47 protein-coding genes (2 of these 47 cut by a window edge) are annotated in these 57,671 nt (G+C 63.6%); 22 read left to right on the top strand and 25 right to left on the bottom strand.

The window, feature by feature from the left end:
* The 3 genes from ACVOK8_RS01970 to glmS all read right to left on the bottom strand — a co-directional run.
* A protein-coding gene (locus tag ACVOK8_RS01970) for a fibronectin type III domain-containing protein (protein WP_481565330.1) crosses the window boundary here: on the bottom strand, positions 1–7,207 show its 5' portion. The gene continues 2,564 nt to the left of window position 1, outside the view; only the first 7,207 of its 9,771 coding nucleotides appear in the window; the start codon lies at positions 7,205–7,207; its stop codon lies off the left edge, out of view.
* Complete coding sequence (locus ACVOK8_RS01965) at positions 7,204–8,061, bottom strand: sulfotransferase family protein (RefSeq protein ID WP_481565329.1); 858 nt, start codon at positions 8,059–8,061, stop codon at positions 7,204–7,206. Before ACVOK8_RS01965 ends, ACVOK8_RS01970 begins: the two co-directional genes overlap by 4 nt.
* Positions 8,062–8,469: 408 nt before the next feature.
* Positions 8,470–10,302 (bottom strand): glutamine--fructose-6-phosphate transaminase (isomerizing), encoded by a 1,833-nt coding sequence (gene glmS / locus ACVOK8_RS01960; protein ID WP_481565328.1) that lies wholly within the window; start codon positions 10,300–10,302, stop codon positions 8,470–8,472.
* Positions 10,303–10,517: 215 nt separating this feature from the next.
* On the opposite strand from glmS, the gene ACVOK8_RS01955 reads away from it, so the two are divergent.
* The 13 genes from ACVOK8_RS01955 (at position 10,518) to ACVOK8_RS01895 (ending at position 26,406) form a co-directional block, all read left to right on the top strand.
* Complete coding sequence (locus ACVOK8_RS01955) at positions 10,518–11,786, top strand: efflux RND transporter periplasmic adaptor subunit (RefSeq protein ID WP_481565327.1); 1,269 nt, start codon at positions 10,518–10,520, stop codon at positions 11,784–11,786.
* Between the two features lie 199 nt (positions 11,787–11,985).
* Positions 11,986–12,711, top strand: a complete 726-nt coding sequence (locus tag ACVOK8_RS01950) for an ABC transporter ATP-binding protein (RefSeq protein ID WP_296247631.1) — start codon at positions 11,986–11,988, stop codon at positions 12,709–12,711.
* Between the two features lie 10 nt (positions 12,712–12,721).
* On the top strand, positions 12,722–14,053 hold the full coding sequence (locus ACVOK8_RS01945; RefSeq protein WP_481565326.1) for an ABC transporter permease: 1,332 nt from the start codon (positions 12,722–12,724) through the stop codon (positions 14,051–14,053).
* A 3-nt stretch (positions 14,054–14,056) separates the two neighbouring features.
* A complete protein-coding gene (locus ACVOK8_RS01940) occupies positions 14,057–15,280 on the top strand; it encodes an ABC transporter permease (RefSeq protein ID WP_481565324.1) in 1,224 nt (407 codons plus the stop codon).
* Positions 15,281–15,297: 17 nt separating this feature from the next.
* Positions 15,298–16,602 (top strand): ABC transporter permease, encoded by a 1,305-nt coding sequence (locus tag ACVOK8_RS01935; RefSeq protein WP_481565323.1) that lies wholly within the window; start codon positions 15,298–15,300, stop codon positions 16,600–16,602.
* Between the two features lie 128 nt (positions 16,603–16,730).
* The gene (locus ACVOK8_RS01930; RefSeq protein WP_296247626.1) at positions 16,731–17,954 is read left to right on the top strand and encodes an ABC transporter permease; all 1,224 of its coding nucleotides are present in this window, start codon (positions 16,731–16,733) and stop codon (positions 17,952–17,954) included.
* Between the two features lie 22 nt (positions 17,955–17,976).
* The gene (locus ACVOK8_RS01925; protein WP_481565322.1) at positions 17,977–19,287 is read left to right on the top strand and encodes an ABC transporter permease; all 1,311 of its coding nucleotides are present in this window, start codon (positions 17,977–17,979) and stop codon (positions 19,285–19,287) included.
* Between the two features lie 61 nt (positions 19,288–19,348).
* Positions 19,349–20,566 (top strand): ABC transporter permease, encoded by a 1,218-nt coding sequence (locus ACVOK8_RS01920; RefSeq protein WP_481565321.1) that lies wholly within the window; start codon positions 19,349–19,351, stop codon positions 20,564–20,566.
* A 31-nt stretch (positions 20,567–20,597) separates the two neighbouring features.
* Positions 20,598–21,089 carry a nuclear transport factor 2 family protein gene (locus tag ACVOK8_RS01915; protein ID WP_481565320.1) on the top strand — a complete coding sequence of 164 codons (492 nt, stop codon included), beginning with the start codon at positions 20,598–20,600 and terminating at the stop codon, positions 21,087–21,089.
* Positions 21,086–22,417 carry an ABC transporter permease gene (locus ACVOK8_RS01910; protein ID WP_481565319.1) on the top strand — a complete coding sequence of 444 codons (1,332 nt, stop codon included), beginning with the start codon at positions 21,086–21,088 and terminating at the stop codon, positions 22,415–22,417. The genes ACVOK8_RS01915 and ACVOK8_RS01910 overlap by 4 nt, the downstream gene beginning before the upstream one ends.
* A 13-nt stretch (positions 22,418–22,430) precedes the next feature.
* Positions 22,431–23,651 carry an ABC transporter permease gene (locus ACVOK8_RS01905; protein ID WP_481565318.1) on the top strand — a complete coding sequence of 407 codons (1,221 nt, stop codon included), beginning with the start codon at positions 22,431–22,433 and terminating at the stop codon, positions 23,649–23,651.
* 54 nt (positions 23,652–23,705) lie between these two features.
* Positions 23,706–25,043, top strand: coding sequence for a sigma-54-dependent transcriptional regulator (locus ACVOK8_RS01900; RefSeq protein ID WP_481565317.1), 1,338 nt, complete (start codon positions 23,706–23,708; stop codon positions 25,041–25,043).
* A gap of 10 nt (positions 25,044–25,053) precedes the next feature.
* A complete protein-coding gene (locus tag ACVOK8_RS01895; protein ID WP_481565316.1) occupies positions 25,054–26,406 on the top strand; it encodes a sensor histidine kinase in 1,353 nt (450 codons plus the stop codon).
* A gap of 27 nt (positions 26,407–26,433) precedes the next feature.
* Here ACVOK8_RS01895 and ACVOK8_RS01890 read toward each other — a convergent pair whose 3' ends face one another.
* The gene (locus ACVOK8_RS01890; RefSeq protein WP_481565315.1) at positions 26,434–26,934 is read right to left on the bottom strand and encodes a GNAT family N-acetyltransferase; all 501 of its coding nucleotides are present in this window, start codon (positions 26,932–26,934) and stop codon (positions 26,434–26,436) included.
* A gap of 7 nt (positions 26,935–26,941) precedes the next feature.
* On the bottom strand, positions 26,942–28,309 hold the full coding sequence (glmU, locus tag ACVOK8_RS01885) for a bifunctional UDP-N-acetylglucosamine diphosphorylase/glucosamine-1-phosphate N-acetyltransferase GlmU (protein ID WP_481565314.1): 1,368 nt from the start codon (positions 28,307–28,309) through the stop codon (positions 26,942–26,944).
* A gap of 83 nt (positions 28,310–28,392) precedes the next feature.
* On the opposite strand from glmU, the gene ACVOK8_RS01880 reads away from it, so the two are divergent.
* Entirely contained in the window at positions 28,393–28,776 is a 384-nt protein-coding gene (locus tag ACVOK8_RS01880; protein ID WP_481565313.1) for a GtrA family protein, read from the top strand.
* 187 nt (positions 28,777–28,963) lie between these two features.
* Here ACVOK8_RS01880 and ACVOK8_RS01875 read toward each other — a convergent pair whose 3' ends face one another.
* The 9 genes from ACVOK8_RS01875 to ACVOK8_RS01835 all read right to left on the bottom strand — a co-directional run bounded on the left by ACVOK8_RS01875 (position 28,964) and on the right by ACVOK8_RS01835 (position 36,159).
* Positions 28,964–29,386, bottom strand: a complete 423-nt coding sequence (locus tag ACVOK8_RS01875; protein ID WP_062167007.1) for a F0F1 ATP synthase subunit epsilon — start codon at positions 29,384–29,386, stop codon at positions 28,964–28,966.
* Between the two features lie 83 nt (positions 29,387–29,469).
* The gene (gene atpD, locus ACVOK8_RS01870; protein WP_481565312.1) at positions 29,470–30,876 is read right to left on the bottom strand and encodes a F0F1 ATP synthase subunit beta; all 1,407 of its coding nucleotides are present in this window, start codon (positions 30,874–30,876) and stop codon (positions 29,470–29,472) included.
* Between the two features lie 38 nt (positions 30,877–30,914).
* Positions 30,915–31,778 carry a F0F1 ATP synthase subunit gamma gene (gene atpG, locus ACVOK8_RS01865; protein WP_481517428.1) on the bottom strand — a complete coding sequence of 288 codons (864 nt, stop codon included), beginning with the start codon at positions 31,776–31,778 and terminating at the stop codon, positions 30,915–30,917.
* 107 nt (positions 31,779–31,885) lie between these two features.
* On the bottom strand, positions 31,886–33,433 hold the full coding sequence (gene atpA / locus ACVOK8_RS01860; RefSeq protein ID WP_481512843.1) for a F0F1 ATP synthase subunit alpha: 1,548 nt from the start codon (positions 33,431–33,433) through the stop codon (positions 31,886–31,888).
* Positions 33,434–33,477: 44 nt separating this feature from the next.
* A complete protein-coding gene (locus ACVOK8_RS01855; RefSeq protein WP_481565311.1) occupies positions 33,478–34,005 on the bottom strand; it encodes a F0F1 ATP synthase subunit delta in 528 nt (175 codons plus the stop codon).
* Positions 34,006–34,008: 3 nt separating this feature from the next.
* Entirely contained in the window at positions 34,009–34,479 is a 471-nt protein-coding gene (locus ACVOK8_RS01850; RefSeq protein ID WP_296251133.1) for a F0F1 ATP synthase subunit B, read from the bottom strand.
* Positions 34,480–34,590: 111 nt separating this feature from the next.
* Positions 34,591–34,893 carry a F0F1 ATP synthase subunit C gene (gene atpE, locus ACVOK8_RS01845; RefSeq protein WP_054661978.1) on the bottom strand — a complete coding sequence of 101 codons (303 nt, stop codon included), beginning with the start codon at positions 34,891–34,893 and terminating at the stop codon, positions 34,591–34,593.
* A gap of 75 nt (positions 34,894–34,968) precedes the next feature.
* The gene (gene atpB, locus ACVOK8_RS01840; protein WP_481565310.1) at positions 34,969–35,769 is read right to left on the bottom strand and encodes a F0F1 ATP synthase subunit A; all 801 of its coding nucleotides are present in this window, start codon (positions 35,767–35,769) and stop codon (positions 34,969–34,971) included.
* Between the two features lie 24 nt (positions 35,770–35,793).
* A complete protein-coding gene (locus tag ACVOK8_RS01835; protein ID WP_481565309.1) occupies positions 35,794–36,159 on the bottom strand; it encodes a hypothetical protein in 366 nt (121 codons plus the stop codon).
* A 429-nt stretch (positions 36,160–36,588) separates the two neighbouring features.
* Here ACVOK8_RS01835 and ACVOK8_RS01830 point away from each other — a divergent pair, with 429 nt between their 5' ends.
* Positions 36,589–37,413, top strand: a complete 825-nt coding sequence (locus tag ACVOK8_RS01830; RefSeq protein ID WP_481565308.1) for a hypothetical protein — start codon at positions 36,589–36,591, stop codon at positions 37,411–37,413.
* A gap of 253 nt (positions 37,414–37,666) precedes the next feature.
* On the opposite strand, the gene lpdA is transcribed toward ACVOK8_RS01830, so the two are convergent.
* The 4 genes from lpdA to ACVOK8_RS01810 all read right to left on the bottom strand — a co-directional run bounded on the left by lpdA (position 37,667) and on the right by ACVOK8_RS01810 (position 42,596).
* The gene (gene lpdA / locus ACVOK8_RS01825) at positions 37,667–39,823 is read right to left on the bottom strand and encodes a dihydrolipoyl dehydrogenase (RefSeq protein ID WP_481565307.1); all 2,157 of its coding nucleotides are present in this window, start codon (positions 39,821–39,823) and stop codon (positions 37,667–37,669) included.
* Positions 39,824–39,840: 17 nt separating this feature from the next.
* Entirely contained in the window at positions 39,841–40,494 is a 654-nt protein-coding gene (locus ACVOK8_RS01820; RefSeq protein ID WP_481565306.1) for a hypothetical protein, read from the bottom strand.
* Positions 40,494–41,852: a dihydrolipoyllysine-residue acetyltransferase gene (gene aceF / locus ACVOK8_RS01815; protein WP_481565305.1), complete on the bottom strand. Its 1,359-nt coding sequence runs from the start codon at positions 41,850–41,852 to the stop codon at positions 40,494–40,496. Before aceF ends, ACVOK8_RS01820 begins: the two co-directional genes overlap by 1 nt.
* Before the next feature lie 180 nt (positions 41,853–42,032).
* On the bottom strand, positions 42,033–42,596 hold the full coding sequence (locus ACVOK8_RS01810) for a DNA-deoxyinosine glycosylase (protein ID WP_481565304.1): 564 nt from the start codon (positions 42,594–42,596) through the stop codon (positions 42,033–42,035).
* A 215-nt stretch (positions 42,597–42,811) separates the two neighbouring features.
* Between ACVOK8_RS01810 and ACVOK8_RS01805 the strand changes: the two genes are divergently transcribed.
* A complete protein-coding gene (locus ACVOK8_RS01805; RefSeq protein ID WP_481565303.1) occupies positions 42,812–43,450 on the top strand; it encodes an OmpW/AlkL family protein in 639 nt (212 codons plus the stop codon).
* A gap of 174 nt (positions 43,451–43,624) precedes the next feature.
* Here ACVOK8_RS01805 and ACVOK8_RS01800 read toward each other — a convergent pair whose 3' ends face one another.
* The 6 genes from ACVOK8_RS01800 to ACVOK8_RS01775 all read right to left on the bottom strand — a co-directional run bounded on the left by ACVOK8_RS01800 (position 43,625) and on the right by ACVOK8_RS01775 (position 49,134).
* Positions 43,625–44,386 carry a YiiX/YebB-like N1pC/P60 family cysteine hydrolase gene (locus tag ACVOK8_RS01800; RefSeq protein WP_481565302.1) on the bottom strand — a complete coding sequence of 254 codons (762 nt, stop codon included), beginning with the start codon at positions 44,384–44,386 and terminating at the stop codon, positions 43,625–43,627.
* Between the two features lie 67 nt (positions 44,387–44,453).
* Positions 44,454–45,017: a CcdC protein domain-containing protein gene (locus ACVOK8_RS01795; protein WP_481565301.1), complete on the bottom strand. Its 564-nt coding sequence runs from the start codon at positions 45,015–45,017 to the stop codon at positions 44,454–44,456.
* A 316-nt stretch (positions 45,018–45,333) separates the two neighbouring features.
* Positions 45,334–46,128: a MetQ/NlpA family ABC transporter substrate-binding protein gene (locus ACVOK8_RS01790; protein ID WP_481565300.1), complete on the bottom strand. Its 795-nt coding sequence runs from the start codon at positions 46,126–46,128 to the stop codon at positions 45,334–45,336.
* Positions 46,129–46,211: 83 nt separating this feature from the next.
* On the bottom strand, positions 46,212–46,904 hold the full coding sequence (locus ACVOK8_RS01785; RefSeq protein ID WP_346500398.1) for a methionine ABC transporter permease: 693 nt from the start codon (positions 46,902–46,904) through the stop codon (positions 46,212–46,214).
* Positions 46,901–47,908, bottom strand: coding sequence for a methionine ABC transporter ATP-binding protein (locus ACVOK8_RS01780; RefSeq protein WP_481565299.1), 1,008 nt, complete (start codon positions 47,906–47,908; stop codon positions 46,901–46,903). Before ACVOK8_RS01780 ends, ACVOK8_RS01785 begins: the two co-directional genes overlap by 4 nt.
* A gap of 329 nt (positions 47,909–48,237) precedes the next feature.
* Positions 48,238–49,134, bottom strand: a complete 897-nt coding sequence (locus ACVOK8_RS01775) for a DMT family transporter (RefSeq protein WP_481537682.1) — start codon at positions 49,132–49,134, stop codon at positions 48,238–48,240.
* Positions 49,135–49,226: 92 nt separating this feature from the next.
* On the opposite strand from ACVOK8_RS01775, the gene ACVOK8_RS01770 reads away from it, so the two are divergent.
* The 5 genes from ACVOK8_RS01770 to ACVOK8_RS01750 all read left to right on the top strand — a co-directional run bounded on the left by ACVOK8_RS01770 (position 49,227) and on the right by ACVOK8_RS01750 (position 53,341).
* Positions 49,227–50,345 (top strand): serine hydrolase domain-containing protein, encoded by a 1,119-nt coding sequence (locus ACVOK8_RS01770; protein ID WP_481565298.1) that lies wholly within the window; start codon positions 49,227–49,229, stop codon positions 50,343–50,345.
* An 82-nt stretch (positions 50,346–50,427) separates the two neighbouring features.
* Complete coding sequence (locus ACVOK8_RS01765) at positions 50,428–51,309, top strand: DUF2145 domain-containing protein (protein WP_481565297.1); 882 nt, start codon at positions 50,428–50,430, stop codon at positions 51,307–51,309.
* The gene (locus tag ACVOK8_RS01760) at positions 51,306–51,833 is read left to right on the top strand and encodes a hypothetical protein (protein WP_481565296.1); all 528 of its coding nucleotides are present in this window, start codon (positions 51,306–51,308) and stop codon (positions 51,831–51,833) included. The genes ACVOK8_RS01765 and ACVOK8_RS01760 overlap by 4 nt, the downstream gene beginning before the upstream one ends.
* A gap of 31 nt (positions 51,834–51,864) precedes the next feature.
* Positions 51,865–52,377 carry a hypothetical protein gene (locus ACVOK8_RS01755; protein ID WP_481565295.1) on the top strand — a complete coding sequence of 171 codons (513 nt, stop codon included), beginning with the start codon at positions 51,865–51,867 and terminating at the stop codon, positions 52,375–52,377.
* A 400-nt stretch (positions 52,378–52,777) separates the two neighbouring features.
* Positions 52,778–53,341 (top strand): queuosine precursor transporter, encoded by a 564-nt coding sequence (locus ACVOK8_RS01750; RefSeq protein ID WP_481565294.1) that lies wholly within the window; start codon positions 52,778–52,780, stop codon positions 53,339–53,341.
* 39 nt (positions 53,342–53,380) lie between these two features.
* On the opposite strand, the gene glnE is transcribed toward ACVOK8_RS01750, so the two are convergent.
* Complete coding sequence (gene glnE, locus ACVOK8_RS01745) at positions 53,381–56,206, bottom strand: bifunctional [glutamate--ammonia ligase]-adenylyl-L-tyrosine phosphorylase/[glutamate--ammonia-ligase] adenylyltransferase (RefSeq protein ID WP_481565293.1); 2,826 nt, start codon at positions 56,204–56,206, stop codon at positions 53,381–53,383.
* A 281-nt stretch (positions 56,207–56,487) separates the two neighbouring features.
* Here glnE and ACVOK8_RS01740 point away from each other — a divergent pair, with 281 nt between their 5' ends.
* A protein-coding gene (locus ACVOK8_RS01740) for an acetyl-CoA hydrolase/transferase family protein (protein ID WP_481565292.1) crosses the window boundary here: on the top strand, positions 56,488–57,671 show its 5' portion. 331 nt of this gene lie beyond the right edge of the window; 1,184 of the gene's 1,515 nt are visible here — the first part of the coding sequence; its start codon is at positions 56,488–56,490; its stop codon lies off the right edge, out of view.

Raw genomic sequence — 57,671 nt, 5'->3', positions numbered from 1 at the left:
CCTTGGTCAGCCCGGTCACGCTTATTGGTGAACCGGTCCCCGCATAGGTGGCCCCTCCTACCGTAGCCGGGTGTGGCTGCACCTGATAGCCGCTGATCGCCGCGCCGCCGTCGAAGGCCGGTACGGTGAAGCTGATCTCGGCACTGGTTTCGGACAGCATGGTCGCAGTGCCAATCACCGGTGCTGCGGGCACTACGGCCTGCACCACGAAGCCCTGGCTGACCCGTGCTGCCGGATCATGGCTGGCATCGCCCGCCTGGTCGGCATGCACGGTGCAGCTACCTACCGAAGCAAAGCTGAGCACATCATTGTTGATGGCACACACCGATGCGCTGCCAGCATCCACCGTCAGGCTCACCGGCAGGCCCGAACTGGACGCGGCACTGAGCGTCGGCGTCGTGCCGAAGTCGTAGCTGCCCGCCACACTGAAGGAAATGGTCTGCGCCACCATCGGCTGCAGTGCGTTGGATGCGGCAGAAGCTGGGCTGTCACCGGCGCTGTTACGTGCCAGCACGATGAAGCTGTAACTCTGCCCTGCGGTCAAACCATCCACCGCAACGGGCGAACTGCTGCCCAGGAACGGACCACCCGCTACCGCCGGTGAGGGCACCACCTCATAGTGCGTGATTGCAGCACCGCCGTCGAAGCCAGGTGCGGTGAAACTGATCCCGGCAGCGGTTGCCGATGTCATCGTCGCGGTACCCATCACCGGCGCTGCCGGCGCCACCGCCAGCACGTTGAAGCTCTGGCTGACCTGTACCGCCGGATCGTGGCTGGCATCGCCGGCCTGGTCGGCAAGTACCGTACAGGTCCCCACCGACGCGAAGCTCAGCACGCCATTTCGGATGCTGCATACGGCAGCGGCCGCCCCATCCACCGACAGACTCACCGCCAGACCCGAACTGGCACTGGCACTCAAGGTCGGCATCGTTCCGAAATTCTGCTGACCCGGGTTGTTGAAGGTGATTGTCTGTACGGTCATCGGCTGCACGGTATTGGAAGCAGCAGACGCAATACCGTTACCCGCGCTGTTGCGCGCCAGCACGCTGAAGCTGTAGCTCTGGCCTGCAACCAAACCACTGACCGTCAACGGTGAGCCAGTGCCAACGAACGGACCACCGGCCACGCTTGGCGACGGAATCACTTCGTACTGGGTGATCACCGCACCACCAGCAAACGCCGGGGCAACAAAGCTCACCTCGGCCTCTGTTGCCGAACTCAGCGTAGCCGTACCGATCACCGGCGCTGCCGGCACTACCGCCTGCACCGTGAAGCTTTGACTGACTTGGGCAGCCGGATCGTGACTGGCATCACCGGCCTGATCGGCAAGCACCGTGCAGATGCCAACGGTCGCAAAGCTCAGCACACCGTTGTTGATGGCGCACACGGCCGCAGTTGCGCCATCCACCGACAGACTCACCGCCAGACCTGAGCTGGCACTTGCACTCAAGGTCGGCGTCGTGCCGAAGCTTTGCATGCCAGGGTTGTTGAAGGTGATGGTCTGAGCCGTCATCGGCTGCACGGCATTGGAAGCAGCAGACGCCATGCTGTCACCCACACTGTTGCGCGCCAGCACGGTGAAACTGTAGCTCTGGCCTGCAACCAGACCAGTGACCGTCATCGGCGAGCCAGTGCCAACGAACGGGCCGCCAGCGACCGCCGGTGTCGGGATCACTTCGTACTGGTTGATCACCGCTCCGCCAGTGAATGCCGGGGCAACGAAGGCCACTTCAGCTACCGTTGCCGAACGCAACGTGGCGGCGCCGATTACCGGCGCTGCCGGCACCACCGCCTGTACCGTGAAGCTCTGGCTGACGCGCGCAGCCGGATCATGACTGGCATCACCGGGCTGGTCCGCGTGGATGGTGCAGCTACCAGCAGAGGCAAAGCCCAGCGCACCGTTGTTGATCGCACACACGGCCATGCTGCCAGCATCCACCGTCAAACTCACCGGCAGACCCGAGCTGGAAGTGGCATTCAGCGTTGGCGTGGTTCCGAAGTCGTAGCTGCCCGCCGTGTTGAAACTGATGATCTGTCCCGTCATCGGCTGCAGCACACCAGAGGCGGTTGATGCCTGGCTTGTGCCGGCACTGTTGCGAGCCAGCACGGTAAAGCTGTAACTCTGGCCTGCAACCAAGCCATTGACGGTCAGCGGTGAACCGCTGCCGATAAACGGGCCACCGGCCACCGCCGGCGAAGGCACCACCTCGTACTGGGTGATCGCCGCACCGCCATCGAACACCGGAGCAGTAAAGCTCACTTCAGCCGCCGTTGGTCCGCTCAGCGTCGCCGCGCCGATCACCGGCGCTGCCGGTGCTACCGCCTGCACCGCGAAGCTCTGGCTTACCTGGGCAGCCGGATCGTGGCTGGCATCACCGGACTGATCGGCAAGCACCGTACAGGTGCCAACGGCTGCGAAGCTCAGCACACCGTTGTTGATGTCGCACACGGAAGCAGCAGTGCCGGCCACCGACAGGCTCACCGTCAAACCAGAGCTGGCGCTGGCACTCAGGGTCGGCGTCGTACCGAAGTTCTGCATGCCCGGGTTGTTGAACGTGATGCTCTGCGCCGTCATCGGCTGCACCGCATTGGAGGCAGCCGATGCCTGGCTGTCACCTTCACTGTTCCGTGCCAGCACAGTGAACGTATAGCGCTGGCCAGCAACCAAACCACTGACCGTCACCGGCGAGCCGGCACCAACAAACGGACCACCGGCTACGCTCGGCGACGGCATCACCTCGTACTGGGTGATCGCTGCACCACCATCAAACGCCGGAGCGGTAAAGCCAACGTCGGCCACAGTCGGTGCACTGAGCGTGGCGGCACCGATAACCGGTGCCGCTGATACGACAGCCTGCACAGTGAAGCTCTGACTCACCCGCGTGGCCGCAGCATGGCTGGCATCACCGTTCTGGTCGGCGTGGATGGTGCAGGTACCCACCGCCACAAAGTTCAGCGCGCCGCCGCTGCTGATGGTGCAGACACTTGCGGTGCCCGTGCTGAAGGTTGCCGCAAGACCGGAATCCACCGTCGCGGTCAAGGTCGGTGTCGTACCGAAATTCTGCGTCCCAGGGTTGGCAAATGTGATGGTCTGGGCTGCGGTAGGTGTCACAGCGTTGGATGGGGTGGACGCCAGACCCATGCCAACGCTGTTACTGGCCGACACGGTGAACTCATAGGATCGGCCGTTGGTCAGCCCGGTCACTGCAATCGGCGAGCTGGTAGCACTGACAGGTGCAACATCTGCCGGAATGACAGCAACGGTAAAGTCGATGATGTCCACGCCACCGGTGAAGCCCGGGGCGTCAAAGGCCACACTGGCCACACCATCACCTGCAGTGGCCACCGCATTCTGCGGTGCTCCTGCCAGTACAGCGTTGACGGCAAAGTTCCGGATGATCTGGGTTGCGGCCAGGTAGGAGCCATTGCCAGGCTCATCCGCGTTGATGGTGCAGGTACCCGCAGTCACAAAGATCAGCGCGCCACCAGAGGAGATGGTGCATACCCCGGGCGTGCCGGAAGAGAACGTCGGCGACAGGCCGGAGTCCGAAGTAGCCGTCAAGGTTGGCGTAGTGCCGAAGTTCTGTGCCCCCGGGCTGTTGAAAGTGATGGTCTGGACTGCCTTGGGCGTGGCCGAATTGGAGGCACTCGACGCTGGGCCGGTGCCCGCAACGTTGTCGGCGGTGACGGTAAACGTATAGGACTGGCCATTGGTCAAACCAGTCACAACGATCGGTGAGGCCGCGCCATTTACCGGGGCAACATCGGCCGGGCTGACCGTGACCGTATAGCCGGTAATGCTTGTGCCACCGGTGTTGCTGGGCGCGACAAAACTGACGCTGACCTGGGTGTCGCCAGCAGTAGCCACCGACGAAGTAGGTGCACCTGCCACGATCGCGTTGACGGTGAAGGTATGGCTGATCTGCGTCGCCGCCAGGAACGCGCTGTCGCCCGCCTGATCCGCCATGATGGTGCAGCTGCCTGCGGTGAGGAATGCCAGCACACCATCGGTGGTGACGGTGCATACACCTGTCGTGGAAGAGGTGAAGGTCACCCCCAGACCGGACGTCGCCGAGGCACCGCCATTGACGACGCGCAGATCCGGCGTCGTGCCGAAGCTCTGTGAGCCCGGGTTGGCGAAGGTGATGGTCTGCGGCGAAGCTGGGACGACGAAGTTGCTGCTCCCGGATGCGCTGCCGGTACCTGCCGAGTTGGTCGCGGTCACCGTGAAAGTATAGGAGACACCGTTGGTCAGCCCGGTCACGGTGATCGGCGAGGATGAACCAACTTCGGTAATCCCACCGGGGTTTGCGGTGACGGTATAGCCATTGGGCGAGATGGCCGCGCCACCGGTGCTTGCCGGTGCAGTGAAGGTCACCGTAGCCTGCTGGTCGCCCGCAGTTGCCGTGCCGATGGTCGGCGCAGCGGGTACGATCGCATTGACCGTGAAACTACGGGTAACGGTAGAAGCAGCATTCGTCGACGAGTTACCTGCTTGGTCTGCATCGATGGTGCAGGTGCCCGCGGAGGCGAAGGTCAACGCACCGCCACTGGTGATGGTGCAAACGCCTGTCGTAGACGAAGTGAACTCAATCGCGAAGTTGGTTGCCCCGCCCAGTGCATAGGCAGAACTGGCAGTCAGCGTAGGCGTAGCACCAAAGTTGTAGTTGGTCGGCTGGGCGAAGGTGATGATCTGGTTGGCCTTCGGTGTGACGCTGTTTGATGCGCCGGAGGCGCTGCCCGTGCCAGCAGCGTTCGTTGCAGTCACGCTGAAGGTATAGGCCGTGCCGTTGGTCAGGCTGCCGACGGTGATGACACAGGCTGTCGGACCGGCACAGCTACCGGTTGCGCCGCCTGGGCTGGCGGTTGCGGTATAGGTCGTGATTGCCGAACCGCCATTGCCCGGTGCGGTGAAAGTCACCGTGGCTTGCGCTTCACCAGCCGTCGCCGTCCCGATGGTAGGTGCATCCGGCGCGGTTGGTATGGCAACGGTATGGGTACTGCCACTGCTGTAGGACGGAATCGCGTTGCCCGCATCATCGGCGATGTTGGTGGAACCGTTGAGATTCAACTTGATGGTTCCATTGCCAGAGATGCTGGCGATGTTCACGTTGACCGATGAGCCGCTGGATGCGGAGACGCTGGCAATAGTGCCAGTGGCTCCCGCTCCCACCAGGGTGAAATCGTCGGTAGAGACATTCACCACCGCCTCATCGAAGCTGACGGTGAAGGCCATCGACGTATCCGTCGACGCTGGTGAGCCGGAAACGGCGATGCTGCTGACAGCCGGCGGGTTGTTGTCCACCCTGGCATTGGTGGTGTCAGACGTTGCCGTTGCATTGCCCGCATTGTCGGTGGCAGTGACACTGACATTGCGATTGGTGGCATCGATGCTGCCAGAAACGATCGTATAGGTTGCCGTCCAGGTGCCCGAGCTGTTGGTGGCTGCGACTGCCGCACCACCGCCGAACTGGGAGAAGTTCACGGTGACGCCGGAAAGGGGGTCGGTATTGTTGTCACCGGCGGCGGTATTGTTCCAGGTAGCGGTCACCGTATCGCCGATCTTGTAGGCTCCACTGGTTCCAGTAGCGCCGCTGATGCTGATCCGCGTGTCGGTCACCGTTGGCGCGATGTTGTCCACGGTTGCATTGGTGGTATCTGCGGTGGTGGCGGTTGTGCCGTTTGCGCTGGTCGCACTGACGCTGATGTTGCGGTTGGTTGTATCGATGCTCCCGGAGGAGATGGTGTAGCTGGCCGTCCAGGTGCCACTACTGTTCGACGCAGACACGGCCGAGCCACCGCCGAACTGGCTGAAGTCCATGGTGACGCCGGTGATTCCCGCGTTGTTGTCACCGCCTGCGGTGTTGTTCCAAGTCGCAGTAACGGTGTCACCGATCTTGTAAGCGCCGCCATTGCCGCTGGCACCGGAGATGCTTATGCGCGAGTCCGAAACAGCCGGTAACGGCGCCAGCGCACCGGTAACCGTGAAGTTCCGGAACTCGAAGAATGGCTTGGTCCCAGAACTGGAGCTGGTGTCGAATACAAGCTTGAAGGCTTTCAGTTTGACGCCCGAGAAGTTCGCCAGCTGACCCGCACCGAATGTAAACGTCTCGTTCGCAGATCCGGTCCCGTTGATCGTTCCAGATATAACCGTGCTGTTATCCGGCTTTATGCCGACGATATGCAGGTTGGTAAATTGCCCCGATCCATATTCACCGGCCACAAGCCCGGTAAGCTCGAACGAACCAGTATTGGTGCCATCTGCTGCGACCTGAAAATAGGTCCCCGTCGTGCTGGTGTTGTAGCCCGTCTGCAGATAGGCAGCGAAAGGAGAGGACGCGTAGATACTCACATTGGTGATCGGGCTCCCCCCGGCATCTTTTGCCGTCAGGATGAAATCGGCCGAAGTGAGGTTTGCATTGTTGTCGACCCAGCCTGTCTGGAAGGTCTTTGTCCCGGAAGATGCCACAAGCACTCCCGAGAAATCTTTGAGGGCTTTTTCTGAGAACGCCAATCCGCTCTCGATGCCGCCCCGGCGTTCCTCCAGCTCCCAGTCCCCTCCAAGCGCCACGGCACCAGTGAGGTTGCTGGACGCAGCCACATCCATCCCGGTTCCACTGCGCACGATATCCAGCAGTGCGCCGCCATCGGCATTGGCAGCCAGATCACAGCCGTAGAACAGCAGGTCCGCGCCTTCGCGCACCGAAGCACGCAACGCCTGCATCGTACCCAACTCTGCGTGCAGGGATTCGGCAGTGATGCGGCTGCTGCCCAGCTGCAACGCACCCGGGCTGGCATGCGACACCACATGGATCGCGGCAAGGTCCCGGTATCCCCGCAGCGCCTGCACCAGTTGCGGCAGCCCCGGACGACCCGCATCGATCTCAAGCACACCGACACCGGGATTGAGTCCCGCATAAAGGGTGGCCCGGTCCTGCACCGAGCTGTCGATCACCACCAGCTCGGTGATGCCTGCATGCTGCTGGATGTCCAGCGTATCGCTGGACTGCTCGACAGCGGGCCGCTGCTTGTGGCTGCTGGCCTTGCCAAGCGGCAGGCTTGCGACAGCATCCCCCTGCCCCATCCGCATGTAGCTGCGTGGCTGATAGCCACCGCGCATCAGATAGCCCCCAGCAGATGATGCGGCAGCGTGCGCCGAGAACGGGAGCAACAGCGTGGACAGTGCGCCGAGCAGTGCGTGCTTCATGGGGTGGCCTTGGTAATGAGCGGAGCCTGGGTTTCGGAACGACGGGCGGCGATGATGCCGGCCGATGTACCCGTCTGGTCCTGCCAGAAATCCATGTCCTGGTATTTGTTGAAAAGATCCGGCGGCAGGATGCTGCGCCGGGCCTTGAACTCGACTTTGCGGCGCACGTCGTGCAGCCCTTTCACACCCAGCTGCTGGTCGAAGCTTTCTTCGGCGTAATCGACGTTGTCGAAGTCGTGCGCGAATTCCGCTTCACCCAGGAACTGGTAGACCAGTTGCATGGTGCGTGCCGGGTGGCGGGTCAGCAGTTCGTAGTCCACCACCAGCAGGCGCTCGGAGAACTCGCTGTAATAGGCTTCCTTCAGCGCGGTCCAGGCACCACCGACCACGCCACCGGTACTGATCAACTGTTCGCAGCGGCTGTACACCGTTTGCCGCGTGGCCGGGTTGTACATGCGGCTGTAGTCGAACGGATTGCGCCGGTGGATGGCCTCGAAGCTGTCCATCACCCAGGCCGGGTTGCGAACGCAGCAGATGAGCTTGAAGTCCGGCACCAGACCCGCCAGCTGGTGCATGCGTGCGGTCCACTGGCGGTTGGTGTCGAACACCAGCTGCGCTGGGGTATCGGCGTAATAAGCGTCAAGGATGGCGTTGCAGATGGCCTTGCGCTTGGCCTCATCGAAGAACCCCGCCGATTCGCCGCCCGCGCCCATCTGCTCCAGCGCGCCATTGATCAGGCCTGCGACCGGGCTGCTCATGGCCGCGTGGAAGCGTGGGTTCTGACGCAGGATGCCGGCCAGCAGGGTCGAGCCGGAGCGTGGCAGGCCGGCAATGAAGTGGTAACGCCGGCTCATGCGCGCAGCCCAGCCGCCGCCGCGTGAGCAGCAGCCTTCGTCCAGCACTGAACGCGCACCACCCAACCTGGCGGCACGCCTTTCGCAACACACATACAGCCCCCTGTCATGACATCCCCACCGGCGGCGCCGGCTTTTCTGCTGGTTCTATTGGGTAAACCGGCAAAAGCAGCGCGCGATCATCATTGCTTTTATGATGTTGATCACACTTTGCAACTACCAATCCCGCGAACCATCGCGGTTGGCACTGTGAAGCAAAACCCCGGCACCGTCTGTAAGGGCCTCCCGGACATCCCACAAAGCAAAAGCCCGGCGCTGGGCCGGGCTTCGAGCAACGTCGGGGGAGAGAGGACCGGGCTGCTGGGGATGATTATCCGTAGGCCCGGTTACGCTCCTGTGACACCTGGGTTACTCCACGGTAACGCTCTTGGCCAGGTTGCGCGGCTTGTCCACGTCGGTGCCGCGTGCCAGGGCGGTGTGGTAGGCCAGCATCTGCACCGGGATGGTGTGGACGATGGCACTGAGCACGCCGGCATGGCGCGGGGTGCGGATCACATGCACGCCCTCGGAGGCATTGAAGTTGCTGTCCTGGTCGGTGAACACGAACAGCTCACCGCCGCGCGCACGCACTTCCTGCATGTTGGACTTCACCTTCTCCAACAGGCTGTCATTGGGGGCGATCACCACTACCGGCATTTCCGCATCCACCAGCGCCAGCGGGCCGTGCTTGAGCTCGCCGGCCGGGTAGGCCTCGGCGTGGATATAGGAGATTTCCTTGAGCTTGAGCGCGCCTTCCAGCGCGATCGGGTAATGCAGGCCACGGCCGAGGAACAGCGCGTTCGACTTGCCGGCAAAACGCTCAGCCCAGGTCGCAATCTGCGGCTCCAGGTTCAAGGCGTGCTGCACGCTACCCGGCAGATGGCGCAGCTGCTCCAGGTAGTCCGCTTCCTGCGCGGCATCGACCTTGCCGTGCAGCTTGCCCAGCACCACGGTCAGCTGGAACAGCGCGGCCAGCTGAGTGGTGAAGGCCTTGGTCGAGGCCACGCCGATTTCGGCACCGGCACGGGTGTAGCAGACCAGCTCGCTGGCACGCGGGATGGCGCTTTCCGGCACGTTGCAGATCGACAGCGTGTGCGTGTGGCCCAGCGACTTGGCGTACTTGAGCGCTTCCATCGTGTCCAGGGTTTCGCCGGACTGGGAGATGGTGACGATCAGGTGCTTGGGATTGGCGTAGGCGGCGCGGTAGCGGTATTCGCTGGCGATTTCCACGCTGCACGGCAGGCCGGAGATGGCTTCGATCCAGTAGCGCGCGGTCAGGCCAGCGTAGTAGCTGGTGCCGCAGGCCAGGATCTGCACGCCTTCGATGTCCTTGAACACCGCTTCGGCATTCTGCCCGAACAGGCTTGCCGGGAAACCACCGGCATCAATCGCTGCCTCGACGGTGTCCGCCAGCGCGCGCGGCTGCTCGTGGATTTCCTTCTGCATGAAGTGGCGGTACGGGCCCAGCTCCAACGAGGCCAGCGATACATCCGACATACGCTGTTCGCGCTGCGCCGGTGCATTGTTGGCATCGAATACACGCACGCCCTGGCGGGTCAGCTCAGCGGTATCGCCCTCTTCCAGGAACATCACCCGACGGGTGGCCTGCAGGATGGCCGATACGTCGGAGGCAACGAAATTCTCGCCATCGCCAAGGCCGATCAGCAGCGGGCAGCCCATGCGTGCCACCACCATGCGCTCGGGCTCGTTCTCACTGATCACCGCCAGCGCGTAGGCACCGGTCAATTCCTTGACCGTGCGCTGCAGGGCGCTGAGAAGGTCGTGTTGATCGGCCTTGAGGTGATGGTGGATCAGGTGGGCGATGACTTCGGTATCGGTCTGTGACTCGAACACGTAACCCAGCGCCAGCAGCTTCTCACGCTGCTCCTCGTGATTCTCGATGATGCCGTTATGCACCAGCGCCACACCCTGGCTGATATGCGGATGGGCATTGGACTCGGTGACGCCACCATGGGTAGCCCAGCGGGTATGGCCGATGCCCATGGCCGAATGGAACTGCTCGGCAATGGCTGCGCCTTCCATTTCGGCAACACGACCGGTGCGACGCACGCGGCGGATGTGCTCGGCATCGAGCACAGCTATTCCAGAAGAATCGTAGCCGCGGTATTCCAGCCGCTTGAGTCCTTCAATCAGTACCGGAACCACATCGCGATCCGCGATCGCTCCCACAATGCCGCACATAGCCTATCCATTGGTGATTACGAACGGACATTCTAAGCCAGCTGGATCAGACAACCAGCGGACATGCCGGGACATCGACCGGCGGACACTGTCCGCACGAGCGTCCGCGGACACCCGGACACTCACAACGATGAATGTTTTTCAAACAAATTCAATCACTTGGAGTTGGCACGCGACCTGCTTAATGGATAACAAACCCAGCAGCGAAGCCGACGATGATCCGCGACACCTCCGCCCAGGACCAGGTAAGTACCCAGCGCCCGCAACCCGTGTGGCGGCGTTACATGTGGCCTGCAGTGATCACCGCGGTGGTGGTGGCAGGCATCGGTTACGTCGTCAGCAACTGGCTGGGCGCCAGCCGCTCCTTCGACGGTGACCGCCTGCGCATTGCCGAGGTCAAGCGCGGCGACCTGGTCCGCGACATCGCTGCCGACGGCCGCGTCATCGCCGCCAACAGCCCCGTGCTGTACGCCATCTCCGCCGGCACCGTGACCCTGAAGGTGGTCGCCGGTGACGTGGTCAAACAGGGCCAGGAGCTGGCGGTGATCGACAGCCCGGAACTGCGCAGCAAGCTGGCACAGGAACAGGCGACGCTGGCCGGCCTGGAGGCCGAAGCCAGCCGCGCCGCACTGGATGCCACCTTGGCCCGCGCCACCGGGGCGAAACTGTCCGACCAGGCTGGACTGGTACGCACCGCTGCCGAGCGCGACCTGCAACGCTATCAGCGCGGCTTTGATGGTGGTGCGGTGCCGCAGGTCGACCTGGCCAAGGCCCAGGACGAACTGAAGAAGGCCCAGATCGAACTGCAGCACGCCCAGCAGGACGCCAGCCTGCAGAGCCAGGGGGCGAGCCTGGACGCGCGCAACAAGCGCTTGATGGCGGATCGTCAGGAAGCCGTGGTGGCTGAAGTGAAGCGTCAGGTCGATGCACTGACCCTGCGCGCACCGTTCGATGGCCAGGTCGGCCAGGTACAGGCCACCCAACACACCCAGGTCGCCACCAACGCACCGATCCTCGGCGTGGTCGATCTGTCGCGCTTCGAGATCGAGATCAAGGTGCCGGAAAGCTTCGCCCGTGACCTGGCCATCGGCATGCCTGCACAGCTGACCAGCGGTTCCGGCCAGCCGTTCCCGGGCGAAATCGCCGCGGTGTCGCCGGAAGTGGTCAACGGCGAAGTCGTCGCCCGCCTGCGCTTCTCCGACAAGCAGCCGCCGGGCCTGCGCCAGAGCCAGCGCATGAGCGCACGCATCCTGCTGGACACCCGCAACAACGTGCTCAAGGTTGAGCGTGGCCCGTTCGTCGAGCAGTCCGGTGGTCGCTATGCCTATGTCGTCAGCGGCGGTACCGCGGTGCGTCGTCCGATCCAGACCGGCGTCAGCAGCCTTGGCGAAGTCGAGATCGTCTCCGGCCTGCAGCCTGGCGAAAAGATCGTTGTCTCCGGTGCCGACCTGTTCGGTGATATCGAGCGCGTATCGATCAATTGATAGGGGCCGGGAATGGGGATCCGGGAATCGTGACGGGAAACAGCTGCAGGCGTCCGGGTTGTCGTGAACCCTGCCGCCCACGCTGCCACCCTCGAATTCCCGCCCCCATCACCGGACCTGGCTACACCCATTCAAACGCAGTCCCGGCACTCCGCTCCCGCTCCACCTTCCACATTCCCCGTCGCTGAAAGGAATACCCATGCTTCATATGCAATCCGTCTCCAAGGTCTTCCGTACCGAGCAGGTCGAAACCCATGCGCTGCGTTCGCTGGACCTGCATGTGCGCGAAGGCGAGTTTGTCGCGGTCACCGGCCCGTCGGGTTCGGGCAAGACCACCTTCCTCAACATTGCCGGCCTGCTGGAAACCTTCACCAGCGGCCAGTACCTGCTCGATGGCCAGGACGTCAGCCACCTCGGCGATGACGCCCGCTCGCGCCTGCGCAACCAGAAGATCGGCTTCATCTTCCAGGGCTTCAACCTGATCCCCGACCTCAACCTGTTCGACAACGTCGATGTACCGCTGCGCTACCGCGGCATGCCCTCGGCTGAGCGCAAGCAGCGCATCGAAAAGGCCTTGAGCGATGTCGGTCTGGGTTCGCGCATGAAGCACTACCCGGCCGAGCTGTCCGGCGGTCAGCAGCAGCGCGCTGCTATCGCCCGCGCCCTCGCGGGTAGCCCGCGTCTGCTGCTGGCCGACGAACCGACCGGTAACCTCGATACGCAGATGGCACGTGGCGTGATGGAGCTGCTGGAAGAGATCAACAGCCAGGGCACCACCATCGTCATGGTGACCCATGATCCGGAACTGGCTGCACGCGCCCAGCGCAACGTGCACATCGTCGACGGCCAGGCCACCGACCTGATCCGCGAGCCGGTGCTGGCACACGCCGCACGCATCGCCGCTGTCGCCGACAACCAGGGCTGAGCCAACGATCATGTCGCTGTTCGCCTACCACCTCCGCCAAGGCCTGCGCAGCCTGCGCCGCACCCCCGTGCTGACCGCACTGATGGTGCTGTCGATTGCGATGGGCATTGGCGCGTCGATGACCACGCTGACGGTAAAGCATCTGCTCTCGGGCGATCCCCTGCCCGGGCGCAGTGCGCAGGTCTATTACCCGCAGCTGGACGCATCGCCGCGTGGAGAGCGGGCCCGCAGCGAACCGTTGGACATGCTCGACTACACCTCGGCAACGGACCTGTGGCGTGATGGTCCGGCCGACCGCAAGGTTTTGGTGGTGGACAGCCCCGTCAAGTTATCCGCTCCCGGTAGCCAAGTGCCGGCGATGATGACGACGTTGCTGTCCACCACCTCCGATTTCTTCCCGATGTTCCAGGCACCAATGGCCTATGGTGCCGGCTGGTCGGCCGAGGATGATCAGCGCCGCGCCCGCGTGGCGGTGATCTCTTCGGAACTGAACCAGCGTCTGTTCGACGGCAAGGACAGCACCGGCAAGATGCTGCGCATCCGCGACAGCGAAGTACGCATCATCGGCGTGCTCAAGCCGTGGCGTCCGTCGCCGCTGTTCTACACCGTGGCCGGCGGCCGCTTTGCGCAGGGCGATACGGCCGACTATTACCGGCCGGTCGAAGACGTGATGGTGCCGTTCTTCACCGGCCTGCAGATCAACGCCGGCAACTTCCAGCAGTTCACCTGCAACACGCTGCCGGAGAAGCCGGGCCACCTGGAAAACACCGATTGCGTCTGGCTGCAGTTGTGGGTGCAGCTGGACAACGCCGCAAAAGTTGCCGCCTACCAGCAGCACCTGCAGGCCTATGTGCAGCAGCAACAGCAGCTGGGCCGCATCAGCCAGCCAGAGCTGGTGCGCCTGCGCAGCCTGATGGAGTGGATGGACTACAACGGCGTGGTGCCACGCGATGTGAAGCTGCAGGCATGGATGGCCATTGCCTTCCTGGTTATCTGCCTGTTCAACACCATCGGCCTGCTGCTGGCCAAATTCCTGCGTCGCACCGGCGAAATCGGCGTGCTGCGTGCACTCGGTGCTACCCGCACAATGGTGTTCCAGCAGTGCCTGATCGAAGCAGCCCTGATTGGTGTTGGCGGCGCCGTGCTGGGACTGCTGTTCACCCTGGTCGGTTTGTGGAGCATCCGCCAGCAGCCATTGGCCTATGCCGACATGGTGCAGCTGGACATGAGCATGCTTGGCCTCACCTTCGCCACCGCGGTAACGACCACCGTTCTTGCTGGACTGCTGCCGGCGCTGCGCGCCGCCCGCATCGATCCGGCCCTGCAGATCAAGGCGCTGTAAGCGATGACCCTGGACATCAAACCCATCATCAGCACACTGTCGCGGCATCGCATCGCCGCCAGCCTGATCGTGCTGGAAATCGCACTGGCCTGCGCGGTGCTGTGCAATGCCTTGTTCCTGGCCGCCTCGCGGATGGAGCTGATCGGCATGAACAGCGGCGTCGACGAAGCATCCATCGCAACGCTGAGCTTGCTCGACTGTGAATCCTGCAGCGAGGTGGACATCAACAGCCGTTGGCTGCAACAGCTGCGCGGCCAGGCCGGCGTGCAGGCGGTGGGCGTGCTCAACGCCGTGCCGTTCGGCCAGCGCGCCGGCACTGCCGGTGTCTCGCTGGATCAGGAAGGCAAGCACCATGGCGGCGTGCCGCATTTCTACACGATGGACGCGGGCGCCATCGATGCCTTGCAGTTGAAGCCGGTGCAGGGCCGCATGTTCAGCGACGCCGACTACCAGCCGGTGGAGAATTTCCTGCCCGCGCACGCCCAGGTATGGATCACCCAGGCCTTTGCCAGGCATCTGTGGCCCGGCCAGGATCCGCTGGGCAAGCAGCTGTGGATGGGCGACTACCAGCTCACCGTGGCCGGCGTACTGGCGCATTTCTCGCGCCCGGACCCGGGCCGCAGCGAGAACGGCCTCGCCGGCATGGAGTGGTCGGTGATCGTACCGGTAACCACCGATGCGCAGGCCGGCACCTATGTAATCCGCGCCAACCCGCGTGACCTGCAACGTATCGTCAGCGACGCCGTCGCCGCCGCCCCGAAAGTCACGCCGGAGGCAATCATCTCCGCCGACTACAGCAAGACGCTGCAGCAACTGCGCGAGGTCTACTTCCAGCAGGACCGCAGCATGACGCGCCTGCTGCTGGGCATCTGCCTGGTGATGCTGCTGGTCACCGCGCTCGGCATCATCGGCCTGGCCAGCTTCTGGGTACAGCAACGTACCAAACAGATCGGCGTGCGCCGTGCCCTGGGTGCGACCCGGCGCCAGATCATCAGCTACTTCCAGACCGAGAACCTGTTGCTGACCAGCGCCGGCATCGTGCTCGGCATGCTGCTGGCCTACACCGGCAACCAGTTGTTGATGCATTACTTCGAGATTCCCCGGCTGCCGCTGTACTACCTGCCGCTGGGTGCCGTACTGCTGTGCTTGTTGGGCCAGGCCGCCGTCATCGGCCCTGCCCTGCGCGCTGCTTCCATCCCGCCCATCGTCGCCACCCGCAGCGCCTGAGCTGCCAAGGATCGTCCATGTTCAGTTACTACTTCAAACTTGCGCTGCGCAGCTTCGGCCGCAACAAGATCCTGACCGCGCTGATGGTGCTGGCCATCGCGCTAGGCATCGGCGCGGCGATGACCACCTTGACCGTGTTCAAGGTGCTGTCCGGCGACCCGATCCCGCACAAGAGTGATCGTCTGTTCTATGTGCAGTTGGATCCCTACACCAAGGAAGGCTACAAGCCGGGCGAAGAGCCCGAAATGCAGATGACGCGATTTGACTCCGAAGAACTGCTGCGGCAGAAGAAGGCGCCGCGTCAGGCGATGATGACCGGCGGTAGCGGCATCGTCGACCCGCGCATCGACGCACTCAAGCCCTTCAGCATCAGCATGCGCTACACCTCGGCCGACTTCTTCCCGATGTTCGATACGCCGTTTGCGTTCGGCCAGGGCTGGAGTGGCGATGAGGACCAGGGCCGCAGCCGCGTCGCGGTGATCAGCGATACCCTCAATGACAAGCTGTTCAAGGGCGAGAACAGCGTCGGCAAGGAAGTGCTGGTCGAAGGCAATGCCATGCGCATCGTCGGCGTACTCAAGGAATGGAAGCCCGCCCCAAAGTTCTACGACCTGTACTCGGGCAAGTTCGACTCCGAGGAAGATGTCTACCTGCCCTTCAGCACCGCACTGGAGCTCAAGCTGGGCCGCAATGGCAGCATGAACTGCTTCGGCCGCGAGCTGGTCAATGACGCCACCGCAGTGAACGTGCCGTGCTCGTGGATCCAGTACTGGGTCGAGCTGAACTCGCCTGGTGATGCCAAGGACTTCAAGGCCTACCTGGACAACTACTCCGAACAGCAGCGCGCTGCTGGCCGCTTCGAGCGCCCGGCCAACACCCGCCTGCGTGATGTGATGGACCTGATGGAATACCGCAATGCAGTGCCGGGCGACGTGCGCCTGCAGATGTGGCTGGCCTTCGGCTTCCTGCTGGTCTGCCTGGTCAATACCGTTGGCCTGCTGCTGGCCAAGTTCCTGCGTCGCAGCGGCGAGATCGGCGTGCGCCGTGCATTGGGCGCCAGCCGCGCCGAAATCTTCAAACAGTGCCTGATCGAGGCCGGCACGATTGGTTTGGCCGGTGGCCTGCTCGGCTTGGTGTTTGCACTGTTCGGCTTGTGGGCGGTGCGTCAGCGCCCGGCCGAGTACGCCTCGCTGGCTCACCTGGACGGCTCAATGCTGCTGATCACCTTCGCGCTGGCAGTGTTCGCCAGCATGCTCGCCGGCATCCTGCCCGCCTGGCGCGCCATGCAGGTAGCTCCAGCACTGCAACTCAAGAGCCAGTAACGCGAATACCTCTTCCCTTGCGCAAAGCGCAGGGGAGGGCCGGAAAGGGGTGCTTCGGCAGTTGCGGTCGCCCTCGCCCCTTCCAACAAAAACCCATTCCCAGCGTCACGCCTCCCCGGAGACACCTCATGGAAATCCGTCCCATCCTCTCCACGCTGTCGCGGCACAAGACAGCCGCCGCGCTGATCGTGCTGGAGATCGCGCTGAGCTGCGCCATCATCTGCAACGCGCTGTTCATCGTGTCGCAGCGCATCGACGCCATGCAGCTGGCCAGCGGCATCGATGACAACCACCTGATCGAGATCGGCCTGAGTGGCATCGGTGAACAGGTCGATGCCGACGCCCGCACCGCCGAGGACATCGCCTCGCTGCGTGGCATTCCCGGCGTCGAGAGCGTGGCCATCGTCAACCAGCTGCCGTTCCAGGGCGGCTCCTGGAACACATCGTTGGCCGCCACTGCGGAGCCCGAAGCGCAGTCGATCAATGGTGCCCAGTACATGGTTGGCGAGAACGCGCTCAAGACCCTTGGAGTCAAGCTGGTCGCCGGCCGCGATTTCAATGCCGATGAGTACCAGAGCAGTGATGTGCTTGAGAAAGTGGAAGACCTAGGCAAGCTGAAAGCGCCAGCTATCCTCACCGAAGCCATGGCCAAGCAGTTCTTCCCGGACGGCAATGCGGTTGGCAAGACCCTGTATATGGCCAACATACCGGTCACCGTGGTGGGCGTGGCGCAGACCCTGCTGCGCCCGAACATGCAGAACAACAACCGCACGTATTCGATCATCTTCCCGATCCGCATGAATTTCTCGAACGGCGGCCGTTACATCCTGCGCGTCACCGAGCAGGGACGCCGTGATGAGGTGCTGAAGCAGGCATTGGCGACGCTGGACAAGAACGATCCAAACCGCCTGGTCTGGACCAAGCAGACCGTTGAGGAGAAGCGTGCCAAGAACTTCGCCAATGACCGCGACATGATCGGCCTGCTGCTGATCGTCAGTGGTCTGCTGTTGCTGGTAACCGCGTTGGGCATCATCGGCCTGGCCAGCTTCTGGGTGCAGCAGCGCACCAAGCAGATCGGCATCCGCCGTGCCCTGGGTGCTACCCGCGCGCAGATCCTGCGCTACTTCCAGACCGAGAACTTCCTGCTCGCCGGCATCGGCATCGTGGTCGGCATGCTGCTGGCTTACCTGCTCAACCAGTGGCTGATGGGCCGCTACGAGCTGCCACGCTTGCCGCTGCTGTACCTGCCGGTTGGCGCAGTGCTGCTGTGGCTGCTCGGCCAGATTGCGGTGTTCGGCCCGGCCCGCAAGGCGGCATCGATTCCACCGGCGGTGGCCACCCGCAGCACCTGATCCATCGGCTCAAGGAAGGGACATGTTCGGCTATTACCTGCAATTGGCGTGGCGCGGCTTCGGCCGCAACAAGGTGCTGACCACCTTGATGGTGCTGACCATCGCAGTCGGCATCGGCGCGACCATGACCACCCTTGGCCTGTACTTCGTACTGTCAGGGGATCCAATTCCAGGCAAGAGCCAGCAGCTGTTCTACCCGCAGCTGGAGCCGCGCAGCCTGGGCAAGGACGCCACGCTGGAATCGGATCCTCTGGCACAGATGACCCGCTACGACGCCGAGGAGTTGCTACGGCAGAAGCGCGGCGATCGACAGGCACTGATGTCGGCCGGCTCGGTGACGGTGCTGCCTACCGGCAACACCGCACAGCCGTTCCGGGTGATGACACGCTATACCTCGGCTGACTTCTTCCCGATGTTCGAGGTGCCACTGGCCGCTGGCAATGCCTGGAGCGCGGGCGAGGATGATGGCCGTGCCTTGGTTGCCGTCATCGACCGCAAACTGGCGCAACGGCTGTACGGCACGGAGAACGCCATCGGCAAGCAACTGCGCCTGCCGCAAGGTGTGTTCCAGGTGGTCGGCGTGCTTGGCAACTGGAAGCCGACGCCGCGCTTCTATGACCTGACCAGCCAGCGTTATGGCGGCGACGAACAGGTCCTGCTGCCGTTCTCCACCTCGCGCGCATTGGCCTTGGATACCCAGGGAAGCATGAACTGCTGGGGCAGCAGCGAAGATGGCGAAGGCAACCGCGGCCTGACCGCGCCCTGTGCCTGGCTGCAGTACTGGGTGCAGCTGGACACGTCGGACAAGGCCCGCGATTACCTGAAATACCTGGCTGACTATTCCGATAGCCAGCGCGCCAGTGGCCGCTTCGAGCGCCCCACCAATGTGCGCCTGTATGACGTGATGGGCTGGCTGGACTTCAACCGCATCGTACCCAACGACGTGCGCCTGCAGATGTGGTTGGCCTTCGGCTTCCTGTTGGTCTGCCTGATCAACACGGTGAGCCTGCTGCTGGCCAAGTTCCTGCGCCGCAGTGGCGAGATCGGCATACGCCGGTCGCTGGGTGCTTCGCGCACGGACATCTTCAAACAATGCCTGACCGAAGCCGGCCTCATCGGCCTGGCCGGCGGTTTGCTGGGGCTCGGTTTTGCGGCGCTCGGCCTGTGGCTGATCCGCCAGCAACCGGACGAGTACGCACAGTTGGCGCGGATGGACGTCAGCACCTTGTGGATGACCTTCGTTCTGGCCGTTGGTGTGAGCCTGCTTGCGGGGCTGCTGCCAGCCTGGCGGGCAATGCAGATCCCACCTGCATTGCAGCTCAAGAGCCAATGACGCGATGGCATTGAATCCATCCAGCAGCCAACGGCGGCTTGCCTCGCCACGGAGAACTCCCTTGGACATCCGCCCCATCCTGTCGATGCTGTCCCGGCACAAGATCGCCGCGTTGCTGGTCATATTCGAGATCGCGATCAGCTGCGCCATCATCTGCAATGCGGTTTTCATCATCAGTAACCGCATCGCACAGATCCAACTGCACAGCGGCGTGGCCGAAGACGAGCTGGTCTACCTGGCCACCAGCAGCCTGCTGCCCGACGTCAACTACGATGCCCTGCGCAAGCAGGATCTGGCCGCACTTGCTGCAGTCCCAGGCGTGAAGGCCGTCAGCAGCATCAACCAGATTCCCTATGGCGACAATGTCTGGGGCTCGGGCATACGCCTGCAGCCAGACCAGAGCCGTCCCAGCGTGCATGCATCCAATTACATGGACGACGGCCAACTGCTGCCGACCTTCGGCCTGCAGCTGCGCGAAGGCCGTGGCTTCAAGCCCGACGAGTATCTTGAGAACAGCGCCTTCGCTGTTGGCGACGGCGCTCCGTTGGTACCCAGCGTGCTGTTGAGTCAGTCGCTGGCCACGTTTCTGTTTCCGGATGGCAATGCGCTGGACAGCAACATCTATGTCTGGGGCAGCAAGCCCACGCAGGTGGTTGGCGTGATCGAGGACCTGCTGGCTCCGGGCGAGGCCACGGAGTTCGGCAACCGCTTCAACAGCATGGTGTTTCCGATCCGGGTCTCCAACGGCGCCTACGCGCTGCGCACCAGTCCGGAGCAGCGCGAGGCCGTGCTCAAGGCCGCCATCGCGGCACTCAACAAGGCCGACCCCAACCGTATCATCGAGCAACAGGGCACGCTGTCGCGGATGCGCGACGACTTCCATCACCGCGATCGCTCGGTGATCTGGCTGCTGCTGGCGGTGAGCATCGCGCTGCTGGCGGTAACCGCGTTCGGCATCGTCGGGCTTGCCAGCTTCTGGGTGCAGCAGCGTACTCGCCAGATCGGCATCCGCCGTGCCCTGGGTGCTACCCGCAGACACATCCTTCGCTCCTTCCAGCTGGAGAACCTGCTGCTTAGCAGTGCCGGCATCGTCCTTGGGCTGGTGCTGGCCTATGCGCTGAACCTGGTGCTGATGAGCCAATACGAGCTGCCGCGCCTGCCGCTGATCTACCTACCCATCGCAGCGCTGCTGCTGTTGTTGCTGGGCCAGTTCGCCGTGCTCGGCCCCGCGCGACGCGCAGCGGCCGTCCCACCTGCGGTAGCCACGCGTGCCGCCTGATTCTCTTCCACTGTTCGCCGGAGTCACCTCGATGAAAACCAAGTTGCCGTCCCTGCTGCTGATGCTGTGCTCGCTGCTGGTGATCCCAGCGCATGCAGCCGATGCTGACAATGCCAGCCTGCACGACACCATCGCCGCACTCGACCACGGCATGTTCGACAGCTTCAACCACTGCAGCGATCCAGCCCAGTTCGAAAAGCATGCGGGCTACTTCGACCCGGCGGTGGAGTTCTACCACGACAACGGCGGTGTCACCTGGACCCGCGAGGCCATGCTGGCAAACACCCGCAAGCATGTCTGCGGCAACTACACCCGGCAGCTGCTGCCGGGCACCCTGGAAGTGTTTCCGATCAAGGATTTCGGCGCGATCGCACGCGGCCAACACCAGTTCTGCGACCTCAAAGGCGAACACTGCGACGGTCTGGCCGACTTCGTCATCATCTGGCGTCTGCGCGATGATCAGTGGCAGGCAACGCGGGTACTCAGTTACGCACACCGCGCAGCGGCAAGACCCGCACCATGAACTACACGCTGGAAACCGGACTGCGCGGCTGCATCCGCCACCCAAGGACGATGGCTCTGGTAGTACTGACCCTGGCTCTGGGGCTGGCCTCGGTGATGACCATGTTGACCCTGTTGTCGGTGCTGGCGGCCGATCCCCTGCCCGGCATCAGCCAGAACCTGCATCTGGCCTGGGCCGACTCGCGTCAGGCGGCAAAAAGCGGTGAAAGCGACAGCTACGGCGATGGCACGCCGGTGCCGCCGCTGTGGAAATTGGCCGACGTGCAGGCGATGCGTCAGCTGCGCCCGGATGTCCCACAGGTGGCCTTGCTGACCGCGCCACTGACGGTCGGCAATACCGACAACACGCTCAGCAAGAATGTATCGGCAAGCCTGGCCATCGGGCCGATGCTGCCGGTATTCGGCGTGCCGCTGCGGCATGGCCGCTTCTGGAGCGCCGAGGAAGAAGCAGCACGCACGCCGGTGGTGATAATCAGCCGTGCACTCAGCCAGCACCTGCTGGGCCGCGAAGACGGCACCGGTGCCGAAATCCGCCTGGGCAAGCACAACTTCAGCGTCATCGGCATCAGCGAACGCTGGGCGCCCCGCCCACGTCCGCACTTCCTGCCTTCGTACAATGCCGGTTGGGAGGGCGACGGCGATGAGCTGTTCGGGCCCGCAGAAGCAGTACTGGCTTCGGGTGCGGAGATCACCAGCACCCGCATCTGTGATGGCAATGGCTTCGGCGGCTTCCGCTTCGATCAGATCGATACCCAGCAGTGCCGCTGGCTGGTGTTGTGGGCGGAACTCAAGGATGCGCAGCAGCGTGACAGCTATGCACAAAGCCTGCAGAGCTTTGCAGCAGATCGGCAAGCCGCAGGCATCTTCGCGCGCGCCCCCAACACCCACCTGCAATCGATGGCGCAATGGCTGCGCTTCAATCGGGTGGTGCCCGACAGCGTACGGCTGAATCTCTGGCTTGCAGCTGGTTTACTGGTGTTGTGCCTGGTCAATGTTGCCGGCCTGCTCGCAGCACGCTTCCTGCGTCGTGCCGGTGAGCATGGTGTGCGTCGTGTCCTGGGCGCACCGCGCCGCTCGATCATCGCCGCCTGCCTGGTGGAGTCCACCTTGGCCGGCTTGCTGGGTGGATTGCTGGCGTTGCCGCTGACGCTGGCTGGCCTGTGGCTGATGCGCCAACAGGGCGAAGCCTACTCATCACTGGCACAGCTGAGCCCGGCGCTATTTGTCGGCCTGCTGTTGATGGCGATAGTCACCGGCGTGGTGGTTGGTCTGCTGCCAGCCATCCGTGCTGCGCGCCAGGAACCCGCGTTGCAGGTCAAAACCCTATGAACAAGGCTATCGCATGAATCCGCTGCTCTCCTCCATGCGCCGCCAGCCGCTGATGCCCTGGTTGATCGTGCTGCAGATCACCGTGGCCTGCGCCATCCTCTGCAATACCTTGTTCCTGCTCGCGCAACAAGCAGGGCCGCTGTTGATCGACGATGGCATCGCCGACAAGGAAGTGATCGTCATCGACCAGATCGTGCGCCCGGATGGCAACTGGACCGCTGCACAAGCCAGCGCCGGTGCCGATGCATTGGCAGCGATTCCCGGCGTGAAGCGTGCCACCGCCGTGGTCGGTGCACCGATGCGCGAGACCTTGACCATGGTCTACGACCTCAAGTCAGCCAACGGCTCTACCGTGCAGGTCAGCGGATTCATCGGCAAGCAGCTGATCGACACGCTGGGCCTGCAGCTCAGCCGTGGCCGCGACTTCCTCGCCGACGAATACGCCGACCTGCAGCTCGGTGACGATGCCAACACTGCCAGCACGCCCATCATCATCACCGAGGCGTTGGGCCGAACCCTGTTCGACGGCAATCCGGTCGGGCAGGAACTCACCTCCGGTGATGGCGGCAGTCACTATGTAGTTGTCGGCGTTGTCGCCCACCTGCTGCGCTACCAGCTCAGCGAGCTGGACGACGGCAAGGCAGAGTACGCCATTCTGTTGCCGCGACGCCCGGCCGGCCTGCCACTGCTGAGTTTCGTGGTGCGCGCCGATACTGATCAGCGCGATGCGGTAATCAAAGCCGTACCCGGCGTACTGCAAACGACGTACGCCGGACAGATGGCCACTAGCTTCAACCCGGTCGTGTCCAGCTACGAACAGCTGCGCAGCAATGGCATGCGCAACCGCCGCGCGGCGGTATGGCTCTTGCTCACCGTCAATCTTGTTGTCGCCACGATCACCCTGATCGGCATCGCCAGCCTCAGCGGCTACTGGATCCAACAACGCACCCGTCAGATCGGCATTCGTCGCGCTCTGGGTGCTACCCGCAGCCAGGTGATACGCCAATTCCTGGCGGAGAATCTGTTGCTGACCGCTGCTGGCTTGCTGATGGGTCTGCTGCTGGCGTTGCTGATCAACCAGTGGTTGATGCAGCATTACGAGCTGCCACGGTTACCGTGGGCCTATCTGCTGGTCGCTGGCGGCTTGATGCTGCTGCTCGGGCAAGCTGCGGTCGCGACACCTGCCCGGCGTGCCGCACAGCTGCCACCTGCCAGCGCGACCCGCAGCGTGTAATGTGCTGACTTCAGCGTCCGCGCTGCGTCCCCCAATCTTCTTCTGCGACAACTGATGCCACAGATCCTGATCATCGACGACAACACCGCCGTGGCCACCGCGCTGGATGTGCTGTTCTCCCTGCACGACATCGACACCCGCCACGCAACCTCGCCCGAGCAGGGCCTGGCGATGCTGGCCGAGCATGAATTCGATCTGGTCCTGCAGGACATGAACTTCACCGCCGACACCACCTCCGGCGAGGAAGGCCAGGATCTGTTCCGGCGTATCCGCCAGGCGCACCCGGACCTGCCCGTCATCCTGCTTACTGCGTGGACGCACCTGGACAGTGCGGTGGAGCTGGTCAAAGCCGGTGCCTCCGACTATCTGGCCAAGCCCTGGGACGACGGCCGTCTGCTGACCACGGTCAACAACCTGCTGGAACTGGCCGAAGCGCGCCGCGAACTGGCTCGCCGCCGCGCCCGCGAGCAGCGCCAGCAGCAGGCGCTGCACGACCGCTACGATCTGCGCGGGCTGGTATTCGCCGACCCCTCCAGCGAGCGCATCATCGCCCTCGCCTGCCAGGTCGCGCGTTCGGAATTGCCGGTACTGATCACCGGCCCGAACGGCGCCGGCAAGGAGAAGATCGCCGAGATCATCCAGGCCAACTCCGTGCACAAGAAAGGCCCGTTTGTCGCGCTGAACTGCGGCGCCATCCCGTCCGAACTGATCGAGGCCGAGCTGTTCGGTACCGAGGCAGGTGCCTATACCGGTGCCAACAAGGCCCGCGAAGGCAAGTTCGAGGCCGCCGATGGCGGCACCTTGTTCCTCGACGAAATCGGCAACCTGTCACTGACCGGGCAGATGAAACTGCTGCGTGTACTGGAAACCGGCCGCTTCGAGCGGCTGGGCTCCAACCGCGAACGACAGGTCAAAGTGCGTGTGGTCAGTGCCACCAATGCCGATCTGCCGGCGATGATCCGCGCCGGCAGCTTCCGCGAAGATCTTTACTACCGGCTCAACACCGTCGAGCTGAGCCTGCCGGCGCTGGCCGAGCGCCGCGAGGACATCCTGCCGCTGGCCCAGTACTTCCTCGCCGATGGTAAGCCGCTGTCGGCACCGGCCTTGCAGGCGCTGCAGCGCCACAACTGGCCGGGCAATGTGCGCGAGCTGCGCAACGTGATCCAACGCGCCGCCCTGCTCGCCCAAGGCGCGCGCATCGAAGTCGCGGACCTGAACCTGCCACGCGCGCCGGCACGGCCTACCGCACCGGCCGACGAGCCCGACCGCGAACACATAGTCAGCGCCTTGGAACGTGCTGGCGGCGTCATTGCCCAGGCCGCCGCCGAGCTGGGTTTGAGCCGGCAGGCGCTGTACCGCCGCATGGATCGCCACGGCATCCCGCGCGAGTGAGCACACATCAGTGAAAACGCGCTCCTTCACCTTCACCCTGTTCCTGCGCCTGCTGCCGGTGCTGGCACTTGCTGCGGCCTTGCCGTGGTTCCTGGCCTACTGGATGGACCGCGGCTGGGTGGTTGTGTGCGTGTCCACCGTGCTTCTGCTGGCGGCGATGTGGTGGGCCCTGAGCCGCGCCACCGCGCCGATCCGCTCACTGCTGCGGGCGCTGGCCGGCACCACCAGCAGTTATCGCGATGGCGAGTTCAACTTCGGCGTGCATTGGCGTGGGCACGATGAATTCGCGCAGCTGGTGCAGGCCCATGCCGAGCTGGGCGACGTGCTGCGCGAGCAGCGGCAATCGCTGGTGCAGCGCGAGCTGCTGCTCGACACCATGGTGCAGAACACGCCGGTGGCGATGCTGCTGCTTACTGATGGTGGCGATGGCGTGCAACGCGTGACCTTCTCCAACACTGCGGCACGCAAACTGCTGCACGGCGGCTGGAAACTGGAAGGCCAGCGCATGCATGAGCTGCTGGAAAACATGCCGATCGAACTGCGCAATGCCATCGCCCGTGGCGGCGACAGCCTGTTCGCCGTGCGCGACCCGGAGGCGGCCGAAGACGATGATGACGATGAGCAGATCTATCACCTGTCTCGTCGCGCCTTCCATTTGAATGGACGCCCACACGAGCTGTTGCTGCTGCGTCTGCTCACCGCCGAGCTGCGCCGCCAGGAAGTGCAGACATGGAAGAAGGTGATTCGCGTCATCAGCCACGAGCTGAATAACTCATTGGCACCGATTGCCTCGCTGGCACATTCCGGCGCCGAGTTGGTGCGACGCGGCCGCCATGACCGGCTGGAAGATATCTTCGGCACGGTAGAAGAACGCGCACGTCACCTGGAAGGCTTCATCCGTGGTTACGCACGCTTCGCCAAACTGCCGCAGCCGCAGCTGCAGACGGTTGCCTGGAGCCAGTTCCTGCATACCTTGCAGCAGCAGATCAACTTCCGCATGGAACCGATGGCGGACGAGCAGTACAGCCGCTTGGATCAATCGCAGTTCTCTCAGGCATTGTTGAACCTGCTGAAGAACGCGCATGAAGCCGGCGCTGACAACGGTGCTGCGGATGATTCGGTTGAAGTGCGTATCGCACGACTGCCGAACTGGCTGCGCATCGAAGTATTGGATCGTGGCACCGGCATGAACGAAGCGGTGCTGCAGAACGCATTGATGCCGTTCTATTCAACCAAGCGCAATGGCACTGGGTTGGGATTGGCGTTGACCCGCGAGATCATCGAAGCACACGGCGGCCGCATCTCCCTGCAGAACCGCAAGGACGGCGGCCTGTGCGTGGCGATTCTGTTGCCGCATGACTAAAGCCTAAGCCGCTACCACAACGATGACTTACGCCTTTCCAAACTGCCGCTGCATCGCCAACCGCAGCTCCATTGGAAAACCTGCCGCTACCTCCGCCGCCATCACCTCGCGCATGCCTGCGCTCCAGTCCTGCGGCAGCCATTCGCTGAAACCCTCGCTGGCATAGAAGGGTGCATTCCAGGCCACATCGCTCAAAGTAGTCAGCGCCACCCGGTGATGACCACGTGTCCTCGCCTGTTCCACCGCATGACGCAGCAAGGCCCGGCCCAATCCCTTGCGGCCATGTGCCGGTACAACATCCATCTGCTGGATATGGAAATCCTCACCGAGCACACCAGCCATCAGGTAACCGGCCAATTCCTGTTCGCAGGCAACCACCCACAGCATTCCGCGCTGCCATGCCTGTTCAAACAAATGCGGCTCGGTGGGGCTCGCAGCGAATATCGCAGCAGCCGGATGCCCACGCAGGCGCACACCCGCCTGCGCTTCGATCAATGGCAGCAGCGCAAGCTCGTCGCGCTGCGCCAACCTGGGTTCAGGACTTTTTGACAGGACGCGTCCAGCCTTCAATTGTCTGCTGGCGTGTGCGTGCCACCGTCAACTGGCCCGCAGGCGCGTCGCGGGTGATCACCGAACCAGCACCGATCGTTGCCCCATCCTCGAGCGTCAGCGGCGCCACCAGCGAGCTGTTGGAGCCCACGAACACCTTGTCACCGATCGTGGTCTGGAACTTGTTCACGCCGTCATAGTTGCAGGTGATGGTGCCGGCACCGATATTGGTGCCGCTGCCGATCACCGCATCACCCAGATAGGTGAGATGGTTGGCCTTGCTGCCCTTGCCCAGCGTGGTCTTCTTGGTTTCCACGAAGTTGCCAATGTGCACGCCATCGGCCAACACGGTGCCAGGACGCAGTCGTGCGAACGGACCGATCTGCGCCGCGCCTTCGCTGATCACACCTTCCAGATCACAGTGCGGACGCACTTCGGTGCCGGCGCCGAGCTTGACGTCCTTCAGCCGCACGAAGGCACCGATGCTGACGCCATCACCCAGCTCCACCTCGCCTTCGAGAATCACGTTGGCGTCGATCTGCACATCGCGACCGACCTTGACCGTGCCGCGCTGGTCGAAGCGCGATGGGTCCAGCAGGCGCGCGCCCTGCTCGCACAGCGCCTTGGCGGCACGCAGCTGCCAGGCACGCTCCAGCTGCGACAGCTGCCAGGGATCGTTCGCCCCCTCGGCTTCCTGCGCATCGGCAACCAGCACCAGCTCGGCCGGCGCGTATTCACTGGCAGCAGAAGCGAACACGTCGGTCAGGTAGTACTCGCCCTGCGCGTTGCGGTTGGACAGGCCCGACAGCCAGCGACGCAGTGCGGTGGACTCGGCGGTGATGATGCCGGTGTTCACCGTACGGATACGCTTCTGCTCGTCGCTGGCATCTTTCTGTTCGACGATGGCGGCGACCCTGCCCTCGGCATCACGCACGACACGGCCATACCCGTTGGGGTCATCCAACTCGGCCACCAGCACCGCCAGACGCGGACCATTGTTCAGCAGTGCGCTCAACGTCTGTGCGCGCATCAGCGGCACATCGCCATACAGCACCAGCACCTGGGCGGTATCCGGAACCTGCGGCATCGCCTGCTGCACAGCATGGCCGGTGCCCAGCTGCTGGCTCTGCTCGGCCCACAGCAGATCAGTTTGATCGGCGAAGGCCGCGCGCACTGCTTCACCACCGTGACCGTAAACCACATGAATGCCGGCCGGCTGCAGCTCACGCGCAGTGGCAATCACATGGGCCAGCATCGGCTGTCCGGCGATGGGCTGCAGCACCTTGGGCAACAGCGATTTCATGCGCTTGCCGGCGCCGGCGGCGAGAATGATGACGTGCAGCGGCTGGGTCATGCTTACAACTTCCTTCGAGGTTCTCTGGATTCTAAGCGCAAGGGGGTAGCATTGCAGGCTATTCGCCAGAGCCCGCCATATCCATGAGTCTATTACGCCAAGGCACCCAGTTCATCATCATAGGTGTGGCGCAGTTGGCGTTGGACTGGGGCGTATTTGTTGCAGCGACGGCGTTGGGTGTACCCGTCGCGCCCAGCAATCTGCTGGGGCGGATCAGTGGCGCGGTGCTCGGTTTCTGGCTCAACGGTCGCTACACGTTTGCCACCCAAGGCGAACAGCGTCATGGCTGGAAACGCTTTGCGCGCTTCTGGGTGCTTTGGCTGCTGATGACCGTGATCAGTACCGGACTGATCGACTGGGTCGCGCAATCGCTTGGCCTGCAGTATGCGTGGCTGGCCAAGCCGGTGGTCGAGCTGGGGCTGGCGGTGGTGAGCTTCTTCGCGCTGCGCCATGTGGTCTATCGCTGATAGCCCTTTGGTAGTGCCGAGCCATGCTCGGCAGAAGCTTCACCGGCAATACCCCCTGCCGAGCATGGCTCGGCACTACAGGTGGTTCTACTGGTAGCGCCTCTGCCGAGCATGGCTCGGCACTACAAAAAGCAGGGCAAAAAAAACGCCGGCTTAGGCCGGCGTTTTTTTGGTGCTGCTGCCAACCTCAGTGCTTGAGGTTGCGGCGCAGACGCTCCAAGGCTTGCAGCTGGGCGGTGATCTCGGCCAGCTTCTGCTGTGCCTCGGCCAGTTCCATGGCTTCGCCACGGTGCGCCAGTACGCGCTCTGCTTCTTCCTTGGCCTTGCGCACCGATGCTTCATCGATATCGGTGGCGCGGATGGCGGTGTCGGCCAGCACGGTCACGACCTGCGGCTGTACTTCCAGGATGCCGCCGGAAATGGCGAAATCCAGGTGCTCGCCTGCAGCGGTGGTGACCACGACCTTACCCGGCTTCAGACGGGTGATCAGCGGTGCGTGCTTGGGCGCGATGCCCAGCTCGCCCAGCTCACCGGTGGCCACGACCAGGGTCGCTTCGCCGCTGAAGATCTGCTGCTCGGCACTGACGATGTCGCAACGGATGGTGCTCATGGATCTCTCTTCGCCTGGTTGGGTGGGCCTGCGCCCACCGCAGGTTGCCGCGTGGGCGGAGCACGCTCCGCCCTACGTGGTTATTAGGCCTTTTCAGCCATCTTCTTGGCCTTCTCGACCGCTTCTTCGATGCTGCCGACCATGTAGAACGCCTGCTCCGGCAGGTGGTCGTACTCGCCATCGACAATGGCCTTGAAGCCACGGATGGTGTCCTTCAGCGGCACGTACTTGCCCGGCGAGCCGGTGAACACTTCGGCCACGTGGAACGGCTGGCTGAAGAAGCGCTCGATCTTGCGGGCGCGGGTCACGGCCTGCTTGTCTTCTTCGGACAGTTCGTCCATGCCCAGGATTGCGATGATGTCCTTCAGTTCCTTGTACTTCTGCAAGGTCTGCTGGACGCGCTGGGCGGTTTCGTAGTGCTCGGTGCCGATGACCTGCGGGTCCATCTGGCGCGAGGTCGAATCCAGCGGATCCACGGCCGGGTAGATACCCAGCGAGGCGATCGAACGCGACAGGGTCACGGTCGAATCCAAGTGGGCAAACGTGGTGGCCGGCGACGGATCGGTCAAGTCATCGGCGGGCACGTACACGGCCTGGATCGAGGTGATCGAGCCGGACTTGGTCGAGGTGATGCGTTCCTGCAGGACGCCCATTTCCTCAGCCAGGGTCGGCTGGTAACCCACGGCCGACGGCATACGGCCCAGCAGTGCCGACACTTCGGTACCGGCCAGGGTGTAGCGGTAGATGTTGTCGACGAACAGCAGCACGTCCTTACCCTTGCCGCTGGCGTCCTTCTCATCACGGAAGTACTCCGCCATGGTCAGGCCGGTCAGTGCAACGCGCAGACGATTGCCCGGCGGCTCGTTCATCTGGCCGTACACCATCGCCACCTTGTCGAGGACGTTGGAGTCCTTCATTTCGTGGTAGAAGTCGTTGCCCTCACGGGTACGCTCACCCACGCCGGCGAACACGGACAGACCGCTGTGCGCCTTGGCGATGTTGTTGATCAGTTCCATCATGTTGACGGTCTTGCCGACGCCGGCGCCGCCGAACAGGCCGACCTTGCCGCCCTTGGCGAACGGGCACATCAGGTCGATGACCTTGATGCCGGTTTCCAGCAGCTCGGTCGAGGAAGACTGGTCTTCGTACGACGGAGCAGCGCGGTGGATTTCCCAGCTGGCCGAAGCCTGCACCGGGCCGGCTTCGTCGATCGGGCGACCCAGCACGTCCATGATGCGGCCCAGGGTGCCAGCGCCGACCGGCACCGAGATGGCGCGGTTGGTGTTGGTGGCAACCAGGCCACGCTTCAGGCCGTCGGTGGAGCCCAGCGCAATTGCGCGGACGATACCGTCACCCAGCTGCTGCTGGACTTCCAGCGTGATTTCGGTGTTGTCGACCTTCAGCGCGTCGTACACCTTCGGCACATCGCTGCGCGGGAATTCGACGTCGACGACGGCGCCGATGATCTGAACGATCTTGCCCTGACTCATTGCTGCATCCTCTAAATGTGTGCTGTTGACTGCGCGCGTTAAACCGCTGCCGCGCCGCTGACGATTTCGGAGATTTCCTGGGTGATCGCTGCCTGGCGGGCCTTGTTGTAGACCAGCTGCAGGGTTCCGATCATCTTGTTCGCGTTGTCGCTTGCCGCCTTCATCGCCACCATGCGAGCTGCGTGCTCGGAGGCAACATTCTCCAGCACCGCCTGATACACCAACGATTCGATATAGCGGGTGATCACGTGCTCAAGCACGGTTGCTGCGTCGGGCTCGTACAGGTAATCCCAGTCGTGCGAGGCCACCTGCTTTTCAGCAGCCGGCAACGGCAGCAGCTGATCGAAGCTGGCCTTCTGCGTCATCGTGTTGATGAAGCGGTTGTAGACCAGGTAGACGCGATCAACCTTGCCTTCGGTGTAGGCGTCAAGCATGACCTTGATCACGCCGATCAGCGTTTCCAGCTTGGGCTGGTCGCCGATGTTGGCAACCGAAGCAGCCATGTTGACGTTGACGCGACGGAAGAACGCGCCGGCCTTCTGGCCAACGGTCACCACGTCGATCTCGGCACCCTTTTCCTGCCAGCCGCGCATTTCTGCGACGGTCTTGCGGAACAGGTTGTTGTTCAAGCCGCCGGCCAGACCGCGATCAGACGAGATCACGATGTAACCCACGCGCTTTACCTGCTCGCGCTCAACCAGGAACGGATGCTGGTAGTCGGTGCTGGCCTGGGCCAGGTGACCGATCACCTGCTTCATCGCCTGCGCGTACGGACGCGAGGTCTTCATCCGATCCTGCGCTTTGCGGATCTTGGAGGCCGAGACCATTTCGAGCGCGCGCGTCACCTTGCGGGTGTTCTGCACGCTCTTGATCTTGGTTTTGATTTCGCGTCCGCTTGCCATCTCTTATTCCCGTGGCGCGAGGTCGAACCCCGCGTTTGCCATACAGCGGAGCCAGGCTCCGCTGCTTTCAGTCGTGCGGAGCCAAGCTCCGAACTACTGGACTGGTATTACCAGGTGCCGGTGCTCTTGAAATCGGCGATGCCCTTCTTGAAGGCAGCTTCGATATCGTCGTTCCACGCGCCGGTGCTGTTGATCTTGGAGGTCAACTCACCTGCGGTGTTGGCGAAGTGCGCGTGCAGGCCAGCTTCGAACGAGAGCAGCTTGTTGACCGGCACGTCGTCGAGGAAGCCCTCGTTGACGGCGTAGATCGACAGCGCCTGGTCGGCGATCGACATCGGTGCGTACTGCTTCTGCTTCATCAGCTCGGTGACGCGCTGACCGCGCTCCAGCTGCTTGCGGGTCGCTTCGTCAAGGTCGGAGGCGAACTGCGCGAACGCAGCCAGCTCACGGTACTGCGCCAGCGAGATACGAATACCGCCGGACAGCTTCTTGATGATCTTGGTCTGGGCCGAGCCACCGACGCGCGACACCGAGATACCGGCGTTGACGGCCGGACGGATACCGGCGTTGAACAGGTCGGTTTCCAGAAAGATCTGGCCGTCGGTGATCGAGATCACGTTGGTCGGAACGAACGCGGAAACGTCGCCAGCCTGGGTTTCGATGATCGGCAGTGCGGTCAGCGAACCGGTCTTGCCGGTGACGGCACCGTTGGTGAACTTCTCGACATACTCTTCCGACACGCGAGCTGCACGCTCGAGCAGGCGGGAGTGGAGATAGAACACGTCACCCGGGTAGGCTTCGCGGCCCGGCGGGCGCTTCAGCAGCAGCGAGATCTGGCGGTAGGCAACAGCCTGCTTGGACAGATCGTCGTACACGATCAGGGCGTCCTGACCGCGGTCCATGAAGTACTCACCCATGGTGCAGCCGGCGTAGGCGCTGATGTACTGCATCGCGGCCGATTCGGAAGCGGTTGCAGCCACGACCACGGTGTGGGCCAGGGCGCCGTTCTCTTCCAGCTTGCGCACGATGTTGGCAACGGTCGAGGCCTTCTGGCCGATCGCTACGTACACGCACTTGATGCCGGTGCCCTTCTGGTTGATCACGGCATCGATCGCCATCGCGGTCTTGCCGGTCTGACGGTCACCGATGATCAGCTCGCGCTGGCCACGGCCGATCGGAATCATCGAGTCGACCGACTTGTAACCGGTCTGCACCGGCTGGTCGACCGACTTGCGCCAGATCACGCCCGGAGCAACGCGCTCCACCGGGGCGGTCAGCGAGGTGCCCAGCGGGCCCTTGCCGTCGATCGGCTCACCCAGCGCGTTGACAACGCGGCCGAGCATTTCCGGACCCACCGGCACTTCCAGGATGCGACCGGTGGTCTTGGCCACGTCGCCTTCGCGCAGGTGCTGGTAGTCGCCCAGGACCACGGCGCCGACCGAGTCGCGCTCCAGGTTCAGTGCCAGGGCAAAGGTGTTGTTCGGCAGTTCGATCATTTCGCCCTGCATCACGTCGGCCAGACCGAAGATGCGCACGATACCGTCGGACACGCCAGTGACGGTGCCTTCGTTGCGCGACTCTGCGGACAGGGCGACCTTCTCGATGCGGGTCTTGATCAGTTCGCTGATTTCAGAGGGGTTGAGCGTGGTAGCCATCGTCAAGTCCTAGTGCCGGCTTGTGGCCGGACGGTAATGTGAATTCAGTGTGCGAGCGCGGTCTGCAGGCGCGACAGCTTGCCCTTGAGCGAGCCATCGATAACCACATCGCCGGCATCGATCACGGCGCCGCCGATCAGCGAAGCGTCCACTGCGGTCGACACGTCGACATCGCAGTTGAAGCGCTTGCGCAGCGCAGCCTTGATCTTTTCCAGCTCGTCGCCCGACAGCTCGGCTGCCGAGGTCACGGTGGCCTTGACCACGTGCTCGGCTTCGGCACGCAGCTGCTCGAACAGACCGGAGATCTCCGGCAGCTGTTGCAGGCGGCGGCCTTCGGCCAGCAGGGCCAGGAAGCGACCGTAGGTCTCGCTGGTCGCGTCCGGGGTCAGCAGGGCAACGGCATCGCCGCGGCTCAGCTGCGGATTCGACAGCAAGGCCGACACGCGCGGATCGGCAGCAACGCGGGCGGAGAACGCAAGCGCGTCCGACCACGGCGCGAACTTGCCTTCGTCACGCGCAATCGCAAACGCGGCGCGGGCGTACGGGCGGGCAAGCGTGAGGGCCTGGCTCATCGATCAGATCTCCGCAGCCAGCTCGTCGAGCAGCGCCTTGTGGGCGTTGGCATCGATTTCGCGCTTGAGCAGCTTTTCGGCGCCGGTCACGGCCAGAGCGGACACCTGCTTGCGCAGATCTTCACGGGCACGGTTGGCGGCAGCGTCGATTTCAGCCTGGGCCAGGTCTTTCTGGCGGGTGGCTTCGGCGATGGCTTCGTTCTTGGCGGCTTCAACGATCTGGTTCGCACGGGCGTGCGCCTGGTCGATGATCTCGTTGGCCTTGCCACGGGCTTCTTTCAGTGCCTCGTTGACCTTTACTTCCGCCTGCGCCAGATCTTTCTGGCTGCGGTCGGCAGCGGCCAAGCCCTCAGCGATCTTCTGCTGGCGCTCTTCAATGGCCTTCAACAACGGCGGCCAGATCTTGGTCGCGATGATCCAGATCAGCAAAGCAAAGGCCAGGGCCTGTGCAAAGAGGGTGAGATTGATATTCATGATTAGCTCGATCGCTGGTGTCGGGGGTGGTTACGCCGCCGTGGCGGCGCAACCGAACCTTCATCCGAAGTCGGGCGCCGACAGGCACCCGACCGTCTCACTGCAGCTGGATCAGCCTGCCAGCTTGGCGGCTTCGGCCAGCAGGGCAGCAGCCAGCGGGTTGGCGAAGGCCAGCAGCAGGCCAACGGCGACCGAGATGATGAACGCGGCGTCGATGAGGCCGGCGGTGATGAACATGCGGACCTGCAGGACCGGGATCAGTTCCGGCTGGCGAGCGGCCGACTCCAGGAACTTACCAGCCATGATGGCCAGACCGAGGCCAGCGCCCAGTGCGGCCAGGCCGATCATGATGCCGACGGCAAGGGCGGTGGAGCTCTGAACTTGGGCGAGGTTGGTCAGGACGGCGAAGTACATGGTTATCTCCAGGAACTTTAAGTAGCTAAGGGTGATGAAACGGATGAAGGTTGAAACTGGGTGAAGCTTGTAACTTTAGTGACTGTCTTCCGACAGGCTCAAGTACACGATGGTCAACATCATGAAGATGAAGGCCTGCAGCGGGATCACCAGCAGGTGGAACAGCATCCAGCCAAAGCCGAATACGCCACCGGCAACGGCACCGAACACGCCGGCACCGCCCAGCACCCAGATCAGCAGGAAAACGATTTCGCCGCCGAACATGTTGCCGAACAGTCGCATCGCCAGAGAGATCGGCTTGCTCAGCCACTCGACGATGTTGAGGATCAGGTTGAACGGCATCATCCACTTGCCGAACGGGGCCGTCAGGAATTCCTTGACGAAACCGCCGATGCCCTTGGACTTCAGCGCAAAGAAGATCATCAGGATGAACACGCTGATCGACATGCCCAGGGTGGCATTGACGTCGGCGGTCGGCACCGGCTTCCAGTAATGGATGCCTGCCAGCTCCAGCGGCTTGGCGATGAAATCGGCCGGGATCATCTTGATGAGGTTCATCAACAGGATCCAGAAGAAGATGGTGATCGCGATGGGCGTGATCAGCTTGCTCTTGCCGTGGTAGGTGTCCTTGGCCTGGCGGTCAACGAACTCCAGGCAGATTTCAACGAACGCCTGCCACTTGCCCGGCACACCGGCGGTGGCCTTGCGGGTTGCCATCCAGAAGGCGAACACCATCAGCAGGCCCATCAGGACCGCGGTGACGATGGTATCGACGTGGATCATCCAGAAGCTGCCACCGCTGTCACCGACCGGAGCGGTCAGATTCTGCAGGTGATGCTGGATGTACGTGGTAGGAGTTAGAGCCTCGCCCGCCATGTGTCCGGAACCTTTATGAGTGAATCAACGTCTGGCCAGAGCCAGAACCTGGAACATCAGCGCCACTGGAATTGCCGCCAGCAGAGCCAAAGGAGGGAGTTGCCACCAGAAAAAAGCCATTCCCAGCACAGCAACAATAAGCACAATCTTCAGCACGAACCCCAGGAACAGGCGGATCATTGCTGAACCAGCGGCCTGAACGCCGCCACCGAGCCCTATCCACGCAGCCAGCGCCGTCCCTGCTACCACCGCCAGACCCGATACAAGGGCGCCCAGCGCATGCTTTGGCCCCACGAAAAGGAAGGCCAGAGCCAGGACCACCACTGCGGCCAGCGGGTATACCGCGGCGCGCAACATCAGTCGCCGACCCGCGTCAACGGAGTTCAGCACGTCAAAGTGTCCTGCTTCAGGTAAAGGAAAGAGCCGAATCGCGCAAAGGCGTCTCGTCGAGCCGCGAAAGTATAACAGCGGGACAATTTGCGAGACAACCGGCATTTGTCCCCATTTGACTATGCAAGTGGCCGCAATATCACGTTTTTTCCCCGAATGCGCGGCCGCCGGGCCGCCGCGCGGGACAATGAATATTGCACCGCAACATGGGAACTTCCCCCGACTCCCCCGGTCAGACCTTCGTAGTCCGCCACCCGCTACCTCGTCGGGCGCGTGCGCAGGCTCGGGTGAGGTGGTGTCGCACGCCCTCGGCGGCACCACCTCACCGCAATTGATCCACGCCTACACATTGCCTGCACGCTCCGATCACTGTTCTCTACATCGGATCGGCGATGGTCAACTGCTCAATGGCAACAAGCAGGCAATGGCATGCGCAATCCCCGCTTCATTCTCGCACTTGCTCCGTGCGCACTCACACTCGCTCTGACTCACGCGCTACCTGCGCAGGCCGCTGAAGGCGATCCGCGCTTCACCGTGCGGCTTGGCGCGATGAACATCGACACCGACAACACCATCCGCGGCAGCACCACGGTTGCCGGCCAGGACGTGGATCTGTCGGAGGATTTCAGCCTCGGTGGCAAGGAATGGGAGCCACGCATCGACGGCCTGTTCCGCATCAGCGACCGCCAGCGCCTGATCTTCGATTACTTCAAGTACGACAAGGACCGCCGCGAGACGCTGGACGAAGGCATCAGCTGGGGCGACACGACGGTGCCTGCAGGCAGCTTCGTGAAAGGCGAGTTGAAGTACCAGGTGGCAACGTTGGTCTACGATTACTCGGTGGTCGATGGTGATCGTTTCGATTTCGGCCTGCAGCTCGGCGCCGAGTACGCCAAGATCAGCGCCGACGCTTACGCCGATGTCGGCGACGTCTATCAGGGCCGCTTCCTCAACGAGAAGGCCGATGGCATCGCGCCGGTGGTTGGTGCGCGCCTGACCTTCACTCCCTCGGAGAACTGGCTGATCAACCTGCAGGGCCAGTACCTCAACACACGCTGGGGCAACTTCGATGATTACGAAGGCGACCTGAGCCGTGCCAATGCCATCGTGCAGTACAACTTCAACAAGAACTTCGGCATCTTCGCCGGCTACGACTGGTTCAAGCTGGATGTTGACCAGAAAGGCAGTGACGGCGTGATCGGCCTGAAACAGGAATTCAAGGGTCCGGTTGCGGGCGTGAGTTTGTCGTTCTAGGTCTGCATACGGAACTGCTGCAGGGACGGCAAACTTGTAGGAGCGGCGTAGGCCGCGAAGCTCACATGCCATCCGCCCCTGCGATTGCCTGCAACTGCAATCATGCAGTTGCAGATGGACCCTGTGCTGCAGGATGGTCAGCTTCGCGGCTTACGCCGCTCCTACAACAAAACACCCGCTCCCAAATGGCGCATGTCATCGCTTGCCACGTACAAATGAAAAGGGCCGCTTAGCGGCCCTTTTCAATCTTCGATTACTTCTTCTTCGGAATATACAGATCGGTGATGGTGCCGTCGTAGATCTCCGAGGCCATCGCCACCGACTCGCTCAGGGTCGGATGCGCATGGATGGTGTGGCCGATGTCCTCAGCCTCCGCACCCATCTCGATGGCCAGGCCGATCTCGGCCAGCAACTCACCGGCATGCACGCCGACGATGGCGCCACCGATCACGCGATGGGTTTCTTCGTCGAAGATCAGCTTGGTGAAGCCTTCGGTGCGACCAATACCAATCGCACGACCGCTGGCCGCCCACGGGAACTTGGCCACGCCTACCTTCAAGCCCTTGGCCTTGGCCTCGGTCTCGGTAACGCCGACCCAGGCGATTTCCGGGTTGGTGTAAGCCACCGACGGAATCACCCGCGCCACCCACTCCTTCTTCTCGCCGAAGGCGACTTCAGCCGCCAGCTTGCCCTCGTGCGTGGCCTTGTGCGCCAGCATCGGGTTACCGACGATGTCGCCGATGGCGAAGATGTGCGGCACGTTGGTGCGCATCTGCCGATCAACCGGAATGAAACCGCGGTCGGTGACTTCGACGCCAGCCTTGTCGGCGTCGATCTTCTTGCCGTTTGCGGAGCGGCCGACGGCAACCAGCACGCGATCATACGTGCCGCTTTCCATCGCCGGCTTCTCGCCTTCGGTGGCAGCGTCGAAGGTCACGGTGATGCCCTTGGCATCGGCGCTGACGCCGGAAGCCTTGGTCTTCAGATGGACTTCGATACCCTGCTTCTTCAGGCGGTCGGCCAGCGGCTTGACCAGGTCCTTGTCGGCGCCCGGCATCAGCTGGTCCATGAACTCGACCACGGTTACCTTGGAACCCAGGGCGCTGTACACGGTGGCCATTTCCAGGCCGATGATGCCGCCACCAACAACCAGCAGCGAACCCGGCACTTCAGCCAGTTCCAGTGCATCGGTGGAGTCCATCACGCGCTTGTCGTCCCACGGGAAGTTCGGCAGCTTCACCGCCTGCGAACCGGCGGCGATGATGCACTGCTCGAAGCGCAGCAGCTGGGTCTTGCCGTCGTCGCCGACGATTTCCAGCTCATTGGCCGAGATGAACTTGGCCAGGCCATGCACGGTGCGGATCTTGCGCTGCTTGGCCATGCCGGCCAGGCCCTTGGTCAGCTGACCGACGACCTTTTCCTTGTAGCCTCGCAGCTTGTCCAGGCTGATCTTCGGCGCGCCGTACTCGATGCCCAGTTCGTCGGCATGCGCGGCGTGGTCGATGATTTCAGCGGCGTGCAGCAGCGCCTTGGACGGGATGCAGCCGACGTTGAGGCAGACGCCGCCGAGGCTGGCGTAACGCTCGATCAGCACGGTATCCATGCCCAGATCGGCAGCGCGGAAAGCAGCGGTATAACCGCCCGGGCCTGCGCCCAGCACCACGATGCGGCATTCGATGTCGGCAGTTCGACCACTGGACGGCAGCGCCTTGGCAGCAACGGCCGGGTCCGGCGCGCGGTGCGACGGGGTCACCGGCGGCTTGCTGCCCGGGGCGGCCTTGGCAGCAGCCGGTGCGGCGCCGGCAGCGCCTTCCAGCACCACCACCACGTCGCCGACCGACAGTTTGTCATCGAGCTTGACCTTGATTTCCTTGACCACGCCATCGGCCGAGGACGGCACTTCCAGCGTGGCCTTGTCCGATTCCAGCGTGACCAGGCCCTGGTCCTTCTTCACCGTGTCGCCGACAGCGACCAGGATCTCGATCACCGGTACGTTCTGGTAATCGCCGATATCCGGCACCTTGACCTCGATCGGGCCAGACGCGGCCGGTGCAGTAGCGGCAAGCGGTGCGCTGACGGCTGCCGGAGCGGCGGCAGCGGCAGCGGCAGGCTGTGCAGCCGGCGCAGGTGCAGCGGCAGCAACTGGCGCCGCGGCCGGGGCAGCGCCCTCGCCTTCGGCTTCCAGGATCAGCACCACGTCGCCCTCGGACAACTTGTCGTCGAGCTTTACCTTGATTTCCTTGACCACACCCGCGGCCGAGGCCGGCACTTCCAGCGTGGCCTTGTCCGACTCCAGCGTGACCAGACCCTGGTCCTTCTTCACCGTGTCGCCCACGGCCACCAGAATCTCGATCACCGGCACGTCGTTGTAGTCGCCAATGTCCGGAACCTTGATTTCAATCGTCGCCATTGTTTTCTCCTGTGGGCTCAGCCGGCTTCGCCGACGAACCGGTCATGCATCTTGTCGAGCGCGCGTTCGATGTTGGCGTAACGCTTCTCGTATTTTTTGTCTTTGCTATGGGCCAGCTCGATCAGCAGCGCCGCCTGTTCCTGCAGCGCTTCAAGCTGGCCGCAAGCCGGCCGCTGACCGCTGTAACGCTCACCGTTGACGGTGAAGGACAGCACCTCGCCATCGGTGACCGGCGCCCGCGCCGCCACTTCGGACGACGCCAGGGCCTTGCCCCAGACCTCGACCAGGCGCTGTGCCAGTGCATCCGGCAACGGCGCCTGCGCGAACTCGGGCTGCTGGTCCAGCTGCAGGTTGACGCCACCGCGACCGCCGGTGGTGTTCCAGCTGTAGATGCGCTTGTCGGCCGAGCCGGCCAGCACCATCCACTGCCCATTGGCGGTATCGCGGCGCAGCAGCACCTGCGACTCCACCCCACGTGCCGGCAGCACCAGCAGCGACAGGCCGTCTTCGGCCTGGCCGCCCAGCAGACTGGTCGCCGCCTGGCCGTAGTTACCGACTGCCGGCGGCCAACCTTCACCCACCACCGGCAGGCACTGGCTGGCGGCCAGTGCCGGAGCCGACATCGCGGCCAGCACCAGCGCCAACAGTGCGCGTCGTGGCGGCACTGGCATCACAGCAGCACGCGCCGCATGTCAGCCAGCACCTGCGACAGGTAGGTGGTGAAACGGGCCGCCAGGGCCCCGTCGATGACACGGTGGTCGTAGCTCAGCGACAGCGGCAGCATCAGCTTCGGCGCAAATTCCTTGCCGTTCCAAACCGGCTGGATGGACGACTTGGAGACGCCGAGGATGGCCACTTCCGGCGCATTCACGATCGGGGTGAAGGCGGTGCCGCCAATGCCACCCAACGAGCTGATCGAGAAGCAGCCGCCGCTCATGTCGGCCGGGCCGAGCTTGCCGTCACGTGCCTTCTTGGCCAGTTCGCCGGTTTCCTGGGCGATCTGCACCACACCCTTCTTGTCGACGTCACGGATCACCGGCACGACCAGACCGTTCGGCGTATCGGCGGCAAAGCCGATGTTGAAGTACTTCTTCAGGGTCAGGTTCTCGCCGCTGGCGTCCAGCGAGGCGTTGAACTCGGGGAACTGCTTGAGCGCGGCGGCGCTGGCCTTGATCAGGAAGGCGAGCATGGTCAGCTTGATGCCGGCCTTCTCGTTTTCCTTGTTGAGGGCCACGCGCAGACCTTCCAGATCGGTGATGTCAGCCTGCTCGAACTGGGTGACGTGCGGGATCATCGCCCAGTTACGGGCCAGGTTGGCGCCGGAGATCTTCTTGATGCGCGACAGCTGCACCACTTCGGTTTCGCCGAACTTGCTGAAGTCGACCTTCGGCCACGGCAGCAGGTTCAGGCCACCGCCGGCAGCAGCCGGTGCACCGGCGCTGGCAGCAACGCCGCCGGACAGCGCGCCCTTGACGAACTTCTGCACGTCGCTCTTGGTGATGCGGCCGCCCTTCTCCGTGCCCTTGACCTGCTGCAGGTCCACGCCGAGTTCACGGGCGAACACACGCACGGCCGGGCTGGCATACGGCACATTGGCCGGCAGCACGCCTTCGGCGTTGAACTGCACCGGCGGGGTAGCCGGCTTGCTGGTGGTGACCGCGTCTTCCTGGGCGATTTCGCGCTGGGCCAGCTTGTCGGCGACCGGGGCAACCGCCACCGGCTCGACCTTGGTGCCGGTCTCGGCAGCAGCCTCAACCTTGGCAGCGGCGGCGGGCTTGGCGGCCTCTTCGCTGACTTCGATCAGGGCCACGACCTTGCCCTCGGACAGGCCGTCGCCAACCTTGACCTTCAGTTCCTTGACCACACCGGCGTAGGCCGACGGTACTTCCATCGTCGCCTTGTCCGATTCCAGCGTGACCAGACCCTGGTCCTTCTTGACCGTATCGCCAACCGCGACCAGCACTTCGATCACCGGAATGTCGCTGTAGTCACCGATATCGGGGACAAGTGCTTCCTTGATTTCGGCCATGAACTACTCCAGCAACAAATGAGGGAATCCCCTATTGTGGCGTTAGCGGGCCGCAGCGCCAACCGCTACAAGCGAATTCGCTTACGTATGTCCCCGGACAAGGGCACGCCACGCGTGCCATGACCGCCGGAATCTCGGCTCAACGCCCTGCTTTGTGACGTGTTGGCTGTCTTGCCTGTCCTAACCGGTCAAACCATTGGTTGCAGGCGATACCACCACTTTGGGCGCATTCAACCACGGTTGCAGCGCCTGCCACTGCCCAGTCAGGCGCTGCAGCGACCACGCCGCATTGGCCGGACTGGTCGATGGCAGGGCCACTACCGGCAGCGCAGCCGCCAAAGGCGGCAAAGCCGGCGCGATCCATCGTTGGAACGCAGTGTGTGCTGCAGCGCCATTACAGGCGAAGGCGCGCAGCTGCGGCAGATCGGCCACCAGCTCCGCAATGCGATTAGGCACCTCGCTGCCGCGCACGATGCAAGCATCCAGACTGCCGGCGCGTTGGCACCGCCCGATCACATCCCACAAGCCGACACCTGCCTGCTGCAGACACTCCATTCGTTGTGCATAGGCAAGTTGCGCATCGAAACCGCACAACCCCGCCATCAACGGCCAGAAGCGATTGCGTGGATGCGCGTAATAACGCGATTCATGCAGCGATATCGCGCCCGGCATCGAGCCCAGCACCAATACACGGCACGACGCAGCTACCTGCGCCGGCAAGCCCTGCAATACATCAGTGCTCATCACATGCTCCACAACATCGTGAACGGAATTTTTCTGCGGATCATCGTGTCCATGGGATCTCTCTGTTTTTCGCTGAACGCAACGGCACTGAAAAATCACTGCGTTTAGAGCGATTCATCTTGCCATCGTTAGGGTGAGCTCGCCCCATGACGAGGGCCTTGATAACAACGTAATCCTGATCGCAGAAGTTCTATTCGCAACACGAGGAGTTAGTCATGCGTTCCATCAAAATTCTCAGCCTTGCCACCCTCGGCGCACTGGCGCTGTCCTCCACTGCCTTCGCGCAGGATGGCAATGGCGATACCGCATCCGGCAAGCATTTTGCCGTGGTTGGCGGCATCAGCCTGCTGCAGCCGAAGAACGATCCGATCGACGGCATTGGCAAGGTCGACGGCGGCCCGGCACCGACAATCAGCGCCAGCTATTACTTCAACGACAACTTCGCCGTTGAACTGTGGGGCGCCGCCGACAAGTTCGATCACCGCGTGCGCACCGATGGTGGTGCCAAGGTCGGCAGCGTCGAGCAGCAGCCGCTTGCACTGAGCGCGCAGTACCACTTCGGCCAGGCGGACAACGTGTTCCGTCCGTTCGTCGGCCTGGGTTACTACGAGTCGAACTTCAGCAATGAGAAGATCGATGGCATCAGTGATACCGGCAACCACGTTGGTGTGGATACCGCCAAGGGCGCAATCGGCACCGTCGGCGTTGACATGAACATCAACTCGACCTGGTTTGCCCGCGCCGATGCGCGCTACATGCACGCACGTCCTGACCTGCGCGTCGCCGGCCAGAACGCTGGCGAGCTGAAGCTGGATCCGTGGACCGTGGGCTTTGGCCTGGGTGCACGCTTCTAAGCGGCAATGCTCCTGGCAACACCGTTGTAGATTCAATGCAGTGCTTGTAAATCAAACACGGGCCGTTCGCGGCCCGTGTTTTTTTTTGGAACGTCGCTGATCACTACCACAGCAGAAGCAAGAGCTACCCCTCCCCGGCCCTCCCCTGCCCTTTCGGGGCAAGGGAGGGAGTGATCATGGGCTGCCGTCATCACTCCATTGCAGCGCCAGGTAATCGAAATTGTGCTGCAAACGCGGCTTGACCACGTCGAAGAACGGCGACACATCGAAATCGCGCGGCGTGTAAAGGCTGTAATTACGGATGTGCAGGATCTCCTGCGACTGCTCGGCGCCGCCCACCTGCGCCAGCACCGTCTCGATTTCCGGCAGGATCGGGTAACGGATAGACTCGAAGGCCTGTGCCAGCAAGGTCGAACAGATCGCCTTGGTCGGCTCGCCACTGCCCAATGCAATCAGGCGACGGCGCATATGCCCCGGTACCGGTGGCTGCCGGATCAGGAATCGCGCCAGATCGAAGACGTTCTTCAAGTCGTAGCTATAGCCCAATCGCGCGCGCATGAAGCCAACCAATTGATCTACCACCGCCGGTGACAGACCCTGCGGGCGGCAGATACGGGTGTGCTGATGGGCGAACTCGGTCAACGGGATGCGGCGCACACCTTGCTCCACATCGACGTCGATCAGCATCGGCTGTGGCTTGCCACCTTCCAGCAGCGGCTCCTCTCCGATATACAGCGCCGCATGTGACCAGGTGGATTGACTCAGGTATTTGATGGCAGTGGAGAAGCGGCTATTGCCCTCCACCAACAGCACATCGCCACGTCGCAAGGTGCGCAGCAACATCGCCGGATCGCTGGTCGATGGCCGCATCTGGTTGGCGCGTGGCTGCGCCAGGAAATGCGCCAAGCGGCGCCCGAAGAACTGCAGCACACCCATCAAGCGTCTCCGTATCTGCTTGCATCAGACTAGCCGGGACAGCATCCGCCTGCCATCAGATACAGGCTCAGCGCGGACTACGATCAAACTGCCGATAGCGCTGGTGGTGGCGGACGCGGCGCCGCAGCAGCCAGGCGTACATGCCTGCATATCCGAGCAGCAGCGCCGCCATCGCCAACAAGCCGGCATGGCTGAGCCAGCCCGAATCCGGCCACGGCACGCCGTTCACCGATGCCTGCCAGCCCTGCACCATGCCGGCGACCACGCGCACCACGATCATCGCGGTCAGTGCCAGCACCAGCAAGGTATTGGGCTTGTAATGCAGCGCCTCCGAGCCGGGCTCGAAGCGGGTCAGATAGTGGCCGAGTACACCGACCAGCAGGCCTGCCAGCCAACCCAGTGCGGCATAGCTCCAGGCGCCGGACCACCAGAACCCGGCGATAGCGACAAACACCGCAAACAGACCGGTGGATACCAACGTCGCCCAGTAGTTGAAGGTGATCAGCCAAGGCCGCGCCTGCCGCCGCGCGCCACCACTGCGCACGCGCTGCCAAAGTGACAGCGGCATCAACAGCAGCATGATCGCGACGAACACCAGTATCGCCAGCGGCAGAGCGAGAAGCACAGGCATGGGGACTGATCCTTGGATGCAGGCCCAGAGATTACGCCATGCCGAATACCGTTAGTGCCGAGCCATGCTCGGCAGAGGCCTTAGCGGGATACCAAAACCAGTAGGAGCGGCGTAAGCCGCGAAGCAAGCGCACCTTCGGATCGCGTTGTCGCGTGCTCCGGTGGCGATATCTGCTTCGCGGCTTACGCCGCTCCTACATGGGGTTATCGGGAAAGCCCCTGCCGAGCATGGCTCAGCACGATGGGTGGGGCTGCTTGGAAAGCCCCTGCCGAGCATGGCTCGGCACTACAGGGCGATCCCGGCCCAGCGGTGCGGCTTAGAACGCCGGCAGTACCGCGCCCTTGTACTTCTGCTCGATGAAGGCCTTCACTTCCGGGCTGGTCAGGGCCTTGGCCAGCTTCTGCACGCGGGCGTCGTCCTTGTTGTCCGGACGCGCGACCAGGAAGTTCACGTACGGCGACTCGCTGCTTTCAATCGCCAGTGCGTCCTTGGTCGGGTTCAGACCGGCGTCCAGCGCGTAGTTGGTGTTGATCAGGGCCAGGTCGACCTGGTCCAGCACGCGCGGCAGCATGGCCGAGTCCAGCTCGCGGAACTTGAGCTGCTTCGGGTTCTCGGTGATGTCACGCTGGGTGGACAGGGCGTTGCTCGGGTCCTTGAGCTTGATGACGCCGGCGGTGTCCAGCAGGATCAGCGCGCGGCTGTTGTTGCTGGGGTCGTTCGGGATCACCACGTCGGCGCCGTTGGGCAGTTCGGCCAACGATTTGAAGCGACGCGAGTAAGCACCGAACGGCTCGATATGCACACCGGTGACGGTGGCCAGATCGGTCTTGCGGTCCAGGTTGTAGGCCTTCAGGTAAGGCTCGGTCTGGAAATAATTGACGTCCACCTGCTTCTGCACCAGCTGGTCGTTGGGCTGCACGTAGTCGTTGAACACACGAACGTCGAGCTTGACGCCTTCCTTCTCCAGCAGCGGCTTGACCACCTGCAGAATCTCGGCGTGCGGCACGGCGGTGGCGGCAACCACCAGCTTGGACTCATCGGCGGCAGGCTTGCCGCAGGCCGACAGGGCCAGCGCGGCGGCAATCAGGGGAAAGGTGAGCAGCTTGTTCATCGGTAACGTGATCCCGTGGGGAAGGATGGTGTGGACATACGCTAACAGGCCGGCACGCAACGTGCCGGCCTGCGTTCATTCCATTATTTGCGGCTGTAATGCGTTACCAGACGGTCGCCGAGCATCTGCAGCAGCTGCACCAGCACCAGCAGCAACACCACGGTGACCAAGGCCACGTCGGTGTGCGAACGCTGGTAGCCGTCGCGGAAGGCCAGATCACCGAGGCCGCCGGAACCAATCGCACCGCCCATCGCGGTGAAGCCGATCAAGGCAATGGTGGTGACGGTGGCGCCGGCAATCAGGCCCGGTCGCGCTTCCGGCAGCAGCACCTTGAAGACCAGCTGCTTGGTGGTCGCGCCCATTGCCTGGCTGGCTTCGATCACGCCACGGTCGACTTCGCGCAGTGCGGTCTCCACCAGGCGCGCGTAGAACGGCGCGGCGCCAACCACCAGCGGCAGGATCGCGCCGCGCACGCCCAGCGAGGTGCCCATCAGGCCCAAGGTCACCGGAATCAGCACGATCATCAGGATGATGAAAGGCACCGAACGCAGCAGGTTCACCAGCAAGGCGGTGATGCCGTAGACCACCGGCTTGCGGTGCAGCTGCGGCGAGCCGGTCAGGAACAGCAGCACGCCCAGCGGCAAGCCAATCGCCAGCGTCAGCGGCAACGAGCCAGCCAGCATCAGCAAGGTGTCGATGGTGGCCTGGCCGATATCGGCCCACTTGCCCGCATCCAGATGGCGGAAGAAGCCTTCGGCGGCAGTTGCAATGATCATCGGCGCAGCTCCTCGACGTGCACACCGGCAGCAACGAAGGCCGCCTGCGCGGCATTCTGGTCGCCACCAACCAGGGCTACGGTCAGCTGGCCGTAGGGTGTGTCCTTGATACGGTCGATGCGGCCGGTAAGGATGTTGTAGTCCACCCCGGTATCGCGGGCGATGCGCCCCAACAACGGTTCGTAAGTGCCCTCGCCGAGGAAGGTCAGGCGCACGATGCGGCCACCGACGGCAGCGAAATCACGCAGCTGCTCGCCTTCGTCCACGTGTTCGGACTCGGACACGAAACGGCGGGTGGTTGAATGTCTGGGATGCAGAAACACCTCGGTGACCGGCCCCATTTCCACCATGTGGCCGGCATCGAGCACTGCAACACGGTCGCAGACGCGGCGGATCACATCCATCTCATGGGTAATCAGCACGATGGTCAGGCCCAGCTCGCGGTTGATCTTGCCCAGCAGCGCCAGCACCGAGGCGGTGGTCTGCGGGTCCAGCGCGCTGGTGGCCTCGTCGCACAGCAGGATCTGCGGGCGCGTGGCCAGCGCGCGGGCAATGCCGACACGCTGCTTCTGCCCGCCGGACAGCTGCGAAGGGTATTTGGCCGCATGCTCTTCCAGCCCGACCATGCGCAGCAGCTCGGTCACGCGGGCGTCGATCTCGGCCTTGGGTGTGCCGGCCAGTTCCAGCGGAAAGGCCACGTTGGCGGCGACGGTACGCGCCGACAGCAGGTTGAAGTGCTGGAAGATCATGCCGATGCGCCGACGCAGCGTGCGCAGACCGTCCGCATCCAGCGCGGTCGCGTCCTGGCCATCGATCAGCACCCGCCCGCCACTGGGCTCTTCCAAGCGGTTGATCAGGCGGATCAGGGTCGATTTACCGGCACCGGAGTGGCCGATGATGCCGAACACTTCGCCGGCCTGGATCTTCAGGTCGAGCGGATGCAGCGCGGTGATCGCGCGGCCGTCGACGGCATAAGCTTTCTGCAGGTGCTGGAACTCGATCACTGCCAGGGCAACCGGAGGGCATAAGAAGGGGGGCGTGCAGCCTAGCAGCGCCGGGCCGTCGGCGCGCGTGCCGCAAACCGGAATCTTATTCCTTTTGGTTCTAAGTGAAACCGGTCGGGGCTGTGCTGGGGGTAGTTCTGTTTGTGGGAGCGGCGTCAGCCGTGAAGCAGATAAACCACCAGATCGCGGTAATGGCTGTTCATCTGGCATCGTCAGCTTCGCGGCTGACGCAACTTGAGTCTGCCGGTGAAGCCCCTGCCGAGCATGGCTCGGCACTACGCCCCCTCCCTTTGGCGAAGCCAAGGGGAGGGCTGGGGAGGGGTCGGCTTTCAGGGATGATCAATCTGATCCGGCCGTTGCGCTCGCTGAACGCGTTCACGGTGCAGCAGGTAGAGGCCGCTGGCGACGATGATGCTGGCGCCGATCCAGGTCCAGCGGTCGGGCAGCTTCTGCCAGAGCAGCACGTCCCAGCCGATCACCCAGACCAGGCCGGTGTACTCCAGCGGTGCGATCATCGAGGCCTGACCCAGCTGGAACGCGCGGGTCAGCGCGATCTGGCCCAACGCCCCGGCCAGGCCCATGCCGGCAATCAGCGCGGCGTGCTTCCACTGCAGCGGCTGCCACTGCGGCCAGGCCAGCAGGCCGGCGCCAATGGCCATGATCAGCAGGAACCACACCACCATTGATTGCGGCGTATCCGTACGCGTCAGCAGGCTGACCGTCACTGCAGCAATCGCATAGGCCGTCGCCGCCAGCAGCACCATCAGGCCCGGGAACGAGATGAAACCATCCACGCCCGGGCGCAGCACCACCAGCACGCCAATCAGGCCGATGCCGATGGCGACCCAACGGCGCGGGCCCACATGCTCACCCAGCAAGGGCACCGACAGTGCCGCCACCAACAAGGGCGCGACGAAGTAGATCGTGTAGGCGGTGGACAGCGACAAAGTGCGCAGCGCATAGACGAAGCAGCCGATCATCACCATGCCGAGCACGCCGCGCAGCAGGTGCAGGCCCCAACGTACCGGGATCATCGAGCGCGGCCCTGCCGTGGCAAGCACCCAGACAAGGACAAACGGCAGCGAGGCGGCGCCACGCAGCATGGTGACCTGCAACGTGGGATAGCTGCTGGACAACATCTTCATGCCGGCGTCCATGCAGGAGAAGAAAGCGACGGCGGCCAGCATCCAGACGATGGCACGCACAGGGGATTTGGTAGGCGACATACACCCATTATCCGCTGCCAAGGCCCGGCTTGCCGACTGCCGGCAGTAATGGGCGATGTTATGTTCTGGCCATTCCCAGCCTGGGCCCGACTATGCGCAAACCACTGAAGCATCCAGCTGCCACGCCTGACCTGCTGCGTCTTGCCCCGTTGCTGCTCGTTGCGTTGCCTTGGATTGCCGCTGCCGCGCAGACGCCCAGCGCTGAAGCGCTGGCCCAGCTGGATGGCTTTGCGTTGGGGCTGCAGGCCGCCGGACAGTTCTCGGGCACGGTGTTGATCGCCAGCGGCGATGAGGTTGTGTTCGAGAAAGCCTATGGCGCGCGCGATGAGCAGCAGGAAGCACCGCTGCAGGTGACCGACCGCTTCAACCTGGCCTCGGCCGGCAAGATGTTCACCAGCGTGGCGATCCTGCAGCAGATCGCCGCCGGTCGCCTCGGCCTGGACAGCAAGGTCGGCGAGGTGCTCAAGGACTATCCCAACCGCCAGTTCGCCAATGAGGTGAGCGTGCGCCAGTTGCTGACGCACAGCGCCGGTGCGGGGGATATCGATGAACTGTTTGGTGCCGAGCACAGTGCCGATCGCGCGCGCCTGCGAAACCTGCAGGAAATGGTCGCGCTGCATGCCGGGCGCGCTCCGGAGTTCGCGCCCGGCAGCGCACAGAAGTACGGCAACTTTGGCTACCTGGTATTGGGGCGGATGCTGGAAGTCCTCTCCGGGCAGGACTTCGAGAGCTACATCCGCCAGCACGTGCTGCAACCAGCGGGCATGCAACATACCGGCTTCGTGGATTGCAACGACCCCGCCGCTGATCTCGCACGGGCCTATGTGGACGTGGATGGCAAGCGCGTGCGCAACTGCGCCACCCAACCCGAACGCGGCCTGCCCGCGGGCGGCGAAGTGGGCAGCGCGCGTGACATGTTCCGCTTCGTGCAGGCCTTGAATGCCGGCAAGCTGCTGCCAGCAGCACTGTTTGAACAAGCCACCCAGACCCAGCGCGAGTTCATGGGACTGGGCTTTTTTGCCACCGGCTACGGCAAGGACGTGCCGACCCGCGACTTCCGCTGGGGCCATGGCGGCAGCACGGACGGTGTCTGCACCGACGTGCGCCATTACCCGGCAACCGGCGAGACGGTGATCGTGCTGTCCAACAAGGATGCGCCGGCCTGTTTCGCGGTTTCCGGCCTGCTGCATGCGCAATGGAAGCAGCCTTGAACGAAAGACAACCGCAGGCCTCGCCGCACCTGTGCCAGCTCCTAACGAATATTTCCCAAGCACCATGCAAGGATGCGCGCCGATGAAACCTCGCACCACACTATTGCTGGCTCTCTCACTGAGTATGGCCACCCTCGCCGCCCCGGCATTCGCGCAACCGGCCTGCAGCCCACGCTATCCGCCGCCGACCACGATTGCCGCCATGTTCGACATGGCCGCGGTCACCGCCGATACGCTCGATGCCATGCCCGGCGTGGATGTGGCTATCGCTGCACGCGGCGGCCAGGACCTGAGCAAGTACGGCCTGCGCCACAGCCACCTGGCCTTCCTGGTCCGCAACGACAGCGGCAGCTGGGACGCGGTGCACCTGCTCAACCGCTGCAAGAGTGACAGCTCGGACCTGTACCGCGAGGGCCTGGTCAACCTGGTCGGCGAGAGCTCGATCACCACGGATCTGCGCGTTGGCATTCCCACGCAGGAAGTCCGCGCGGCACTGAAAGCCCTGCTCAGCGGCGCTGCGCCACGGGCACGTGCGCTGCACGAGCCGCGCTACAGCATGCTGGCCTACCCCGGCAGCAGCGAATACCAGAACTCCAACCAGTGGATCCTGGAAGTGACCGCCGCGGCAATGGCACAAGCTGCCGGTGACACTGCACTGGACAACCGCGACACCACCCTGGCCTGGCTCAAGCAGAAGGGCTATACGCCTTCGCGCCTGCATATCGGCATCGGCAAGCGTCTTGGCGCGCGCTTCCTTGCCGACAACGTGGCAGTCACCGACCACCCGGCCAGTGAACGCATCTCCGGCAACTACTCGGTGGTGACAGTGGAATCAGTGTTCGACTTCCTGCACCGCAGCGGTGCGCTGGAACGGGAACTTGCCATTGCCCATCAAACACCCGTGCCGACGGTGACCGGCAACACCATGCAGCCCCCCATGCAGCAACTGGAAGCCACCCCATGAAGCATCTGTTCAAAAGCGGCGTCCTCGCCTTTGCCATCGCCGCCAGCCTGGGATCAGGACTCACATCAGGCGCGGCCCACGCCGGTGAAATCAATGGCTCGCAGGCCTCGGTGCTGATAACCGGTTCCAGCGTGGTGATGGTGGTATCCGGGCCGATCTTCCTGTCGGCCGCTGGCGTGCGCGGCGCGGCCGACATGTCCAAGGAGTCCAGCGAGCGCCGCGAGGAAAAGCGCCGCATCAGCGCCGGACCTCTGCCGGATCTGGAAGTGAAATCGGTGGAGACCGCTGCCGATGGCGGCCGTCGCGTCACCCTGGAAGACCCTGCCAACGTCGAGAACCGCGCCACCCTGCAATGGCCAAAGCGCGAGGATGACCCGGCTGCAGGTTTCACCGTGGGCGAAAAAATCGCCTTTCAGCCGAGCCCCCACGGCGCGGGCTGGATGCTGCGCAGCCCGCAAGGCGCTGCGTTGGCATTCGTGCCGACCATCGAGGCGGTGGATGAGAGCCGCACCCACACGCTTTGATTACTGATTCGCTGTACTTAAGGAACGCCTTATGAAATCCACGTTTACCCCGCTGGCCTGCGTCGCAGCCATCAGCGCCATGTTGGTGATTGCGCCCGCCCATGCCGGCGATGGCTTGAATCGTTCAGAGGTCAGCACCCTGATGACCTCGGTTGGTGCGTCGATGCTGGTGTCCGCACCGTTGCTGCTGGTGGCATCGGCGGCGGACAAGTCCTCCGCGGCTTCGTCGCGTTCCGGTGAGCGCCAGGCCCGTCGCGTCAGTGCCGGCCCGCTGCCAGACATGAAAGTCGAAGCGATCACCCAGGACGCCGACGGCGGCCGCAGCATTGCGCTGGCCGATCCACTGGATGCAGCCAATACCGCCTCGCTGCATTGGCCGCAGCGCGAGGACAATCCGGCCGGGAACTTCGTGCTCGGGCAGACCGTGGCGTTTACACCGAGCCCGCAGGGTGCGGGTTGGATGGTGCGGGCGGAAGATGGCGCCGTGCTGACCTTTGTGCCGGCGATTGAAGCGGCGTCGGTGAGTCATAGCGGGAAGCTTTGAGGGCGCTGAGCTTTGGGGCTGTAGTGCTTGAAGGCTCCAGATCGTAGAAATGTCTGAAGCATCCCTTCTCCTGCTTGCGGGAGAAGGTGCCCGAAGGGCGGATGAGGGCGCTTTGGCTTTGGCTTTGGCTTTGGCTTTGGCTTTGGGTTTCGCGTTGATCTCTTGAAGCTCAAACCCAAGCAAAACCAACCGCACAAGCAAAAGCTGCCCTCACCCCAACCCCTCTCCCGCCGTGCGGGAGAGGGGCTCTGGTTCTCTGGATCGCAGGCTGTATGCACTCCTGCCGCATTGACATCCGCCTCGACCACACCAGCTACAATAGGCGCCGACCTGCCTTTCCCGGCACGGCCCCTCCTCCTTCTATCGATGCAGTGCCCACCGGCGCTGCCAGTGCCCGTTCATGTCCTCACATCCGTCCATCCGCTTCGCCCCGCTTACCCCCACCTCACTCCTGCTGGCCGTGCTGGCGATGGGTGCCGTGGTGCTGGGCTCGAATGTACTGGTGCAGTACCCGATCAACGACTGGCTCACCTGGGGCGCCTTCAGCTACCCGATCGCGTTTCTGGTCAGCAACCTGATCAATCGTCGCTTCGGCCCACAGGCGGCACGCCGTGTGGCCTGGGCCGGCTTCGCGGTGGCGGTGGTGTTGTCGGTGTGGATCGCCACGCCGCGGATCGCGGTGGCGTCCTGCTCGGCCTTCATCGTCGCGCAGTTGCTGGACATCACCGTGTTCGACCGACTGCGTGCGGGCAACTGGTGGCGTGCACCAATGGTGGCCACCACCTGCAGCGCCACCGTGGATACGGCGATCTTCTGGTCGATTGCCTTTGCCGGCTCGCAGTTGCCGTGGCTCAGCTGGGCCGCAGGCGATCTGGCGGTGAAGCTGGCCATCGGCGTGTGCCTGTTGGCACCGTTCCGCGCCCTGCTGTGGAAAATGGCGCCGCTGCGCGGCAATACCCGCTGAGCACAGCAGCCCGGTACCAAACCGGGCTGCTCTTCACCATCACTCCGCGCGCTTGCCCGGTTCGAACGGCAGGCCCTGCGCGATTGCTGCGGCGCTGATCGCCGCACACGCCGCTTCGATCTCGGGCGTCGGGATGGCAATCCGCGGACGTCGGTCCAGGGTGCAGCTCAAGCCCGCATCAAGCAGCGTTGCATGCGCATCATGCAAAGCCAGCGCGGTGTCGTCTGGCAACCACCCTGCTGCTGCCAACACTGAAATCAACAACGGGGTATCCCTGGGCGCACACAGCGCACGGTCGTGCTGAGCCTGCGACAGCACGCCGGTCTGCAGCACGAACTCCAGATCGACCAGGCCGCCTGCGCCCTGCTTCAAGTCCAGCCGCCCGGCATCACTGCGGTCCAGTTCTGCACGCATGCGTGCACGCATCTTCAGCACATCACCGAACAGGGTCTCGCGCTCACGCGTACGGCTCAAGGTATCGACGCGTACCTGTTCGAAGTCGGACAGCAGCGATGCATCACCGGCCACGCCGCGTGCGCGTACCAGCGCCTGGTGCTCCCAGGTCCAGGCGCGTTCGCGCTGGTATTCGGTATAGCTGGCCAGCGACGACACCAGCGCGCCCTTGCCGCCGTCCGGGCGCAGGCGCACATCGATGTCGTACAGGCGGCCGGCGGCGGTCACCGCACCGAGCAAGGCCATCACCTTCTGCGCAAGACGGGCAAACCAGCGGCCGCTGTCCAGGGGACGCGGACCATTGCTACCGTCGCTGCCAGCCGGGCTGTCGTACAGGAACACCAGGTCCAGATCCGAACCGAAGCCCAGCTCAACGCCGCCGAGGCTGCCGTAACCGATGATCGCAAAGCGTCCGTCCGGCACTTCACCATGCGCCTGCAGCATGTCGGCATGTGCCATCTGCAGCACGGTCACCACCACCGCATCGGCCAACTGCGCCAGTTGCTGCGTGCAGTCCACCGCGCGCTGACGGCCATCGTGGAAGGCCAAGGCCATGCGGAAGCTCAGTGCGAGCCGTACTTCGTTGAGCGCGCGCAGCGCTGCTTCCGGGTCATCGATCTGCAAGGCGCTCGCGCAGGCTTCCTGCATCTCCTGTGCCTCCGGCATCGGCCCGGCGACGCGGGTATCCAGCAACTCATCCAGCAGCAGCGGGAAGGCAACCAGCCGTTCGGACAACAACGCGCTGCGTGCCAGCACATTGACCAACCGGGTCAGCGCGCTGGGTTGCTCGTCCAGCAGGGCCAGATAGCTGGTGCGACGCAGGATGGCCTGCAGCAGGCCGAGCACACGGCGCAACGCGGCATCGGGCTGCGGCGAGCGGGTGGCCGCATGAAGCAGCGCCGGCAGCACCCGGTCCAGGCGCGCGCGCGCGCTGTCAGACAGCGACTTCACCCCCAGCGACTGGGCGAACTCACGCAGCGATTGATCGGCGCCGTTGGCATCGGCGAAGCCGGCTTCGGCCAGCACCTCGGCACTGCCGCCGCCGGGCAGCACCCGCCAATAGCTGGACAACACATCCGGCGCCGCCTGGCCCTGGCGCGGGGCAAGCAATGCACCGAATTCAACGCTGACGCGTTCGCGCTGCTCGTTCAGGGCTGCAAGCAAGGCATCCCAATCGGCATAGCCGAGGCCGAGCGCGACGCGGCTGCGATCCAGCGGGTCGTTGGGCAGGCAGTGCGTCTGCGCGTCACGCAGCATCTGCAGGCGGTTCTCGACGCGGCGCAGGAAGCGATAGGCCTGGATCAGGTCATCGCCATCGCTGGCTGCCATCTGCCCGCCTTCAACCAGCGCGCGCAGCGCAGGCAGCAGACGCCGCTCGCGCAGCGCCGGTTCGCGGCCGCCACGGATCAGCTGCAATGCCTGGGCGAGGAACTCGATCTCGCGGATGCCGCCCGGGCCGCGTTTGATGTCGTCCAGCCGGTCCTTGCGCGCGACCTCGGCGGTGATCGCCGCCTTCATCTCACGCAGGCCATCGAGCGCGGTGAAATCCAGGTAACGGCGGTAGACGAAGGGCCGCAGCGTCTCCAGCCAGGCCTCGCCAGCGGCGATGTCGCCGGCAACCGCGCGCGCCTTGATCCAGGCGTAGCGCTCCCAATCGCGGCCTTCGCGCTGGAAGTATTGATCCATGCCGGCGAACGACAGGGCAACGCGACCAGCGGTGCCGAATGGGCGCAGGCGCAGATCGACGCGGTGGCTGAAGCCTTCGGCGGTGGTTTCGTCCAGCAGCCGCGCCAAGCGCTGGCCGAGCCGCGCGAAATATTCTTCGGCGGCCAGTGGGCGTGTGCCATCGGACTCGCCGTTATGCGGGTAGGCGTAGACCAGATCGATATCGGAAGAGAAATTCAGCTCGCCGCCGCCGAGCTTGCCCAGCCCGAATACCACCAGCCGCTGCGCGCTGCCATCGGCGTCACGGACCACCCCATGACGGCTGGCGAACTCCTGCTCCAGCGCCTCCAGGCCCAGCTGCAGGCATTCCTCGGCCAGGCGGGTGGCGCCAGCCAGGGTGGCATCGACATCGTCGAGCTCGAGCAGATCACGCCAGATCAGCCGCGTCGAAGCCGCAGCGCGGTAGCGGCGCAGCTGGGTCGGCCAGGCAGTGGGTTGCAGCGGGTCGAGCACGGGCAGCGGCACGAGGGCTGGATCGGCCTGAGCCAGCAACTGCAGCAGCTCCGGCTGCCGGCACAGGGTATCGATGGCGAAATCGCTGGTAACCGCCAGCTGCCGCAAACCAGCCTCGAAGGCCTCTGATGACGGCCATTGCGCCGGATCGGGAGCGGCCAGTTTGAGCCGGGCCAAGGCACGTTCGATTACCGGTTGAACAGGTTCAGGTGCTGCGGGGGCGATTTGGTTCATGCCGCGATTCTGGCATCTGCGGCCCAGAAGTCGCCATCTCCGGCGATCAGGCAATAAAAAAGCCCGCTGACAGCGAACTGTCAGCGGGCCTTGCTCCCTCCCCCACGTCGGGATGCAGGGCGATCCTGCCGGGTGCGCAAACAACTTGCACGCTGCACTGCAAAACAATACCGGGGAGTACAAGAGCAGCAAATCCGTAATGACCATTCCACCAAGGTCCAACCCCCCTGTTCACGCCGAAGGGCGATAATCGGGTATCCCCCCAACAAACCGTAGTCGTCATGTCTGTCGAACGCATCTTGGACCCGCGCCTGCGCGACCGCATCGTTTCCGCCGAACAAGCCGCGGCCTTCATCCAGCCCGGCGAAACCGTGGCCATGAGTGGCTTCACCGGTTCCGGCTATCCCAAGGCGGTGCCGCTGGCACTGGCGCAGCGCATTGAAGAGGTGCACGCCGCCGGCCAGCCGTTCAAGATCAAGCTGATGACCGGCGCGTCGACCGCACCGGAGCTGGACGGCGCGTTGGCCAAGGCCGATGCCATCGCCATGCGCATGCCGTTCCAGACCGACCCGGATGCACGCAAGCGCATCAACGAAGGCACGCTGGACTACATCGACATCCATCTTTCCCACGTTGCCCAGCATGTGTGGTTTGGCTTCTATGGTGATATCGATACCGCGGTGATCGAGGTCTCGGCGATCCGCGAAGACGGTTCGCTGGTGCCCTCCACCTCGGTCGGCAACAACAAGACCTGGCTGGACCTGGCCAAGAAGGTGATCATCGAGGTCAACGAGTGGCAGCCCGCCGACATCGAGGGCATGCACGACATCTACTACGGCACCGCGTTGCCGCCGCACCGCAAGCCGATCCCGCTGATCCACGCCAACGACCGCATCGGCCAGGCCACGCTCAGCGTGGACCCGGACAAGATCGTGGCGGTGGTGCGCACCAATGGGCCGGACCGCAACAGCCCGTTCAAGCCGATTGATGAAGACAGCCGCCAGATTGCCGGCTACCTGATCGAGTTCCTCAAGCACGAAGTGGCCAAGGGCCGCCTGCCGGCCAACCTGCTGCCGTTGCAGTCGGGTGTGGGCAATATCCCGAATGCGGTGCTGGCGGGTCTTGCTGAAAGCGGCCTGCGCGGGCTCACCTCGTTCACCGAGGTGATCCAGGACGGCATGCTGGATCTGCTCAAGTCCGGCGTGCTCGAGTACGCCTCATGCACCGGCTTCGCGTTGAGCCCGGAGGCGAACGAAGAGTTCAAGCGCAACATCAAGTTCTACCGCGAGCGCATCATCATGCGCACGCAGGAGATCTCCAACCATCCGGAACTGGTACGCCGTCTCGGCTGCATCGGCATGAACGGCATGATCGAGGTCGACCTGTACGGCAACGTCAATTCCACCCATGTAATGGGTAGCCGCATCATGAACGGCATCGGCGGTTCCGGCGACTTCACCCGCAA

Source organism: Stenotrophomonas sp. STEN083 (assembly GCF_056759195.1).
Note: the sequence above shows the minus strand (reverse complement) of the source record. Positions and strands in the feature narration are given on the sequence as shown.

Excerpts from the sequence above, each read along its gene's own strand:
- ACVOK8_RS01925 (WP_481565322.1), top strand. The coding sequence starts at position 17,977 with ATGTTCGGCTATTACCTGCAATTGGCGTGGCGCGGCTTCGGCCGCAAC.
- ACVOK8_RS01795 (WP_481565301.1), bottom strand. The coding sequence starts at position 45,017 with ATGCCTGTGCTTCTCGCTCTGCCGCTGGCGATACTGGTGTTCGTCGCG.
- ACVOK8_RS01950 (WP_296247631.1), top strand. The coding sequence starts at position 11,986 with ATGCTTCATATGCAATCCGTCTCCAAGGTCTTCCGTACCGAGCAGGTC.
- ACVOK8_RS01775 (WP_481537682.1), bottom strand. The coding sequence starts at position 49,134 with ATGTCGCCTACCAAATCCCCTGTGCGTGCCATCGTCTGGATGCTGGCC.
- ACVOK8_RS01760 (WP_481565296.1), top strand. The coding sequence starts at position 51,306 with ATGAAGCATCTGTTCAAAAGCGGCGTCCTCGCCTTTGCCATCGCCGCC.
- ACVOK8_RS01800 (WP_481565302.1), bottom strand. The coding sequence starts at position 44,386 with ATGGGTGTGCTGCAGTTCTTCGGGCGCCGCTTGGCGCATTTCCTGGCG.
- ACVOK8_RS01880 (WP_481565313.1), top strand. The coding sequence starts at position 28,393 with ATGAGTCTATTACGCCAAGGCACCCAGTTCATCATCATAGGTGTGGCG.
- ACVOK8_RS01850 (WP_296251133.1), bottom strand. The coding sequence starts at position 34,479 with ATGAATATCAATCTCACCCTCTTTGCACAGGCCCTGGCCTTTGCTTTG.
- lpdA (WP_481565307.1), bottom strand. The coding sequence starts at position 39,823 with ATGGCGACGATTGAAATCAAGGTTCCGGACATTGGCGACTACAACGAC.
- ACVOK8_RS01955 (WP_481565327.1), top strand. The coding sequence starts at position 10,518 with ATGATCCGCGACACCTCCGCCCAGGACCAGGTAAGTACCCAGCGCCCG.
- glmS (WP_481565328.1), bottom strand. The coding sequence starts at position 10,302 with ATGTGCGGCATTGTGGGAGCGATCGCGGATCGCGATGTGGTTCCGGTA.
- ACVOK8_RS01935 (WP_481565323.1), top strand. The coding sequence starts at position 15,298 with ATGTTCAGTTACTACTTCAAACTTGCGCTGCGCAGCTTCGGCCGCAAC.
- ACVOK8_RS01820 (WP_481565306.1), bottom strand. The coding sequence starts at position 40,494 with ATGCCAGTGCCGCCACGACGCGCACTGTTGGCGCTGGTGCTGGCCGCG.
- ACVOK8_RS01755 (WP_481565295.1), top strand. The coding sequence starts at position 51,865 with ATGAAATCCACGTTTACCCCGCTGGCCTGCGTCGCAGCCATCAGCGCC.
- ACVOK8_RS01810 (WP_481565304.1), bottom strand. The coding sequence starts at position 42,596 with ATGAGCACTGATGTATTGCAGGGCTTGCCGGCGCAGGTAGCTGCGTCG.
- glmU (WP_481565314.1), bottom strand. The coding sequence starts at position 28,309 with ATGACCCAGCCGCTGCACGTCATCATTCTCGCCGCCGGCGCCGGCAAG.
- ACVOK8_RS01855 (WP_481565311.1), bottom strand. The coding sequence starts at position 34,005 with ATGAGCCAGGCCCTCACGCTTGCCCGCCCGTACGCCCGCGCCGCGTTT.
- atpE (WP_054661978.1), bottom strand. The coding sequence starts at position 34,893 with ATGTACTTCGCCGTCCTGACCAACCTCGCCCAAGTTCAGAGCTCCACC.
- ACVOK8_RS01770 (WP_481565298.1), top strand. The coding sequence starts at position 49,227 with ATGCGCAAACCACTGAAGCATCCAGCTGCCACGCCTGACCTGCTGCGT.
- ACVOK8_RS01750 (WP_481565294.1), top strand. The coding sequence starts at position 52,778 with ATGTCCTCACATCCGTCCATCCGCTTCGCCCCGCTTACCCCCACCTCA.
- atpB (WP_481565310.1), bottom strand. The coding sequence starts at position 35,769 with ATGGCGGGCGAGGCTCTAACTCCTACCACGTACATCCAGCATCACCTG.
- ACVOK8_RS01965 (WP_481565329.1), bottom strand. The coding sequence starts at position 8,061 with ATGAGCCGGCGTTACCACTTCATTGCCGGCCTGCCACGCTCCGGCTCG.
- ACVOK8_RS01930 (WP_296247626.1), top strand. The coding sequence starts at position 16,731 with ATGGAAATCCGTCCCATCCTCTCCACGCTGTCGCGGCACAAGACAGCC.
- atpD (WP_481565312.1), bottom strand. The coding sequence starts at position 30,876 with ATGAGTCAGGGCAAGATCGTTCAGATCATCGGCGCCGTCGTCGACGTC.
- ACVOK8_RS01765 (WP_481565297.1), top strand. The coding sequence starts at position 50,428 with ATGAAACCTCGCACCACACTATTGCTGGCTCTCTCACTGAGTATGGCC.
- atpA (WP_481512843.1), bottom strand. The coding sequence starts at position 33,433 with ATGGCTACCACGCTCAACCCCTCTGAAATCAGCGAACTGATCAAGACC.
- ACVOK8_RS01900 (WP_481565317.1), top strand. The coding sequence starts at position 23,706 with ATGCCACAGATCCTGATCATCGACGACAACACCGCCGTGGCCACCGCG.
- ACVOK8_RS01915 (WP_481565320.1), top strand. The coding sequence starts at position 20,598 with ATGAAAACCAAGTTGCCGTCCCTGCTGCTGATGCTGTGCTCGCTGCTG.
- aceF (WP_481565305.1), bottom strand. The coding sequence starts at position 41,852 with ATGGCCGAAATCAAGGAAGCACTTGTCCCCGATATCGGTGACTACAGC.
- ACVOK8_RS01790 (WP_481565300.1), bottom strand. The coding sequence starts at position 46,128 with ATGAACAAGCTGCTCACCTTTCCCCTGATTGCCGCCGCGCTGGCCCTG.
- ACVOK8_RS01830 (WP_481565308.1), top strand. The coding sequence starts at position 36,589 with ATGCGCAATCCCCGCTTCATTCTCGCACTTGCTCCGTGCGCACTCACA.
- ACVOK8_RS01910 (WP_481565319.1), top strand. The coding sequence starts at position 21,086 with ATGAACTACACGCTGGAAACCGGACTGCGCGGCTGCATCCGCCACCCA.
- ACVOK8_RS01875 (WP_062167007.1), bottom strand. The coding sequence starts at position 29,386 with ATGAGCACCATCCGTTGCGACATCGTCAGTGCCGAGCAGCAGATCTTC.
- ACVOK8_RS01805 (WP_481565303.1), top strand. The coding sequence starts at position 42,812 with ATGCGTTCCATCAAAATTCTCAGCCTTGCCACCCTCGGCGCACTGGCG.
- ACVOK8_RS01945 (WP_481565326.1), top strand. The coding sequence starts at position 12,722 with ATGTCGCTGTTCGCCTACCACCTCCGCCAAGGCCTGCGCAGCCTGCGC.
- ACVOK8_RS01905 (WP_481565318.1), top strand. The coding sequence starts at position 22,431 with ATGAATCCGCTGCTCTCCTCCATGCGCCGCCAGCCGCTGATGCCCTGG.
- ACVOK8_RS01785 (WP_346500398.1), bottom strand. The coding sequence starts at position 46,904 with ATGATCATTGCAACTGCCGCCGAAGGCTTCTTCCGCCATCTGGATGCG.
- ACVOK8_RS01940 (WP_481565324.1), top strand. The coding sequence starts at position 14,057 with ATGACCCTGGACATCAAACCCATCATCAGCACACTGTCGCGGCATCGC.
- atpG (WP_481517428.1), bottom strand. The coding sequence starts at position 31,778 with ATGGCAAGCGGACGCGAAATCAAAACCAAGATCAAGAGCGTGCAGAAC.
- glnE (WP_481565293.1), bottom strand. The coding sequence starts at position 56,206 with ATGAACCAAATCGCCCCCGCAGCACCTGAACCTGTTCAACCGGTAATC.